This window comes from Psychrobacter sp. 16-MNA-CIBAN-0192, assembly GCF_040309565.1.
Classification (GTDB): Bacteria; Pseudomonadota; Gammaproteobacteria; order Pseudomonadales; family Moraxellaceae; genus Psychrobacter.
Genome location: NZ_JBEOOX010000008.1, coordinates 57,672 through 111,337, shown reverse-complemented (window position 1 = coordinate 111,337; position 53,666 = coordinate 57,672). Strand labels below are relative to the sequence as shown.

The 53,666-nt window shown below is 41.7% G+C and carries 47 protein-coding genes and 2 pseudogenes (1 of these 49 only partly in view); 26 read left to right on the top strand and 23 right to left on the bottom strand.

All coding sequences use genetic code 11. From position 1 onward, the window contains the following. The first annotated feature begins 205 nt into the window (after positions 1–205). The 4 genes from AAEY78_RS08410 (at position 206) to AAEY78_RS08395 (ending at position 4,843) form a co-directional block, all read left to right on the top strand. A complete protein-coding gene (locus AAEY78_RS08410) occupies positions 206–1,015 on the top strand; it encodes a restriction endonuclease (protein ID WP_352338902.1) in 810 nt (269 codons plus the stop codon). Positions 1,016–1,314: 299 nt separating this feature from the next. After that, entirely contained in the window at positions 1,315–1,974 is a 660-nt protein-coding gene (locus AAEY78_RS08405) for a YqiA/YcfP family alpha/beta fold hydrolase (RefSeq protein ID WP_352338901.1), read from the top strand. Positions 1,975–2,117: 143 nt separating this feature from the next. Then, a complete protein-coding gene (gene parE, locus AAEY78_RS08400) occupies positions 2,118–4,007 on the top strand; it encodes a DNA topoisomerase IV subunit B (protein WP_352338900.1) in 1,890 nt (629 codons plus the stop codon). Positions 4,008–4,174: 167 nt separating this feature from the next. Beyond that, positions 4,175–4,843 carry a lysophospholipid acyltransferase family protein gene (locus tag AAEY78_RS08395; protein ID WP_352338899.1) on the top strand — a complete coding sequence of 223 codons (669 nt, stop codon included), beginning with the start codon at positions 4,175–4,177 and terminating at the stop codon, positions 4,841–4,843. An 85-nt stretch (positions 4,844–4,928) separates the two neighbouring features. Here AAEY78_RS08395 and budC read toward each other — a convergent pair whose 3' ends face one another. Next, complete coding sequence (gene budC / locus AAEY78_RS08390; RefSeq protein WP_352338898.1) at positions 4,929–5,711, bottom strand: meso-2,3-butanediol dehydrogenase; 783 nt, start codon at positions 5,709–5,711, stop codon at positions 4,929–4,931. A gap of 205 nt (positions 5,712–5,916) precedes the next feature. Beyond that, positions 5,917–7,602: a mechanosensitive ion channel gene (locus AAEY78_RS08385; protein WP_352338897.1), complete on the bottom strand. Its 1,686-nt coding sequence runs from the start codon at positions 7,600–7,602 to the stop codon at positions 5,917–5,919. Positions 7,603–8,108: 506 nt separating this feature from the next. On the opposite strand from AAEY78_RS08385, the gene bamJ reads away from it, so the two are divergent. Further along, positions 8,109–8,846, top strand: a complete 738-nt coding sequence (gene bamJ / locus AAEY78_RS08380; protein ID WP_352338896.1) for a BamJ family beta-barrel-assembly machinery protein — start codon at positions 8,109–8,111, stop codon at positions 8,844–8,846. Positions 8,847–9,024: 178 nt separating this feature from the next. Here the strand turns inward: bamJ and argA are convergent, their stop codons facing one another. Continuing rightward, positions 9,025–10,347, bottom strand: a complete 1,323-nt coding sequence (gene argA / locus AAEY78_RS08375; RefSeq protein ID WP_352338895.1) for an amino-acid N-acetyltransferase — start codon at positions 10,345–10,347, stop codon at positions 9,025–9,027. A gap of 340 nt (positions 10,348–10,687) precedes the next feature. Between argA and AAEY78_RS08370 the strand changes: the two genes are divergently transcribed. After that, positions 10,688–11,272 carry a hypothetical protein gene (locus tag AAEY78_RS08370; RefSeq protein WP_352338894.1) on the top strand — a complete coding sequence of 195 codons (585 nt, stop codon included), beginning with the start codon at positions 10,688–10,690 and terminating at the stop codon, positions 11,270–11,272. An 87-nt stretch (positions 11,273–11,359) separates the two neighbouring features. Here the strand turns inward: AAEY78_RS08370 and AAEY78_RS08365 are convergent, their stop codons facing one another. Next, a complete protein-coding gene (locus tag AAEY78_RS08365) occupies positions 11,360–12,421 on the bottom strand; it encodes a patatin-like phospholipase family protein (protein WP_352338893.1) in 1,062 nt (353 codons plus the stop codon). 270 nt (positions 12,422–12,691) lie between these two features. Between AAEY78_RS08365 and recG the strand changes: the two genes are divergently transcribed. From recG to AAEY78_RS08350, 3 genes are all read left to right on the top strand, one after another. Continuing rightward, positions 12,692–15,067, top strand: coding sequence for an ATP-dependent DNA helicase RecG (gene recG, locus AAEY78_RS08360; RefSeq protein WP_502943721.1), 2,376 nt, complete (start codon positions 12,692–12,694; stop codon positions 15,065–15,067). A gap of 154 nt (positions 15,068–15,221) precedes the next feature. Next, positions 15,222–16,616 (top strand): efflux RND transporter periplasmic adaptor subunit, encoded by a 1,395-nt coding sequence (locus tag AAEY78_RS08355; protein ID WP_352338892.1) that lies wholly within the window; start codon positions 15,222–15,224, stop codon positions 16,614–16,616. Beyond that, positions 16,613–19,720 carry an efflux RND transporter permease subunit gene (locus tag AAEY78_RS08350; protein ID WP_352338891.1) on the top strand — a complete coding sequence of 1,036 codons (3,108 nt, stop codon included), beginning with the start codon at positions 16,613–16,615 and terminating at the stop codon, positions 19,718–19,720. Before AAEY78_RS08355 ends, AAEY78_RS08350 begins: the two co-directional genes overlap by 4 nt. Before the next feature lie 250 nt (positions 19,721–19,970). Here AAEY78_RS08350 and AAEY78_RS08345 read toward each other — a convergent pair whose 3' ends face one another. Further along, positions 19,971–20,489 (bottom strand): MarR family winged helix-turn-helix transcriptional regulator, encoded by a 519-nt coding sequence (locus AAEY78_RS08345; RefSeq protein WP_352338890.1) that lies wholly within the window; start codon positions 20,487–20,489, stop codon positions 19,971–19,973. 216 nt (positions 20,490–20,705) lie between these two features. Between AAEY78_RS08345 and AAEY78_RS08340 the strand changes: the two genes are divergently transcribed. Together AAEY78_RS08340 and truC are read left to right on the top strand one after the other, a co-directional pair. After that, a complete protein-coding gene (locus AAEY78_RS08340) occupies positions 20,706–21,632 on the top strand; it encodes a DMT family transporter (protein ID WP_352338889.1) in 927 nt (308 codons plus the stop codon). Positions 21,633–21,943: 311 nt separating this feature from the next. After that, positions 21,944–22,702 carry a tRNA pseudouridine(65) synthase TruC gene (gene truC / locus AAEY78_RS08335; RefSeq protein WP_352338888.1) on the top strand — a complete coding sequence of 253 codons (759 nt, stop codon included), beginning with the start codon at positions 21,944–21,946 and terminating at the stop codon, positions 22,700–22,702. 223 nt (positions 22,703–22,925) lie between these two features. Here truC and AAEY78_RS08330 read toward each other — a convergent pair whose 3' ends face one another. Beyond that, positions 22,926–23,921: a diaminopimelate dehydrogenase gene (locus tag AAEY78_RS08330; RefSeq protein ID WP_352338887.1), complete on the bottom strand. Its 996-nt coding sequence runs from the start codon at positions 23,919–23,921 to the stop codon at positions 22,926–22,928. Positions 23,922–24,538: 617 nt separating this feature from the next. Between AAEY78_RS08330 and AAEY78_RS08325 the strand changes: the two genes are divergently transcribed. Genes AAEY78_RS08325 through AAEY78_RS08315 form a run of 3 tightly spaced genes read left to right on the top strand, consistent with a single transcriptional unit; the run spans position 24,539 to position 27,188 of the window. Continuing rightward, complete coding sequence (locus AAEY78_RS08325) at positions 24,539–25,546, top strand: DUF1852 domain-containing protein (RefSeq protein ID WP_352338886.1); 1,008 nt, start codon at positions 24,539–24,541, stop codon at positions 25,544–25,546. Between the two features lie 47 nt (positions 25,547–25,593). Then, positions 25,594–26,640, top strand: coding sequence for a methionine synthase (locus AAEY78_RS08320; RefSeq protein WP_352338885.1), 1,047 nt, complete (start codon positions 25,594–25,596; stop codon positions 26,638–26,640). A gap of 56 nt (positions 26,641–26,696) precedes the next feature. Continuing rightward, complete coding sequence (locus AAEY78_RS08315) at positions 26,697–27,188, top strand: flavin reductase (protein WP_352338884.1); 492 nt, start codon at positions 26,697–26,699, stop codon at positions 27,186–27,188. Between the two features lie 688 nt (positions 27,189–27,876). On the opposite strand, the gene AAEY78_RS08310 is transcribed toward AAEY78_RS08315, so the two are convergent. Continuing rightward, on the bottom strand, positions 27,877–28,005 hold the full coding sequence (locus AAEY78_RS08310; protein WP_352338883.1) for a transposase: 129 nt from the start codon (positions 28,003–28,005) through the stop codon (positions 27,877–27,879). Between the two features lie 111 nt (positions 28,006–28,116). Further along, on the bottom strand, positions 28,117–28,659 hold the full coding sequence (locus AAEY78_RS08305; RefSeq protein ID WP_352338882.1) for a winged helix-turn-helix transcriptional regulator: 543 nt from the start codon (positions 28,657–28,659) through the stop codon (positions 28,117–28,119). Between the two features lie 137 nt (positions 28,660–28,796). On the opposite strand from AAEY78_RS08305, the gene AAEY78_RS08300 reads away from it, so the two are divergent. Both AAEY78_RS08300 and AAEY78_RS08295 read left to right on the top strand, forming a co-directional pair. After that, positions 28,797–29,609 (top strand): alpha/beta fold hydrolase, encoded by an 813-nt coding sequence (locus AAEY78_RS08300; protein ID WP_352338881.1) that lies wholly within the window; start codon positions 28,797–28,799, stop codon positions 29,607–29,609. 73 nt (positions 29,610–29,682) lie between these two features. Further along, positions 29,683–30,087: a hypothetical protein gene (locus AAEY78_RS08295; protein ID WP_352338880.1), complete on the top strand. Its 405-nt coding sequence runs from the start codon at positions 29,683–29,685 to the stop codon at positions 30,085–30,087. 489 nt (positions 30,088–30,576) lie between these two features. On the opposite strand, the gene AAEY78_RS08290 is transcribed toward AAEY78_RS08295, so the two are convergent. Then, the gene (locus tag AAEY78_RS08290) at positions 30,577–31,281 is read right to left on the bottom strand and encodes a GntR family transcriptional regulator (RefSeq protein WP_352338879.1); all 705 of its coding nucleotides are present in this window, start codon (positions 31,279–31,281) and stop codon (positions 30,577–30,579) included. A 153-nt stretch (positions 31,282–31,434) separates the two neighbouring features. On the opposite strand from AAEY78_RS08290, the gene AAEY78_RS08285 reads away from it, so the two are divergent. The 6 genes and pseudogenes from AAEY78_RS08285 (at position 31,435) to AAEY78_RS08260 (ending at position 36,719) form a co-directional block, all read left to right on the top strand. Further along, positions 31,435–32,127 (top strand): aspartate/glutamate racemase family protein, encoded by a 693-nt coding sequence (locus tag AAEY78_RS08285; protein ID WP_352338878.1) that lies wholly within the window; start codon positions 31,435–31,437, stop codon positions 32,125–32,127. Between the two features lie 51 nt (positions 32,128–32,178). Next, positions 32,179–33,585, top strand: a complete 1,407-nt coding sequence (locus AAEY78_RS08280; protein ID WP_352338877.1) for an NCS1 family transporter — start codon at positions 32,179–32,181, stop codon at positions 33,583–33,585. 125 nt (positions 33,586–33,710) lie between these two features. Then, positions 33,711–34,138 (top strand): annotated as a pseudogene (locus tag AAEY78_RS08275) (transposase domain-containing protein); the annotation flags it as partial. A 136-nt stretch (positions 34,139–34,274) separates the two neighbouring features. Further along, positions 34,275–35,054: a transglutaminase-like domain-containing protein gene (locus AAEY78_RS08270; protein ID WP_352338876.1), complete on the top strand. Its 780-nt coding sequence runs from the start codon at positions 34,275–34,277 to the stop codon at positions 35,052–35,054. A 228-nt stretch (positions 35,055–35,282) separates the two neighbouring features. Then, on the top strand, positions 35,283–35,615 hold the full coding sequence (locus AAEY78_RS08265; protein WP_352338875.1) for a hypothetical protein: 333 nt from the start codon (positions 35,283–35,285) through the stop codon (positions 35,613–35,615). A 189-nt stretch (positions 35,616–35,804) separates the two neighbouring features. Then, on the top strand, positions 35,805–36,719 hold the full coding sequence (locus AAEY78_RS08260) for a lantibiotic ABC transporter permease (protein WP_352338874.1): 915 nt from the start codon (positions 35,805–35,807) through the stop codon (positions 36,717–36,719). 80 nt (positions 36,720–36,799) lie between these two features. On the opposite strand, the gene AAEY78_RS08255 is transcribed toward AAEY78_RS08260, so the two are convergent. From AAEY78_RS08255 to AAEY78_RS08235, 5 genes are all read right to left on the bottom strand, one after another. Beyond that, entirely contained in the window at positions 36,800–36,883 is an 84-nt protein-coding gene (locus AAEY78_RS08255) for an HU family DNA-binding protein (protein WP_352338905.1), read from the bottom strand. Between the two features lie 407 nt (positions 36,884–37,290). Then, on the bottom strand, positions 37,291–37,587 hold the full coding sequence (locus tag AAEY78_RS08250) for a DUF4298 domain-containing protein (protein WP_352338873.1): 297 nt from the start codon (positions 37,585–37,587) through the stop codon (positions 37,291–37,293). A gap of 95 nt (positions 37,588–37,682) precedes the next feature. Further along, positions 37,683–38,291, bottom strand: coding sequence for a nitroreductase family protein (locus AAEY78_RS08245; protein ID WP_352338872.1), 609 nt, complete (start codon positions 38,289–38,291; stop codon positions 37,683–37,685). Positions 38,292–38,364: 73 nt separating this feature from the next. Further along, positions 38,365–39,303, bottom strand: a complete 939-nt coding sequence (locus AAEY78_RS08240; protein WP_352338871.1) for a pirin family protein — start codon at positions 39,301–39,303, stop codon at positions 38,365–38,367. Between the two features lie 103 nt (positions 39,304–39,406). Beyond that, complete coding sequence (locus tag AAEY78_RS08235; protein WP_352338870.1) at positions 39,407–40,117, bottom strand: pirin family protein; 711 nt, start codon at positions 40,115–40,117, stop codon at positions 39,407–39,409. A gap of 219 nt (positions 40,118–40,336) precedes the next feature. Here AAEY78_RS08235 and AAEY78_RS08230 point away from each other — a divergent pair, with 219 nt between their 5' ends. Beyond that, positions 40,337–40,663, top strand: coding sequence for a GNAT family N-acetyltransferase (locus tag AAEY78_RS08230; protein WP_352338869.1), 327 nt, complete (start codon positions 40,337–40,339; stop codon positions 40,661–40,663). An 83-nt stretch (positions 40,664–40,746) separates the two neighbouring features. Here AAEY78_RS08230 and AAEY78_RS08225 read toward each other — a convergent pair whose 3' ends face one another. Together AAEY78_RS08225 and AAEY78_RS08220 are read right to left on the bottom strand one after the other, a co-directional pair. Continuing rightward, positions 40,747–41,490, bottom strand: coding sequence for a YoaK family protein (locus AAEY78_RS08225; protein WP_352338868.1), 744 nt, complete (start codon positions 41,488–41,490; stop codon positions 40,747–40,749). Positions 41,491–41,501: 11 nt separating this feature from the next. After that, on the bottom strand, positions 41,502–41,885 hold the full coding sequence (locus AAEY78_RS08220; protein ID WP_352338867.1) for a DoxX family protein: 384 nt from the start codon (positions 41,883–41,885) through the stop codon (positions 41,502–41,504). A 143-nt stretch (positions 41,886–42,028) separates the two neighbouring features. On the opposite strand from AAEY78_RS08220, the gene AAEY78_RS08215 reads away from it, so the two are divergent. From AAEY78_RS08215 to AAEY78_RS08205, 3 genes are all read left to right on the top strand, one after another. Then, positions 42,029–42,934: a LysR family transcriptional regulator gene (locus AAEY78_RS08215; protein WP_352338866.1), complete on the top strand. Its 906-nt coding sequence runs from the start codon at positions 42,029–42,031 to the stop codon at positions 42,932–42,934. Between the two features lie 38 nt (positions 42,935–42,972). Beyond that, a complete protein-coding gene (locus AAEY78_RS08210; protein WP_352338865.1) occupies positions 42,973–44,175 on the top strand; it encodes a low temperature requirement protein A in 1,203 nt (400 codons plus the stop codon). A 108-nt stretch (positions 44,176–44,283) separates the two neighbouring features. Next, positions 44,284–44,637 (top strand): MliC family protein, encoded by a 354-nt coding sequence (locus AAEY78_RS08205; protein ID WP_352338863.1) that lies wholly within the window; start codon positions 44,284–44,286, stop codon positions 44,635–44,637. Between the two features lie 224 nt (positions 44,638–44,861). On the opposite strand, the gene AAEY78_RS08200 is transcribed toward AAEY78_RS08205, so the two are convergent. The 7 genes and pseudogenes from AAEY78_RS08200 to glmS all read right to left on the bottom strand — a co-directional run. After that, the gene (locus AAEY78_RS08200; RefSeq protein WP_352338861.1) at positions 44,862–46,436 is read right to left on the bottom strand and encodes a Tn7-like element transposition protein TnsE; all 1,575 of its coding nucleotides are present in this window, start codon (positions 46,434–46,436) and stop codon (positions 44,862–44,864) included. Then, the gene (locus AAEY78_RS08195) at positions 46,433–47,221 is read right to left on the bottom strand and encodes a TnsD family Tn7-like transposition protein (RefSeq protein WP_352338859.1); all 789 of its coding nucleotides are present in this window, start codon (positions 47,219–47,221) and stop codon (positions 46,433–46,435) included. The genes AAEY78_RS08200 and AAEY78_RS08195 overlap by 4 nt, the downstream gene beginning before the upstream one ends. Positions 47,222–47,251: 30 nt before the next feature. Further along, complete coding sequence (locus tag AAEY78_RS08190; protein ID WP_352338857.1) at positions 47,252–47,980, bottom strand: TniQ family protein; 729 nt, start codon at positions 47,978–47,980, stop codon at positions 47,252–47,254. Position 47,981: 1 nt separating this feature from the next. Further along, a pseudogene (locus tag AAEY78_RS08185) lies at positions 47,982–49,624 on the bottom strand (AAA family ATPase). A 22-nt stretch (positions 49,625–49,646) separates the two neighbouring features. Then, positions 49,647–51,746, bottom strand: a complete 2,100-nt coding sequence (locus AAEY78_RS08180; protein WP_352338855.1) for a TnsB C-terminal domain-containing protein — start codon at positions 51,744–51,746, stop codon at positions 49,647–49,649. Next, a complete protein-coding gene (locus AAEY78_RS08175; protein WP_352338853.1) occupies positions 51,730–52,545 on the bottom strand; it encodes a TnsA endonuclease N-terminal domain-containing protein in 816 nt (271 codons plus the stop codon). The genes AAEY78_RS08180 and AAEY78_RS08175 overlap by 17 nt, the downstream gene beginning before the upstream one ends. A 128-nt stretch (positions 52,546–52,673) precedes the next feature. Next, on the bottom strand, positions 52,674–53,666 hold the 3' portion of the coding sequence (gene glmS, locus AAEY78_RS08170; protein WP_352338851.1) for a glutamine--fructose-6-phosphate transaminase (isomerizing). 852 nt of this gene lie beyond the right edge of the window; the window shows 993 of its 1,845 coding nt (coding positions 853–1,845); its start codon lies off the right edge, out of view; its stop codon occupies positions 52,674–52,676.

The window sequence follows — 53,666 nt, the reverse complement described above, 5'->3', positions numbered from 1 at the left end:
TCAGAAGTGAAACGTCTTTGCGCCAATGGTAGTGTGGTTCGCCCATGTGAGAGTAGGTCATCGTCAGCTCTCTATTCAAAGTTAAACCCCCCTTCGCGAAAGCGGAGGGGGGTTTTGCTTGCCTGAGTTTTAAGTAATGATAATTTCTTACTTTATCTATAAGGTATTAATTTTTAGCTTCATCTCACTAGGTATAAGGATGGTTATGACTAGAGAACCAAGCTGGTATGAATTTCAAGAAGATATTAAAAAACATTTTGATTCGCTAGGAGCTGATGCAGAGAGCAATGTTAGAGTTCAAGGCGTGCGAACTTGCCATGATATAGATGTACTCGTCAAAACTAGGTTTCTGGGTGAAAATATTATTTGGGTTGTTGAAGCGAAACATTGGAAGAGTAAAGTAACTAAGGCACAAGTATTAGTGCTGAGATCAATTGTAGACGACATAGGTGCAGACCGCGGTTTTATTATATCTGTAGCGGGGTTTCAAAGTGGTGCTTTTGAAGCAGCTAATAATACCAATGTAAAACTTAAAACCTTCGATGAATTGAAGATTGATACTAAAGATTTAATTGAAGCTGAGATTTTAAAAACATACTATAAACGTCTTTCACTTTTAGAAGATAGATATTGGTCACACTCTAAAAAATTGAGAATTGAATATGGGTTGCGTCACCATACTGCAGACTACTCGATGCAATTTACTGGTCAGCAACTACTAACTATTGTGCGAATAGCTATTCTGGCAGCAGAAGAGCGAAACTATCCTATTGATTTAAATTCTTTTTTAGAGGAACAGAAGGGTGAAAAGATTGCTAACAACTTTCAACAGCTTTCGATGTGGCTGAACCTTAATTTAAATCATTTTGATGAAAAACTACTGATTGGTGAGTTGGAAATGTATAGAAATGATGATTATACACCTGACACAGAATATAGAAATAGAGGGTATGAAAAATCTACTACCAAACTTATGGCTAACGCAATATATAATGCTAGAAAAGACCGCCGATAAAGTTAAGGCAAAATATAGATAAAGATCAAAGAGTAGATATCGTTACTTAACTTTAAATCAAAGCTTTTACTCTTCAAAGCAATTAATCAATCTCAAGCACTTCATCAAAAACAAATCCCAACTATTCACATTTACGCTATCTTATCTGCTCGATACTCAGTTTATGTCTAGAAGAATGTCGCAGATACTGAATAATCATGTGCAATTTTATTGTTACTGTCTTTATACACTCAATGATATGCTAATTTTTTATTATTTATATACAGCAATTATAACAACATCAATAAGTGAGATTATACGTGAACGTTATTTATATTCATGGGCTAAACAGTGATGCTAACTCTACTAAAGGACGGTTGTTAGAGGATTATTGCCGTAAATATCACTCTGATATCAATATAATACGCCCTGATTTGAATAAAACACCTGATCAAGTTTTCAAGCAAATAGTGTCATTAATCGAGGGCTTAAGGATTCACAATACTATTGAAAATGAGCAGTGTGAACCTTTAAATACGGTATTGGTAGGTAGTTCATTGGGTGGCTATTTTTCTACCTTGATAAGCAATCATACAGGTTGTCCTGCGCTATTGTTAAATCCTAGTATTCAACCACATATTACTTTACAGCGCTTTGCTAAAGATTTGAAGCTAAATAATAACGTTAAAGAGGAAGATTTTAGTAATCAGGTTATTCATTCGACAGCCGGTGGTTGGGATATTACGCGTGCAGATTTACAATGGTTTGAAGAACATCAATTATTAACCGTTCATTATCCCGATAAAGTTACTGTGCTCATGAAAGACGGTGATGAGTTACTAGATTCTCAGTTATCTGCCGAGTTTTATAGACAGCAGGGTGCTAGGGTCTTATTACAAGCCGGTGGCGATCACAGGTTTAGTGATTTTAGCGAGCACTTACCGATGGTGATTGATACTTTAAAGCAATTACAACAATAAATGGTGCAGCATATTTAATAATTACTTTAATTAGAATAGACGACATCATATGACGTAAGACGCTGCGTATTCGAGCTAATGGTACTATTTTTCGTTATAATGGTTAGATAGAATTAATTATTTTGAATACTAAAGGAAGTCGTGTGAGTCAATATAATGCGCAGTCGTTAGAAGTTTTAGAGGGGCTGGAGCCCGTTCGCCGTCGACCGGGCATGTATACCGATACGACGCGTCCTAATCATTTGGCGCAGGAAGTTATCGATAATTCGGTAGATGAAGCGTTAGCAGGTTTTGCTAAAACTATTAAAGTACAGTTATACACAGATGGTTCGCTATCGGTGGAAGATGATGGTCGTGGTATGCCAACGGATATGCATCCTGAATTTGGGCAAACGGGTATTGAGCTGATCTTAACTCGTCTACATGCGGGTGGTAAATTTTCCACTTCGAACTATCAGGTATCTGGTGGACTGCATGGGGTCGGTATCTCTGTTGTTAATGCGCTATCGACGCGAGTTGAAGTAACGGTATGGCGTGAAGGCAGCCAGTTTGATATGGCGTTCGAAAATGGCGCACCAGTAACGGCATTGAATGAGTCAGTCAGCTCCAATAAGCGTAAGCGCGGTACTAAGGTGCGTTTTTGGGCGGATAGTCATTTTTTTGATACGCCTAAATTTAATATTAAGCAGCTCAAGCATAATTTAAAAGCCAAAGCGGTATTAGCGGCAGGTCTGACGATTGAGTTTATTGATGATATTAATAATGAAAAGGTCGTTTGGCAGTTCACCGATGGCGTGGTTGAATACTTAACCGAGCAGTTGGATGGGTTAGAGACACTGCCACCTCAGCCGTTTTATTACCATTATGAGGCAAAGAAAGGCGAACGCGCAGCCATTACTTTTGCACTCTCTTGGCTACCGGAAGGTGGTACTCCCATTCAAGAAAGCTATGTCAATTTGATTCCTACGGCGCAAGGCGGCACCCATGTGAATGGCTTGCGTACCGGTATTTTAGAAGCGTTACGTGAATTTTGTGACATTCATAATTTACTGCCCCGCAGTGTAAAATTAACCGCCGAAGATGTTTGGGATGGGGTCAATTATATTTTATCCTTAAGATTCTCAGAGCCGCAGTTTTCAGGACAAACGAAAGAGCGCTTATCGAGCCGTGAAGCTGCAGGAGCCGTACAAACGTTAGCAAAAGATGCGTTTAGTTTATGGCTAAATAAGCATGCAGAATTGGGCGCGCAGATAGCAGAACTTGCCATTAATAAAGCAGGCAGTCGTCTTAAATCTGCTAAAAAAGTAGCCCGAAAAAAAATTACTCAAGGACCCGCTTTACCGGGGAAATTAGCAGATTGCCGCGGTGATTTGCGTGATGGTGCTGAGTTGTTTTTAGTCGAAGGAGATTCGGCAGGCGGTAGTGCCAAGCAAGCGCGCGACCGTCATTATCAGGCGATATTGCCGCTGCGTGGTAAGATTTTGAATACGTGGGAAGTATCCTCTGATACTGTATTATCCAGCCAAGAGATTCATGACATCGCGATTGCCATTGGTGTCGATCCTGCCTCATCGGACTTATCTGAGCTGCGCTACGATAAGGTTTGTATTTTAGCGGATGCGGATTCTGATGGTTTGCATATTGCCACTTTGATTTGCGCGTTATTCGTCAAGCATTTTCCTGCATTGGTTGAAGCGGGTCATCTGTTTGTCGCCATGCCGCCGCTGTATCGCGTTGACGTCGGTCGCGAGGTTCACTATGCATTGGATGAGCCTGAACTTGCTCATATTTTAGCGGGTATTACGGGGAATAAAAAAGCTCAGATTACCCGTTTTAAAGGGCTTGGGGAAATGAGTGCCGAACAATTACGCGAAACCACAATGAATCGAGATACGCGTCGTTTGGTTCAGTTGGATATGGACGATATGGTGCTTACTAATAATGTGATGGATATGTTGCTGGCAAAGAAACGGGCAGGGGATCGTAAGCTGTGGCTTGAGCAAACAGGTAATCTGGCAGATATTGCTTTATAACAGTTTAGATACTGGTAAAATCATAAAGTTAAGCGTTATAAAATGCCGCAAAAGTTAATTGAGCGTTGGCAAGATAATGCTATTACGAGGTTATCCTATTTTTAGGTTATTCCACTATTATCACATTAGAGATTAAAGATTGTTCTCATTGCAGGAGTTTTACTATATTGCCAATACCATCAAAGTTGTCTACTTTATCCAAGCTGCCTAAATTAACTCGAAAGGATTTAGGCCGACTCGTACCCAGACGTGGCGGAAAAATAACGCCTGTTATTGCCGCTTATTTATTAAAAGTAGCCGGTTGGCGTACGGTTGGGCATATACCAGATATTCCACAAGCCGTTGTTTTGGCATTGCCACACACCTCTAATGTGGATGGTATTTATGCGATACCTAGCCTCTTTGCCTTAGATTTAAAAATTAGTATTATGGGAAAACATACGCTTTTTAAAGTGCCGATTTTGGCTCAGCTGCTGCACTGGATTGGGGTTATTCCTATTGACCGTGATAATAAAGGCTCAGTTCTGCAATCCAGTATTGATAAGTTTAAAACGGGTAAACCATTGTTCCTTGGATTGTCTCCAGAGGGCACGCGAGAATATACTGAAAGTTGGAAAACGGGCTTTTATTATTTGGCACTGGGAGCGAATGTGCCGATACTCCCTGTCGCACTAGATTATAAAACCAAAGAGATTCGCTTTTTATCGCTGATACATCCGACGGGTGACATTGAAGCTGATTTGCCAAAAATCTATGCCCAGTATTATGGGGTAGTGCCGCGCCATCCTGAGCGCTTGTCACAGCCACTACAGGATGTAAATAATACTGCGCATTAATCAGTCTGTTTTTTATGAGCAAATTATTGCTGAACGGATTACTTAATAATAGATAAATCTAGCGCTCACTTCAGCTAATAAATATTTAAAATCTGGGCTGACCACTAGAGGCACTGACGCCACCATCGACAGGTAAATTAACGCCCGTAATCATTGCGGCTTCATCACTTGCTAAAAAAGTAATGGCAGCAGCGACATCTTCAGGTGTTGCAAAGCGTCCCATCGGGCAGCGTTCTATAAATTTATCTGTTTTTACCGTATCCTCTTGAATGCTGCTACTCATACCGGTTTTTGTGACACTGGGATTAACCGCATTGATACGCACGCCATCCGCGCCATGATCTAATGCCAATGTCCTAGTTAAGTTACTGACGCCTGCTTTAGCGGCATTATAGGCTGCCATGTTCCAGTCGCCGCCCATGCCTGAAAGCGAGGAGACGTTAATAATATTCCCCTTACTGGCAATCAAGTACGGCATAGCCGTTTGGCAAACGTAAAAGGTGCCGTTTAAATTAATATCGATGGCACTCTTCCATTCTTCTGCGCTCAGCTCCGTGATTTTACCTTGTACGGCTTTACCCGCATTATTAACTAAGATATCAATCTTATCAAACTTATCTATCACCAGCTTAATCATCTCTTTCACTTGGGTTTGGATACTGACATCGCAAGCAACAATCAAATAGTTATCCGTATGAATCCAGGTACGGTCATGTGGAAACTCACTTGCTGTTTCTTCAAGCGTTTGAGTTGTACGCCCGACTAGTACCACATTTGCGCCTTCGCGAGCGAAGCGAATGGCGGTTGCTCGACCAATTCCAGAACCTGCACCCGTCACAATGACGGTTTTTTCTTTGAAGCGTTTCATGATATTCTGTCCTTGTTATCATATGATTGAAAAAGGCAATAATTTATCATAGCAAGTCATTGATGTGAAAGCGACTGCTATACAATACGATTTCATGGTCTTTTTTGGTCTGAAAAATATCGCTAAACAGTTAGTTTTCTAAATAATATGCGTAAAAAAGACAGCCTAAGCTGTCTTTTTTATTAAGAAAAATAGTTAACTGTAATTATTCAATATCATTATCAGTTAATTTGCCATACTGATTAGCCGAAGTGGTATCAACAATATCAGTAGTTGGAGTATTTGGCGTTGTACTGGTTACCGGAGTACTTGTGGCTCCAGTAATTGGGGCAGTAGTACCCGTTGATACTGTGCTTGGCGTAGCAGCACGAACAGCGTCAGCAACTTTATCCGTAGTGTTAGACGTAGTCTTAGTATGACGCGTGGTATGGATTTTCATACCTGTACGCTCTTCATCCATCTTGTCCTGCATCTTGCGTAAGAAACGAGCTGCTGCTTCTTGACCACCAAGACCGAAAGATAAAGCAAAGGCAACCGCAACCGCACCTAACGTTAGACCAAATGCAAGGTTAACGATAGAATCTGCAATACCCATGGCTTTTAGACCCATGGCCAATACTAAACCCATGATCAATACACGCACGATGTTGGCTAAGAACTGTGAACCTTGCTCAGAGCGTTCGACAACACCAGCAATGATGTTGGCAAGCCAAAAGCCAATAAACAAAATAATCGCACCCAGGATAATGTTAGCACCAAAGGCGATAAACATCGTAATAATACCTGAGATAGGCTCAAAACCAAGCAAGTCAGCCGCTGCAATGGCAGCAAATAACATGGCAAAGAAGATAATCGCATAACCAACTAAGTCAGAAATCTTTTTATCACCCATGGTCTGTTGCAGACCAACTTTGGCAGGTAACTGATTGATTTGCGTATTTTCAAGTAAGCCTTTAATGATGTTAGCAACCATACGAACGACATAGAAAGTCACAACCAAGATAGCAATTGCCATAAAGATATTAGGCAAGGCTTCCATGATTTTGTTCAACATATTGGTTGCAGGACGAGCAATCACTTCGATTTTAAGCGCATTTAAAGCAGCGATAATGGTTGGAATGATAACCACTAAAAAGGCTAAAGAACCGGCGATATTTGGCAAGCTATTCTGTTCGCTTAAGCCTGCTTTTGATGCAAGCTCTTGAACATTAAAGGTAGAAACCAAGTTAGTTACAATGCCGCGTACGACTTTAGCGATGATATAACCCACCACAAAGACCACACCAGCGATCAGAATATTTGGGATAAAGCTAAAGATTTTATCGACCATATTGGTTAAAGGAGCAAATAAACCGTCTAGCTCTAACTGACCTAAAACCATAGTCAGAACAACCAATAGAATAAACCAGTAAACCATATCAGCAATGGTACTGCTCATCGGTTTAACGCCAGCTTGTGCGCTTAAACGCTCATCCATATTGGTTTTTGCGAGTGCAGCATTGATTGCAGTACGTGCAACCGTTGCAATAACCCAGCCCAATACACCAACGGCTATCGCGCCAATGAGGTTCGGGATAAATGCCAATACTTGATTAACCATATTAGCAAATGGGGCGGAGATCGAGTTTAAGTTAAGTTGGCTCAGCGCGCCTGAAATGGCGATAATAAAGATAAACCAGAAAACAATCTTAGAGATAATGCCTTCTAAATCGTAAGTCTTGCCAGTGGTTGAATTCATACGCTGGTTAACATTTACTTTAGCAAGTACATTACGTACCAAAGCGGCAATGCCTAAAGCAACGAGCCAACCAATGATAAAAATCAATATAGCGCCAATAATGGATCCTATCGGTCCACCAAGATAACCGTTGAAAGATGTGTATGGGTTCATCCCGACCTCCTTTTAAGTATGATATAAGTATTATAATTTTAAACATCATAGCTGAAGATTAAGCTTTGCTAATAAGTTCAAGCGTTAATCAAGCATTAATAGTGTTATGACGCTTTTTAATAGCAATTGCTATTCTTAATATTGTTGTCATTAAAATGGTGCATATACACAGTCAGTACCAAATCTGTTATAAACCTAACTGTATATAATAAAAAAGCTGACCCTGATAAAACCTATTTGTAGTAAAAAACATACCTTTGGTTACTTATCATCTTAGCTGTGTTAGCTTAGCTGATATAGTGAAACGGTTAAAGACAGAAAGCTTAACTTCTTACTATAATTGTGTGATAAGTTGTTATTTTTGCGGCTGTTATTAACAGAGAACGTACATTAGCCCGATAATTTCATCGCAAACATGGTGCCTAAAACTAAGATTTGCTATCATGGTGCGCAGGCAAACTTCTGCCACCCTTTTGATAATGTGTTTGACCATTCGAGACAATTCTATGAAAAAAATGACTACTTTGACGATCACGGCATTAACCAGTGCGATGTTACTAGTAACTGGCTGTAGTACCAATAACGGCAATAAAGAGACAGCTGCTAAAAGTGTGGCAGTGACTGAACAAAGTCCAGCAGCTGAAAAAGTGGGCTACAGCTTGGGCTTCATGATGGCTGAAGGCAATAAAGATGCGGTCAAGGATTTGAATTTAGATAAGTTTGAAAAAGGCTTTCGCGATGGTTATGAAGGCAAAGAGCCAGCATTGACCCAAGAGCAAATGCAAGAAGTATTAATGACGTATCAAAAAGAACAGGAAGAAAGTTTCGTGAAAGAGATGCAAACTAAAGCTGGTGAAAATAAAACCAAAGGCGCAACCTACTTAGCAGAAAATGGCAAAAAAGCAGGCGTGACCACCACGAAATCAGGCTTACAGTATAAAGTATTAAAAGCTGGCACGGGCAAAGCACCAAAAGCTACTGATGTGGTTGAAGTGAACTATGAAGGTAAGTTGCTTGACGGTACGGTATTTGATAGCTCGTATGAGCGCGGTGAGCCAATTGAATTCCCATTAAACCAAGTCATCGCTGGTTGGACGGAAGGTTTACAGTTAATGAAAGAGGGCGGTAAATACGAGTTCTATATCCCATCAGACTTAGCTTATGGCGAAGCGGGTAACGCAGGTATCGAGCCTAACAGCACCCTTATCTTTACCGTTGAATTGTTAAAAGTAAAAGCAAAATAATAAGCGTTTAAGGTCAAGCTAATTTTTAGAGATTTATGATTGTAAAAATAGCTCAGCATTTATAGCTTAGTATTCGCTAATAAAAAGCCCTCATATTGATGTATGAGGGCTTTTTTATAAAAGGATTTTTCTTAATCTTTAACAAGGATAATCATTGTTAAAGATTTTAAATTAAAGGCTAAAGTATCTTTTGGAAAACTTTTGAGTTGCGTCCATTATTATATTGCTGCTGGCGTGCTTCAGGTAGGGCAGTGGCATCGACTTCTACAAAGCCGTGTTCAACAAACCAATGCGCGGTACGGGTGGTTAATACAAACAATTTCTGTAATCCATGACTGCGCGCTTGCTGCTCCAAAAATGCTAATAAATCTGCGCCACGGCTGCCACTGCGGTATTCAGGATGTACAGCTACGCATGCCACTTCTGCCGAAACTTCATCGAGCGGATTAAGGGATGCACAGCCCAAAATCATTCCGTCACGTTCAATCACACTATAGTTCTCAATTTCTTGCTCTAAGCGTGCGCGTGAGCGAGCGACCAAAATCCCTTGTTCTTCAAGGGGGGTGAGTAGCTCAAGCATACCAACCACATCATCAATATTGGCGCGGCGAATCTCTTCATATGGGTCATGGCTAATCAAGGTGCCAGAGCCATCACGGGTGAATAACTCTTCAAGTAACGCCCCATCTTTAGCATAAGAGATAATATGAGTACGGTGAACGCCTTGACGGCAAGCGCTACTGGCACAATGCAAGAAGTAATTAATCTCACAATTTAAATCGCGTCCACGTAAAAAACGATCCACTTCATTTGGAATCATCTCACGCAGTAAACGGTCATTGTCATTAATGCCCGTTTCTTCGCCCAATAAAATCAGCTTATCGGCACCCAGTGCAACGGCTGCGCTTAACGCCACATCTTCTGCCAGTAAATTAAACACCTCACCGGTAGCTGAATAACCCATTGAGCCTAAAATAACAATATGGTCATGCAATAGGTTATTTTTAATAGCTTCAACATCAATAGAACGCACTTCACCGGTCATCTGATAATCAACGCCATCACGGACGCCATAAGGACGTGCGGTGACAAAATTACCTGAAATGGCGTCAATACGCGAGCCATACATGGGCGAATTTGCCAGTCCCATAGATAGCTGGGCTTCAAGTTGCAACCGAATGGCACCAACCGCTTGTAAAATAGCCGGCATAGCAACGCGTGGCGTCACGCGAATATCCTGATGCAGCGCTGCGGTAATGCCTGCGTCTTTAATATTTTTTTCGATTTGCGGACGGGCACCGTGAACCAATACCAGCTTAATACCTAAGCTGTGCAATAACGCAAAATCATGAATCAAGGTGCTAAAGTTAGGATGATTGACCGCTTCGCCACCGAACATAATCACGAATGTCTTGCCGCGATGGGTATTAATGTAAGGGGCTGAGTTGCGGAACCAATGGACGTATTCTGGATTGATCTGAGGCATGGCGCTAGTAGTCATAATAGGAGCAATTATCGTTAGAATAAAGGAGAAGGAGTGACAAAAATTTGTCGAACATTAAAGATTTACCATAGCAAAAAATGTCGATATGAGCTATCTTTTTATTTTGGGTAAAACAATGCTACTCTATAGCGTGATTATACAGAAGCGCAACATGGCGTTAGGATGATGCTAAAACGTTTTTGTTATGCTACGCTTTGCGGTCTTTGATTGTGTTTTGAGTCTCTTTTAGTAACCAATTGATACCTCCTATATCCCATTACAAAGCGTGGCTGACCTCTTCTTGCTGCTCTTTGTAGGCTCCGTTTTATCGATACATTAACTAGGAATAATAATTATCATGAAAAAAAGCAACCAATTTGCCAATCCATTTGCTGCATGGACGGGTCATCGCTTATTTCACGTTGTCGCTGGCACTTTAGTTGGCGCGATGGCAGTAACGCAGGCATCGGCTATGCTGCCGACGCCAGAGCCAGCGCTGGGCAATCCGCTGACCGTACAAGCGGCAGATAATAATACTCGCTCAACCAATCAAGCAATAAATAGCAGAATCACTGCCTCTTTGGTGAGTGTGGATGCCAATGGGAAAGAACTACTGGTGCCAGTGACGGGCAGCACGCGTTTGCAGTCTGGGAATGTTTTAGAGTATCAAGGTCTCTTTACCAACACCAATCCGGATAGAGTGCGTAAAATGACGGTCACCATGACCATTCCTGAGCAAGTAGAAATGCTGGGTGGTATGGCACCGGATTTCCCATTTGGTAGTGCGGATGGCAATACTTTTGCCCGTATGCCGCTACGTGCTAATATTGATGGTAAGCTGCAAGAAGTACCGCTAACTTTTTATAAAGCCGTGCGTTGGAATTTGGATGGTTTGGGGTTAAATGAGACGGCAACTGTTAAATACCGCGCGCGCGTTAAATAAATTTATTATTAAATATTTTTGATATAAAAAAAGCATCACAGCTAATAACTGTGGTGCTTTTTTTATACATAAACCATTATCTATCTGTTAAAGCGTGGCATATTTGCTGTTGGATTTTTCGTTAATTAATTGCTTAATGGCAGCAATTTTTGGGGTTGTGGCTTGCATGCCAGCAGTAATTAAGGCGCGGCGCTGGCTGGTATCTAAGGAGCTGATTTGACTGACATTAGGCGTAATGACGATGTCAGCGCGTTGCCGTTCAAGTCGAGAGGAGGTAGTAGCGGTCACGGCATTACTGCTGACATTTGCCATGACATTGTATTCTAATAAGCCCCAAAAGCTGCTTAACGAGGTGATGGTTGGTAATTTAGTAACCGTTGGTGCTGTATTACTTTTCTTAGCATCCGTACTATTAGCACTATTGTTTTTAGCGCCAGTATGCGGGTCAGTGACGTCCACAGCTATGATAATATCTGCGCCCAAATCACGAGCGCTATCGACCGGTACTAGGCTTACCACGCCACCATCAACATACTTTTTGCCCACCTGTTCTGGAATGCGCGGGGCAATAAAAATATTAGGCACACTACAAGACGCTTGCACGGCAAGACCAGCATCGCCCGTTGTAAAGATGGCTTTGGTTAAGGTATTTTTTTCCGCAGCAATCGCCGCAAAGGTAATGGGAAAGGCTTCAATTGGTCGTCCACCAACTTTAGTATTAATAAAGTTTTTAAGTTTTATCCCTTCAATAAAGCCTTGATTGGATAAAGTGAAATCCATCAGCGCGCTATCGGGCGTGCTTAAGGCAATTTTTTCCAGCTCAGTAGAGTTATAGCCGCTGGCGTATAGACTTCCAACCAAACTGCCTACACTGGTACCCACCACTAAGGTTGGGGTTATGCCGTTTTCCTCTAATGCTTTAATCACGCCAACATGGGCAAAGCCTTTTGCACCGCCGCCGCCTAACACCAAAGCGACCTTAGGAATATAAGGTTTATGAGCGGGCTGCACAAGACTGGTGTCAGGGATACTATTGCAAGCACTGGTTAGTAAGGCAAGCGCACCAATAAGGCTGGCACGCTGCCCGTAAGATACGGTTGCCGTATTTGTTAAGCGATAGATAATAGAAGATAAAGAATGAGCAAACATAGTTATACCTTGATAGATATGCCTTGAAAATAATGGTCGCATTTTCAAATAATTTTCATATTTTAAAAGTATGGATAGTTGACCTTTTATAAGATAGCCAGCCTTACTATCGATGTGAACTATAAAGGCAAACTAGCAAGGTCAATAGCTAGACGCATCATTACTAAATCGCTTAGCATAAGCAAGACCTTTGTCAGCTATAATGACCGCCATATATCATTTTTAATCGTTACTATAAACGTTTACCAATTAATGGGTTAGGACATTTTGATGCCAATATCTGCCAGCCACCCCGCCACTTTAGCCATGTCTGCGCCCATGAATAAAGGTCATGCGCCATCGTCATTAGATATGCCAGTGACGGCGCTGGCGGGCGTTGGGGTTAAGGTGGGGGAGCAATTGGCACAATTAGGCATTGAGCGCATTTTTGATTTATTACTGCATCTGCCGCGTGCTTATGAAGACCGCAGCCGTATTGTCGCGATAGGGAATGTGGCACATGGACAGTCAGCGTTAATCACTGGTCGCGTGGTGCACGTAGATAATAAGCGTAGCGGCATGACGGTAATTATAGAAGATGCAACCGGCAGTATCTCATTACGTTTTTTTAAAGTATATCCCGGACTAGCGCAAACCATGAGTGTCGGCACGCATTTGCAGCTGTTCGGTGAAGTGAAGGTCAGTCGCTATGGTAAACAGCTGCACCATCCAGAATATCAAATCATTACCGATAGTGCTGCAATCGTTGATACTGGGTTGCAGCCGATTTATCCAACGGTCAAAGGCTTACATCAAAATAAACTACGGACGTTGATTAAATTGGCATTACAAACCGTGCGTAGCCAAGGTCTACCGATGACCCTGTTTACGCCCGATGATTTTGCGGTGGTTGCTGATATGCCATTAGCGCCTTTTGCGCCTATAAGAAAACAGAGTGCAGAGACGGGCGAGCCGGACGATATTTTTTCTATGCTGGCGCAGCGTGTGCCCGAAAACCAAGTGAATAAAGCCAGTCCTACGCGTTATGATTTTGCCGACTCCAACGCCAACGGCAGCCCTAATTATAATGAAAGCCTTAATTCTAGTCCGCACCATTTGGCGGCGCATAATGTCTATCACTTAACGATATTTGAAGCGTTAGTGTTATTGCATACGCCACCGATTTATACGGATATTACTCAGCAATATGAGCTATTAACGCAACTCAGTGCGCGCAGTCATGCGGCTTGCCAGCGTCTTATTATCGAAGAATTAACCGCGCATCAGCTGAGCCTGTTATATCGGCGTCAGCAGTTGCATCAACATAAAGCGCCAAAATGTGCCATTCAAAGCCCGACTACCGAGCAGTTATTTGCCGCGTTACCGTTTAGCTTAACAGGGGCGCAAACGCGCGTTATGAAAGATATTACTGCGGATATGGCAACCTCGATTCCGATGCTGCGCTTGGTGCAAGGTGATGTGGGCGCGGGTAAAACTTTAGTGGCGGCAGGCGCAGCAGGATTTGCGCTGGATAGTGGCTGGCAAGTGGCAGTGATGGCACCGACGGAGATATTAGCCGAGCAGCATTTGGTCAATTTTAAGCAGTGGTTTGAACCATTAGGTATTGGTGTGGGCTGGCTGGCGGGTAAACAAACCGCCAAGCAGCGCCGCGAAGCATTGGTGGCGGTGGCGGAAAATACGGTGCAAGTGGTCGTCGGTACCCATGCTTTATTCCAAGAGCAAGTACAATTTGCCAAATTAGGCTTGGTGATTATTGATGAGCAGCACCGATTTGGCGTTGAACAACGGATGGCTTTGACCAATAAAGGTGTCACCGGCAGTACCCCACATCAGCTGATTATGACCGCAACGCCCATTCCGCGCACCTTGGCGATGAGTGTATATGGCGATATGGATACGTCCATCATTGATGAATTGCCGCCGGGACGAACCCCGATTACCACTGTGACCATTGACCGCAATCGCCGTGATGAAGTGATTGAGCGTATCGCGGTTAATTGTGAGGCAGGTCGGCAAGCGTATTGGGTTTGCTCATTGGTAGAGGAGTCGACCGCCCTCGATGCGCAAGCGGCGGAAGCGACTTATGAAGATTTAAATGAGCGCTTGGATATTCGTATTGGCTTAGTCCATGGCAAGATGAAAGCGGTCGATAAGCAAGCGGTGATGCAAGCCTTTAAAACTGGACAACTGGATTTGTTAATTGCTACGACTGTGATTGAAGTTGGCGTCGATGTGCCCAATGCCTCATTAATGGTTATTGAAAATGCGGAACGGTTGGGCTTATCGCAATTGCATCAATTACGCGGGCGGGTTGGGCGCGGCTCAACCAAAAGCTATTGTGTGTTGCTATATCAAACCCCATTATCAGAAACTGGCACGGAACGACTTAATGTGCTGCGTGAAAGTACTGATGGTTTTGTCATTGCCCAAAAAGACTTAGAGTTGCGTGGTCCTGGCGAATTATTGGGCAAACGTCAAACCGGTAATGTTGGCTATTATTTAGCAGACCTTATTCGTGATGAGCAGCTATTTGCCATTGCCCAGCGGTTAGCAAAACATATCATCAGTAACCCTGCGCGTAAAGCCGATGTCAGCCAGCTTATCCAACGCTGGATGCCGGAAGCCAGCCGTTATACCAATGCGTAATGGTGGTTAATAGCTGAATGACGTTGGTTCGATTGCAGCTTTACATTGGTTTACCAGCTAGTACTGAAAAAATAGCATTTAGCATTAAGTATTTTAATTTTCTACCTTTTAGACGTTCAATTTTTATTATTGCGCTGACCTATAGAGACCCACTATGAGTGACTTTCAAGAACCCAATACTGAGCAAGAAGACCCTGCAATATTGCCACCGGATTCAGAGCTGCCGCCTTATCGTCAACCTGATGCAATGGTAAAAAAACCGGTGTCAAAATATCCATTATGGTTGATACCGGTCATGGTAGTGATGCTGGTCTTGGGCGTCTTATTGGGCAAATATTGGGGCGATAATAAGAGCACCGATGAGACATTAGGAAGCACGGCTAGCGTCAATCAAGTGCAAGGCAATACGGATAGTAATAGCGTGACACCATTGAGCGTACCTGAGCAAACGGTCTTATCTGTGGAAGTTGTTTCTCCAAGTCAAGACAGCTTGGGCAATACCTTAAGCGCGGATGGCACGATAGCGGCAAAAGATACTGCCAGCGTTAGTGCCAAAGTTAATGGCGTCGCAATTGAGCGTGTTCTGGTAGAAGAAGGCTCAGAGGTAAAAGCTGGGCAAGTACTGGCAATATTCGACACCGCTGCCCTGAAACAGCAAGTATTGCAAGCGCAAGCCGATGTGGCAGAGTCAGAAGCAGCGCTGGTCAATGCAAAATCTGAGGCGGCACGCGTGTTACCGCTACTTGACATTGATGCTATTAGTAAACAAGAAGCCGATCGCTATCGCAGCACTAAAATACGTGCTGAAGCCACAGTAGATGCTGCCCAAGCCAGACTAAATACGCAGCGCTTAAACTTAAGTAACGCCAATGTGGTCGCACCCGTGAGAGGCGTTATCAGTGAAAAAATGGTAGAAGTAGGAATGGTCGCTGGCAATGATCCTTTATTTACCATTATTAAAGATGGGGTGTTAGAGTGGCAAGCGACCCTTGACCCCAAGCTGGTGGGTGAAGTAAAAGTAGGCACGCCAGTAAAAGTGAGCTTACCAAAAGAGCAATCGGTAATGGGCGAAGTGAGCCGTATTGCCCCAACTGCAGATAAAAACCGTCAAATTACTATCTATGCAATTTTGGCAAAAAATACTGCGGTACGTGCCGGCATGTATCAAAAAGGCGAGTTTCAACTGGGCAGCGCCAGTATGCAAACTGTACCTAGCAGCGCCATTGTCAGTAATGATGGCTTTGACTATGTCATGTTAGTGACGGATATTAAGGCTGATTCTGATAGCGATGCAGCCGCTAACGCAAAAAATAATACTACTAAAAACGCTGCTAATGACGTTAAAAAAACCGGACGTATCCAGCAGCTGCGCGTCACTTTAGGAGAGCGCATTGGTGACAAAGTTGCCATTGCCGAACCGATTCCTGCGGACAGTCAACTGGTCAAGCAAGGTGGCAGCTTCTTAAATGATGGTGATTTGGTGCGTGTTGTGGATGCTAAAGAGGGCAAAGATAATACAGCCAGTACCGACAAGCCGTCACGCTCATGAATTTAAATGCGTCGGCATATTCGATTAGAAATCCGCTCGTTGCTATCTTATTGTTTGTGTTATTAACGATGGGCGGTTTGTTTGGCTTTCGGCAAATGAAAGTGCAGCAATTCCCAGATATTGATTTGCCTGCGGTGGTGGTGACGGTGACGTTACCCGGTGCTGCGCCTGCGCAATTAGAAAACGATGTGGCAAAAAAGATTGAAAATCGGCTGACCAGTATTACCGGTATCAAGCATATTCGTAGCACACTGCAAACGGGCGCGGCAACCATTGTGACCGAGTTTGTGTTAGATAAAGACATTCAAGAAGCGGTCGATGATGTGCGCTCAGCCGTTGGCGAGGTGCGTGGCGATTTACCAGCCGCGGCAAATGACCCGATTATTACTAAGGTGTCCACCTCAGGATTTCCGGTCGTTACCTACTCTGTAACCGCTAATAATATGAGCGTCGAGGATTTATCATGGTTTGTTGATGACACCATTACCAAGCGTTTATCCGATGTCCAAGGGGTTGGGGCAATCAGTCGTATCGGTGGGCTTGAGCGCCAGATTACGGTAGCGGCTGACCCCATCATTATGAGCGGCTTGCAGCTTTCTATCAGCCAGTTGTCACAGCAAATTGCTGCTATTCAACAAGACAGTGCGGGCGGAGAGGCTGAGGTTGGCAATACGACCCAAACAATTCGCGTCTTGGGCGCGGTTGAGCGTGCGCGTGAACTGAATGAATTGCAGATAGCGGTGCCAACTGGTGGGACGCAAACACTGGGGCAAATGGCGCAAGTCACTGATGGCGCAGCAGATCCAAGTTCCATCGCTAAGCTTGATGGGCAAACGGTAGTGGCATTTAACGTAACCCGTTCGCGCGGTGCTAGTGAAGTTGAAGTCATGGCACGTGTTGATGAAGCGCTCAGCCAATTACATCAAGACATGCCTAATATTAGTATTGAAAAAGTGTATGACCGAGCAACGCCGATTGATGAAGATTATCAAGCGTCGCTGCGCATGTTGATAGAAGGCGGAATTTTAGCCGTTATCGTCGTGTTCCTATTCCTGCGTAATATTCGCGCCACGATTGTGACGGCGGTGGCGCTACCTTTATCTATTATTCCCACTTTTTTGGGCATGTATCTGTTTGATTTTAGCTTAAATATTATCTCGCTTTTGGCATTGTCCTTAGTCATCGGAGTATTGGTCGATGATGCGATTGTCGAAGTCGAAAATATCATGCGCCATTTGCGTATGGGCAAAACCCCGTATGAGGCGGCAATGGAAGCGGCGGATGAGATTGGGCTTGCGGTAGTTGCCACGACCTTTACCTTGATTGCGGTGTTTTTACCGACGGCATTTATGGGTGGTATTGTTGGGCAGTTTTTTCGCCAGTTTGGTTGGACGGCGGCGCTGGCTATTTTTGCTTCATTATTGGTCGCGCGTTTAATAACGCCAATGATGGCGGCATATATTTTGCGCCCAGAAAAAAAGCATGTTGAACGCCAAGGTCGCACGATGACGGGCTATTTAAAAATGGTCACGTGGACCTTGCATCATCGCTGGCTAACCATGGGCGCAACCTTGATATTGTTTGTGGTATCGCTTAGTTTGGTCAAATTACTACCGACCGCCTTTATTCCTGATAATGATATTGACCAAACTCGGGTGTCTATTGAACTGACGCCTGATGTGACACTTGCGGATACGGAGCGAGTAGCGGCGCTGGCAAGTGCGCGTATTATGACGTTGCCAGAAGTGCTGCATATTTTTACTGCAGTGGGTGAAGGGCAAGCGTCGATGGGCTCAGACTCCAGTGGCGGTAAAGCAAAAAATATTGCTGGACTCGACATTGTATTAGCGCCACGTGCGGAGCGTGGATCAAAGCAAGAGATTGAACGTAAAATTAGTGCCCTCGTGGCAGAAGTACCAAGCGCCCGTTTTACCGTTGGTTTATCCAGTGGCGGTGAGAGCGGTTATAACTTCTCCTTAAGCAGTACCAATCCGCAAGTGCTCGAACAAACTGTCCAAAAAATCATGAGCGATATCCGCGCGCTGCCTATTGCCGGTGCCGTGACCAGTGATCGCAGCTTACCGCGCCAAGAGCTGACGGTAACACCGGATAGATTGGCAATGGCGGATAAAGGCGTGACTACCCAAGATATCGCCACCACGCTACGCATTGCGACCGTTGGCGACTATGAGCAGCGTTTATCAAAGCTTAATCTGGACACCCGCCAAATATCCATCGTCGTACGCTTACCAGATGTGGCAAAACAAAGTGTCAGCCAGCTAGAAGGTCTTTATGTGCCAAGTGCGCGCCCTATTGGAGAAGGGGTGCGGGTAGGCGAAGTGGCAGCGCTCGATTTTGGCACAGGTCCTGCGCAAATCAGTCGCTTAGATCGTGAACGTGCCATTAGTATCACGGTGCAGCCCACTAATGGTGAGCTTGGTGAGCTGGTACAGGCGGTTAAAAACACACCGACCATACAGAATTTGCCTTCGTCTATTACCATTATTGAGCAAGGGCAGGCGGAAAGTATGGCGGAGCTGTTTAGCGGTTTTGTCATTGCCATGTCAGTGGGTATTATCTGTATTTTGGGCGTATTGATTTTATTATTCAAACGCTTATTACAACCGTTTACTATCCTAATGGCGCTACCCTTATCTATTGGCGGCGCGTTTGTCGGTTTGATGATTACCGGAAGTAGTTTATCCATGCCATCAATGATTGGCTTTATTATGCTAATGGGTATTGCCACTAAGAACTCAATTTTGCTGGTTGATTATGCACTGATAGCCCAGCGGCGTGGACTGACGCGATTTGATGCCATGATTGATGCTTGTCGTAAGCGCGCGCGTCCGATTATTATGACTTCTATCGCGATGGGCGCGGGCATGTTGCCGCTGGTATTTGGTTGGGGCGAAGCCGACCCGACCTTTCGCCGTCCCATGGCAGCGGCAGTATTAGGCGGCTTAGTGACTTCCACTTTATTAAGTCTAGTCGTTATTCCGGTGGTTTATACCTTGATGGATGATGTGTCTAATTGGTTTGGCAAATGGCTGGTGCCGCATGGGAGAGAATCAGAAGATAATGCTGCTAGCAAACGGCTCTAAGTATTATCAAAAGTCATAAAAGAAGGTCAATGCTGATAGCAGTATTGACCTTTTTATGACGTCTTTACTGATTTTGGAGGAGAGAAATATAGTTGTCTATCTTACTCAAATTGAATGATTGTTCTAGAACTAGGAAGTGATTTTCTTTAGAATATTTTTTTTACGCGTGCCTAATTAAGCAAGTTGAAGGTTTAAGCTCTATTATTAATTCTTTGTATTATCTCTATATAGAGATTTTATTTTTTAAAATTCAAACAATAGGTAACTGACTCTCAATTTTTTTTAATAGCAAATTGATAATGATCAGCTCTTCTTTACTTATATCATCCATTAGATTATTCTCTAATTGAACGTGCGATGCGACGGCTTTATCAATCAAGATAATACCTTTGGCAGTCAGTTGCACCAGTAAGCTGCGCTTATCATCTGGATTATCGATACGCTCGATGAGCTGTTTTTTCTCTAAGTGCTGTAAGCGATTGGTCATCGTGCCAGAACTAACCATCATGCTATCAAACAAGACCGTTGGGCTTAGTAAATAAGGTGTACCTGCACGACGCAGTGTTGCTAATACATCAAACTCCCAATGCGACAGCTGATACTTCATCTTATAATTAGCAGATAGCCTGCGCATCAATATCACTTCTAACCGTTTTATACGACCTATAGTTTCCATTGGTAATAATTCATCAGCGTTAAATCCTTGGCTTTGCCACTGACTAATAATCTGCTGTACTGAATCCTTTTGCTTACTCTCTTCTAATGGCATTTACTGGCTCCTCATTGCGACCAAAGTACATGATAGCTTATCGTTATTTTTGGCTATGTTCTTTCAGCTTCGTATAAATATAATTTTGGAGATATGTTATCTATATTTAGTTGAAGTACTTGCTCACTCTTAAAATAGTAGCAAAAAGTTATCTTGACGTAAAGGTACTTAGTGATATCCTGATCTCAAGATGGTTTTTGATTATTAGGGTATTTCATGAGTGAATCTATAGAGCACGATGGCTCTTTTCGTAAAAATGCATGGTTAGTCCCATTAAGTTGCCTTGTAGTCGGGGGTGCTTTACTTGGCATATCTACCAATCTCGCAAAATACGCCAGCGAAATCAGCTTAACACCACTTGCATTTCTATTCTGGTCAATCACTGGAGCCGCAGTAATCTTGTTTGTTGTGGCGTTACTACGGCAAGAACTTCCACCTCTCAATGCACGCAGCTTTGAATATTACTTCGTCGCGGCTTTGGTTAGTGCTGCAGGCTCTAACTTGATTTTCTTCTCCGCAATCCCCCATGTCGGTGCAGGTTTTGTAGCCCTAATTATTGCTTTGCCACCGCTTCTTACCTATCTTGGTGCATTGGCATTAGGGATGGAGCGATTTCAAGCGGTTCGCGCTTTTGGAGTGGCGGCTGCACTTGCCGGTGCCGGTGTACTAGCCGCACGCAAGTTTTCTGCCCCAGATGCAAGTGTATTGTGGATTTTGATAGCACTCTGCGGTCCGGTTTTACTTGCCATTGGTAATCTCTATCGTACATTGCGTTGGCCCAAAGGCGCGTCTCCTAACGCGCTTGCTCCCGGCATGCTGATCGCGGCTGTTATCTTACTTGGTACAACCAGCCTTCTACCAGATTTCTCACTGATTGTGCCACTGGGAGAGTTTCTGCCGCTTGGTTTAATTATCTTGCAAGCTTTCATTTTTGCAGGTCAATTCCAATTACTATTTCTGCTGCAAAAAACGGGTGGTCCGGTTTTACTGAGCTTACTGGGATCGGTTGGAGCAGTGGTCGGGGTTCCTGTCGCTGTCTTTTTACAAGGTGAGGCGCCGCCAGATGGGCTGATTCTTGGTGCAGTCCTGATTGCAATTGGTGTTGCTCTTGTGACATGGGGTGGTATGAGAAAAATGACATGAGTAATATAAAACATTGAACAATCTGATTAAGGATGATCTTAGAGAAATTGGTAGCCTTTAGTCAAATATCCAAGCCGTTACTAGGAAGCCAAAACACTCAATCAGTGTATCTGCTTTAGCTATACCATCATAAAATGTAGTCACTATTTTTAGACGTTTTAAGGAAATTAGTAATTGTAATAATCTTGGCATAGACCAGAAATATCAGCGCAATTATGAATGAAATCATTGGCAAACCTTTGCACGTGACTTGGAGGGGTGCGGTAAAAAAGATATATAATCATAATATCTAAAATATGGGCACTCAAAACATGATTATCGAAAGCGACACCGTTAACCAAATTGACATCATCTATGAAGATGAATTTTTAGTAGCGATTAATAAAGAAGCTGGTCTGTTGGTGCATCGCAGTTGGCTGGATAAAGGCGAGACGCGCTTTGCCATGCAACTCACCCGTGATGCAGTAGGTTGTCATGTCTTTCCGGTACATAGGTTAGACAAGCCGACCTCAGGCGTATTGTTGTTTGCCAAGAGCCCATCCGTAGCGCGTAGCCTTACCGAAGCTTTTACTGAACACAACGTGACCAAGCAATATCTAGCTGTGGTGCGTGGCTATATGCCAGAGCAAGGCACCATTGATTATGCATTGAGCTTTCAGCCCGATGCCATTGCTGATAAATTTGCTGATTTGGATAAACCTGCCCAAGAGGCGGTCACTCATTGGAAGAGTTTGGCACAAGTTGAGCTGCCATTTGCAGTGTCAAAAAAGCATGACACGAGCCGCTATAGTCTCGTGCGCTTAACCCCTGAGACTGGGCGCAAGCATCAGCTGCGTCGGCACATGCGACATGTATTCCATCATATCGTGGGTGATACCAGCCACGGCGATATACGTCACACACGATTTTTTCGTACTCACTATGACTGTACACGTATGTTACTGCATGCTCAGACTTTAGCGCTCAGCCATCCGGTCACTGGTGAGCCATTGCTGTTAAAAGCGGGATTAGACGATCAATGGCTGCGTATTATGGAAGCGTTTGATTGGCTAGATAAAGCTCAAGTTTAAGTAGCGTAATGTCTATAGTTTGTCTTAGAAAATCATAGTAAAAAAGTCGAGACACCAGCTTTAGAAAGGTTAGCAGACTCTATCTCCAAAATTAAACAATCAACATTGCACAAGATAAAGTAGTAGCATTAAATACTAGACCACAAAAAAAGCACCAAGCCTTAATCACTCGGTGCTTTTTGTTTTCAGCTTAGTATTATTTATGTCTATTTCAAAGCAGACTTTACAGCAATTCTTTTCGCAGCTCCGCCGGTGTCTTAGGCGACAATAAACTAGGGGCTACATCAAGCACCGTTTTAGCACCAGTCTCGCCAGCTAAACTCATTTTATAGGTGGCGCGGGCATAGGCTACGAGCACGCTGGCGGTAAACTCGGGGTTACTGCCAAGGTTTAATGAGAATTCTAATACTTGGTTATTCTGCTCATTATCTACGCCGCTTATACCACTACGAATGACAAAGCCGCCATGCGGCATCTTGCCGTGCTCAGACTCAAAAGTGGGTTGGTCAATAAAGTGCACTGTAGTGTCATAGTCAGCAAAATAATCCGGCATGGTCACGATGGTGTTGCGTACCGTATCGGCATCGGCATCATCTGCCAGCACGATATAGCATTCGCGGGTGTGCTTCTCGCGGGTGCTGAGTGTTGGCTGCTCGCCGTTACGTACCCGTGCTATAGCAGGCTCTGAGGGAAGCGTGTATTGCACGCCCGATTTAACCCCATCCACGCGGCGTACCGCATCTGAGTGACCTTGGCTTAAGCCCTTACCCCAAAAGGTATAGGTTTCGCCAACGGGTAAAATGGCTTCGCCGTATAAGCGGTTGATAGAAAATAGCCCAGGATCCCAACCTACAGACAACATCGCGACTTTATTGGCCTTTTTGGCAGGGGCATCAAGCGCTGCAAAGTATTCAGGAATCTTCGCATGAGTATCAAAGCTATCGACGATATTAAATAAACCTGCGAATGCGGGACCTTGCTCGGGCAAATCAGACTTGGAGCCGCCACATAAAATTAGCACGTCTATATCATCTTTATACTGTTCGATATCGTCCATGGCGTATACGGGCACGCTTTGGTCGATTAAGGTAACGGCGGCGGGATCTCGGCGGCTGAAGACACAGACTAGCTGCATGTCAGGGCTTTGCTTGATGGCGGCTTGGGCGCCGCGCCCGAGGTTGCCGTAACCGGCGATGGCGACTCTAATTACTGATGTCATGGTTATTAGCCTTACGTTGGTGTAGCGGACAGTCGTTACTGCGGAGGGGAATAGGTATTAAGTAATAGGTATTAAGTAATAGGTATTAAGTAATAGATATTGCGCAAAAAGGGTCTGCAGTAAGCCGCACTGTTATAAATTGACGATGCGCAAAATGTGCAAAAATAGCACTTATTTTAGATGTTTTTTATTCGATGTTCTCTTAAGTAGGGTATACCTAGTAGGGAGGCAATCACCTCAAGATCTTAAATCTCACTTCTACTAAACGACAAGTAATATAAATGATTACTATTATAAGTGAAAGCTTAGGTTACATATTTGATTATTTCTGATAATTATTTCTGATGAATATTTTTAGACTTATAAGTTCAGTTTTAAATCCGTATTTATCATTTATAAAATCAAAGCCTTTTATACTTTTAATTTGTCATTCAATAACCCGTTAATATCTTTGCCATTCAAACCTATTTAATAGCATAAATGTCTAAACATGAATTTAACTCATCTTTAGTTCAATTTAAGTCGTTTTTATTCATGTTCTGGTTCAGGTATGATTCTCTCATACACAAATTTGGTTTTATCTCAGATACTGAGAATGGATTAAGGGTGCAATCGCCATGAGTAATGACTTTAACTGTTCGATTTCGAGCATACGTTTTGATGAACACTATCAGCCTGCAGGCAACACACGCCTGACCACTAACTTTGCCAATTTGGCTCGTGGTGAGCAGCGTGCAGAGAACTTACGCAAAACGTTAAGCATGATTAACAATCGTTTTAATACACTTGCACATTGGGACAACCCGACAGCTGATCGTTATTCTGTAGAGATTGATATCGTATCTGCAAACATGGATATTGAAGGCAATGGTAATACCTTTCCTATTATCGAGATGTTGCACACCACGATTGTTGACCACAAAGACAACACCCGTATCGCTGGTATGATTGGCAACAGCTTCTCATCTTACGTGCGCGATTATGACTTTAGTGTGGTACTGCCAGAATATTTCAATAAAAATCCAAACTCAAAATCACCGGCGCATTTTGGCGATTTGCATGGCAAACTGTTCCAATACTTATTAAATTCAGAGGCATATCAAGCCAAGTTTAACAAGTCGCCTGTGATTTGCCTCAGTGTGTCCACCAGCAAAACCTATCACCGTACGGCGAATTGCCATCCGGTATTGGGTGTTGAATACAGACAAGATGACTATTCATTAACGGATGATTATTTCCACAAAATGGGCTTAACCGTGCGCTATTTTATGCCTGCTGGTAGTGTGGCACCTTTAGCCTTTTATTTTGCGGGCGACTTGGTCAGTGACTACAGCGACCTTGAGCTGATCAGCGCGATTAGTACCATGGAGTCTTTCCAGAAGATTTACCGTCCTGAGATTTACAATGCCAATTCTACCGCCGCGCAAGTGTATCAACCCAGCTTAAAATTCCAAGATTATTCACTGACACAAGTGGTATATGATCGCGAAGAGCGCAGCAAAATGGCAGTGACGCAAGGTAAGTTCACAGAAGAGCATTTCATCAAGCCCTACCAGAATATTCTTGAGCAATGGGCGGCAAACTATGCTATCGCAAAAAATGCTGTGGAAAAATGCGTCGCTTAACTTATTAGTAACCGAAACATAAAAATAAAATATAAAAGTGAATAAATATGTCATTATTATTACCAACAGAAAAGCTATTACCAACGTCAACCGCTGGCAGTTTACCAAAACCTTCTTGGCTTGCCGAACCTGAAACCCTATGGTCACCTTGGAAGCTAGAAGGGGAGCAGTTAATTGAAGCCAAGCAAGATGCGCTGCGTTTGTCATTGCAAGAGCAAGTGCGTGCAGGAATTGATATTGTCAGTGATGGCGAACAGACCCGCCAGCATTTTGTGACCACCTTTATTGAACACCTTGATGGCGTTGATTTTAAACAGCGTGAAACGGTGCGTATTCGGGATCGTTATGATGCGAGTGTACCGTCAGTCGTGGGTGCAGTCAGCCGTCAAAAGCCAGTATTTGTCGATGATGCTAAGTTTTTACGGTCGCAAACCGATCAACCCATCAAATGGGCGCTACCCGGTCCGATGACGATGATTGATACGTTATATGATGGTCATTATAAGAGCCGTGAAAAACTGGCATGGGAATTTGCTAAAATCCTCAATCAAGAAGCTAGAGAATTAGAAGCGGCGGGTGTGGACATTATCCAATTCGATGAACCGGCTTTTAATGTGTTCTTTGATGATGTGAACGACTGGGGTGTCGCCACCTTAGAGCGTGCCATTGAAGGTTTAAAGTGTGAAACAGCGGTGCATATCTGTTATGGTTATGGCATCAAAGCAAACACCGATTGGAAAAACACGCTTGGTTCAGAGTGGCGTCAGTATGAGCAAGCGTTCCCTAAATTGCAGCAGTCGAGTATTGATATCATCTCGTTGGAGTGTCAAAACTCACACGTGCCTATGGATTTGATTGAATTGATCCGTGGTAAAAAAGTGATGATTGGCGCGATTGATGTGGCAACCCATACCATTGAAACACCGGAAGAGGTTGCCAATACGCTACGCAAGGCGCTGCAATTTGTCGATGCAGACAAGCTCTATCCTGCAACCAACTGCGGTATGGCACCCTTGCCTCGCCACGTTGCACGCGGTAAGCTGAATGCATTGAGTGCCGGCGCTGCTATTGTTCGTCAAGAACTGACTGCCTAAGCGCCATCTGTTATATAAGAACAAGACAAGCGATAGTCAAATTTGGGATATAAGTGATGATTGAAGCAAGCGACTTTAAAAATGGCATGGCGTTGTTAACAACGGCGGTCAGCGTGGTCACCACAAAAGGCGCGTCGGGCGCCCATGGTTTTACGGCGTCTGCGGTGTGTAGTGTCACTGATACGCCGCCAACCTTGCTGGTTTGCATGAATCATGGGTCACGCTCACATGCCCATTTTGTGGATAATAAAACGCTAAGTGTCAATGTGCTAGGCGCACAGCACGAAGCCATATCCAATGCCTTTGCCTCCAAACTGGGTTCAGAAGAGCGGTTTGAGCAAGGTTCTTGGTCTGAATTAGTAACAGGTGCTCCCGTTTTAGAAGATGCACTGGTGAGCTTTGATTGTGAGATTGAAAATATTCAGCAAGTTGGTACGCACAGTATTTTTATGTGCCGTGTGGTTGCCATCAAACAAAGCGCACAAGAAGAGAGCTTGATTTATTTTAATCGGGCTTATCGCTACGTTGGTCGCGGAGGTATTGCTTAGGGCAGCGCTTACATCAGTTTCTCATTAGCTTTGAATGGTTAGATAATTTAATTGCTATCAAAATATCCAGTCTCAAAGTATGTAGTGACTATTATTAAAGTAACTGTGACCAAAGTAACTATCACCAAAGTAACGGTCCTAAAATTAGTTGTCCTAAAACCAGCTGAGTCATGCAATGAGTCATTGTATTCCTTTAGCTGTTATTCGGTTTTCCTATTTTGTTTATTCAAAAAAAACCCTTCGCCATCTTAGTGAGATAGCGAAGGGTTTTTTATATAAGGTAAGCAATTAGTTGCTACGCGTATTAACGACATAGCTAACTAATTGTTTAAATAATGAATAGCTTAATGGCGATTAATTATCCATGTCAGAGAGTAATAAAGTATCATACTGAGATCATCGTTTTTGTAGAATACTAAACCTATTTTAAACTAACTATTCGTTCATTTAAAATTTCATTAATAGCGTTTATATTCACAAAGTGTCCTATGGCAAAATTATCAATAATATTAAATGTATTCTTAGTAGCTACTTCAAGTGGAAAGTCACTTATGGCGTAAAAAGCCATTCTTCCAATTATTTCTTCTTGCGTACTATAGTCAGTTCAAAATAAAATTGTTATGGTTAGCGCAAATATCATAAAATAATTTAGATAAGTCACTTTGCATCCAGCCTTGGCGTAGGAACTTCACTTGTGCCTATTTTTCTCGATAGGGTTCAAGTCTGGGCTGTACTGCGGTAGCCAAAGAATACGATGACCATGCCTGTTCAGCAATTTTTGGATACATCTAATTTTATGAAATCGAGCATTATCCATGACAATCACACATTTGGTTTTAAGCTTTGGGATCAGCGTGTGTTTGCACTAGTAGTAGAATGACCCCTACCGTCAAATCCATACAACTAAACTTGGGAAATTTTAATTACGCTAGCTTCCATCCTGCGATTTTTGTAAATCATAATTTTCAAACATTGATATCATTTCGCTAGTAGCTCCAGGGCCTGGTTTGAACACCACATCGCGCGCTTCCAAAATCTTACCTGAGCGTGCTTGTAGACCTAACTGCTGAATTGATACTAGCTCTTCTTTATCCCAAATCTCTATCGGCTCTTGCCCTTCTCCAAAAACCCATTTATCCCCCCACTGAACGAGAGAGACAACAGTCACAAGCAAATCTCTTCCTCTTGGCGTCAGCTTATATAAAAATCGATCTACTTCAGGACTGGTTGGTTGCTTCCTCAATATTTCATTTTCAACAAGAATATTCAAGCGATTAGACAACACCGTCTTCGCTATTCCCAGCCTCTCCTCAAATTCAGAAAACCGCTGTACCCCTAAAAAAGCATCACGAATAATAAGTAGAGACCACTTGTCACCAATGATATCGACTGTTCTTGCTAAGCTACAATTAATTTCGTTAAATGATGTTCTAGTCATAATAGCCTGATATAGATTTTGATAAAAAACCATTATCGCATGCTATAACCCTTCTATGGTCAAGAGAGACTAACTATGCTAATTTTCATTTAAAATTATAGATTAGTATCTTTAAGATACCAATTAATTAGTATAGTATCTTAAAGATACTAAAAAGGTTCCGATATCATATGAATAATTTGAGTTTTACTCTATTGAAAAGTTATATAAATATATTGGGTTATGTGGCACCTGAACTGGCTGCGAAAAAGGCGCAGAGTATATTTTTTACGCCAAGAAAACATGCGCAGAAGCCTTGGGAGATAACTGCGCAGGATACAGCGCGAACAGTGGTATTGGATAGCGGTATCAATTGTTTAGTATGGGGTCAAGGTGAGCCGATTTTACTCGTGCATGGGTGGGAAGGCAGAGCCAGTCAAATGTCTGTTTTTCTACCTTTTTTATCCACTAAATATATGTTAATTGCTATTAATGCTCCAGCTCACGGCGATAGCCAGGAAACTAGAAGCAATCCAAACAAATTCATCAAGGCCATTTTTGAAGCCCAAAAATACTTCGGTCCTTTAAAGGCTATCATAGGTCACTCGATGGGTGGCGGTGCAGCAGTATACGCTGCTATTGAAGGCCTAAAGGTTGAGAAAGTTATTTCGATAGCTGGACCATCAAATTTTCAGCATAGTGCTGAATCATTTGCTGCTCTTATTGGTTTACGCGGTAAAGTGTTAGGTTACTTCATGAAACAAACAGAGCAAGAAGTCCAGTTAAGTTTTTCAGAAATAGACATGGCAGTAAGAGTGGATAGGATAGATAAACCAATACTAATCGTGCATGACGAGAATGATTTAGAAGTACCGTTTTTACAAGGGTGCAGGTATAAAGATAAGCTAATCAACGGGGAGTTTTTTGCCACGCAAAATCTTGGGCACAGGAAAATTATGAAGTCTGAGATAGTTCTGCAAAAAGTGACTGATTTTATAGGCTAAAAGATGTTTATTATCTTTTTAGAACATAAAATTTCTTTTGAAGTTGAGAGTAAAATATCGGAATGTCTGAGGTATGAATATATTCTTAATCTCTGCAGGCATTTTAAATGCTATTGCTGCAGCTCTTCATGTAGGTTGCATCATATTTGGTGGTTCATGGTATCGATTCTTTGGTGCTGGAGAACAAATGGCTGTTCTCTCTGAACGTGGTAGCGTCAAACCAACTGTCATTACCTCTGTAATCGTACTCATTCTTTCAATTTGGGCATTTTATGCTTTTTCTGCTGCAGGTTTGGTTGGTGAATTACCATTCACACGTACAGCTCTCATTGTGATAACTTTTATATATTTCAGTCGTGGCCTCGTTGGGCTTTTATTTATTAATAATCCTATTGGAAGAAGTCCTAAGTTTTGGTTATGGAGTTCAATAATATGTTTATTATTTGGTGCCATTCATTTTATTGGTCTCAAGCAATAGTGGTCAAGTTTATCGTGAACCGCACCCATACTGCCTTCAAGCAAAGGTAGTATTTCTTTAAATATATACATTTTTTAAGACATTAGTAAAAATAATACTATAAAAGACGTAGTGTTTAGTTCGAAGATGATCCTAGATATACCAAATTGTATTATACAAACGAGTCTTATTGAACCATTTTATTCAAAACTTGTAAGCTCAACACTGTTTACGCCATTCCAGTTCTCTTCTAAATAATTATTTATCTCAGACTTATATAGCCAGCTGACACTCTAGACCAATAGCTTGGTTTAGCTCTCGGTTTCTTTTTTCATGATCATAGAATTTTAGATATTCTGCTAATTTTATATGGAGGTATGGATGCTTAGAGCTTCCATAAGCAAGAAAAACCACACTTTTTAGTCTAAAAAGTGTGGTTTTTCTTTTTACTAGGATGTGACGTTCCTAATAATATCAGGGTGGTTTAGTGATGCACAGTTTGACCAAGCATCAAGCGTTCAATTGTTCTGCTAAAGTCGCAAGAGGTTCAATAGAGCGCTCGAAGTCAAGACTCGATTCCAGATGTTTCAAATGCTGATCAATCAACAACATGAGCTGTCCTTCATCTCTCGCCTCAATCGCTTGCACAATACGCGAATGCTCATCTTCGGCACAATTCGACGAGCCGAGCTTGTTATATAAACCAATAATTAATGTGGTACGCAGCGTCAGCTCGCTCAAAAATTTCTCTAAGACTTGATTATTAGCAATAGCCGCTAAATCCATATGAAACTTACGTGATAAGCGTAATTCAGCGGGTTTATCACCTTGCGCGCGTGCTTTGGCTTCTGCAGCTATGGTTGCTCGCATATCAACGATGTCTTGTGCGCAAGCATTCTTAATAACATTGCAGGCTATGATTCGCTCAATGGTACGGCGCGCTTCAAACACATCGCTTGCTTCTTTCGGCGAAGGTGTTGAAATAAAAGCACCACGGTTAGGTTGTAGCTGTACCACATGCATAGTAGCAAGCGTCGAAAGCGCCCGTCTAACATTGGCTCTATTACAGTTAAATAGCTCACTTAACGTTGTTTCTACTAACTTTGTGCCAGCAGGCAGCCGCTGCTCTGATACCGCAGCGGTGATTGAATTAATAATCATCTGCTCTGGCACTTCATCAGCGTCAGTATCTATCTTTTTTATTTTCAGTTTCATCATGGTGGCGATTATAGTGCGCTTACTTAATCTTCACAACAAATAATAAAAATATCTATTGTTTTGTTAACAAATTTAGTTAACAATGATTGTTAACATAAATTGTTAACAATCCTTTTCTATTATTAACTAAATAATTGATGGTGGCGCTCTATGAATATTCTAGTGATAAACCCCAATTCAACAGCATCTATGACTGATAAGATCGTAGCAAGCGCTCGTCAAAAGGCAAGTGCTGGCACTACCATTATTGGCGCGTCTGGAACCAATGCGCCCGCTTCCATCCAAGGACATTATGATGAAGCCATGTCTGTTCCAGGGTTACTGGCGCGCTTGAAACAAGCGGAAGCGGAAGGCGTGGATGGCGTCGTCGTCGCCTGTTTTGATGATCCCGGCATTGGTGCTTGTCGTGAGGTGTTTTCAGGTCCCGTTCTTGGGATTTGTGAAGCGGCAGTCAAAGCCGCAAGTATGATCTCAACCTCTTTTAGTGTTGTGACGACGTTGCCGCGTTCTGTACCTGTAATTGAAGAGCTTATTCATGGTTACGGTTTGTCACATCGGTGTAGACGAGTACGCTTTGCTGCAATACCCGTACTGGCACTCGAAGAAGCTGGTTCAGGCGCTCGTGAAAAAGTCCGCGACGAGATTTTGCGGGCGATTCAAGAAGATAATTGTGAGGCTATCGTTTTAGGCTGTGCCGGTATGGCTGACCTAACAGAGTGGCTGACAGAAGAGACGGGCATACCTGTTATTGATGGGGTCACTGTGGCAACGCGCATGGTCGAAGCATTAGTAAGCTGCGGATTAAAAACCAGTAAAATTGGAGCCTATGCGCTGCCAATTTAAGATCAATAAACTTATAACTTACTAAAAAATTTTCCAAGGAAGGAGAGCGTAATGGAGTACACAAAAGGTGGCGCAGCGACAGCAGAAGTAAAAACGATAGCTGTTGAAACGACAGGCGACGAAAGCCTTAAGCCAAATGGCCCAGAAGACAGAACGTTAGGTGCGCTTGGCTATATGTCCTTGTGGGTCGGAGACGGTGTTAACATGGGTAATATGACACTCGGTGCGAGTGTTATCGTTGCTGGTATGGCAATATTAAATATTTGGCAGACTATCGCAGCTGCATTAATTGCCATCGGCATTGTGTCCACCTTTTTTGCATTAAACGACAGAGCAGGCTATAAATACGGTATTCCCTACGTCGCTCACCTGAAAGCATCGTTTGGTAAAAAAGGAACGCTGCTCTCTTCCCTGCTCCGTGCAGTGCCTGCTGTGATTTGGTATGGTGTTCAGAGCTGGATCGGCGGTACCGCATTAAATGAAGTGTTCAAAATATTGTCGAGTGGCGCTTTTGATAATGTATTTGTCGGCTTTATCATTCTTATAGTTGCGCAAATATTGTTGTCAATGAAAGGCTTTAAGAGCATTAAAGTGGTTGAGTCGGTGGCATCTATCGTACTGATGGGCATCGTCATTACGGTATTTATCATCCTTATTAAAGACCACAGTGCCGCCATTTCAACGTCCTGGATTAACGCCGAAGGTACATGGGGAATTGAGTTCTTTGCCTATGTTATGGTATTTCTTGGTAACTATGCGGCTATATTTTTAAGTGCAGCAGACTATTCACGTGAGTTAAAAACAGGCTACACAGATAGAAAAAGAGGACTTCTTTACTTTGTACCGATTATCATCGCTTATGGTTCGGTAATCGTTGTAGGCGCTATGCTTGCAAGTGCGACAGGTTATACCAATCCAGCGCTAGGACTACCAGCATTATTCGATAGCGTTTATATGCAGTTATTTATCTCTGTATTCATTGTGTTTGGCGCGATTGCAGTCAACTTGGTCGCAAACATTGTTACGCCCGCTTACGTCGTTCAACTATTTACAAAGCTGAACTACAAAGCTTCAGTGACCATTACCGGAGTGCTGGCAATGGGATCGTTTCCATGGCTTTTAGTACAGGATGATAATGCAAAAGGACTGGATACTTTTGTTCATGTCTACTCAGCTTTTCTTGGACCGTTAATTGCCATTCTGCTTGTTGACTTCTATTTTATGAGAAAACAGCATATCGATATCAAAGAATTATATAAAAAAGAGGGAGACTTTGAGGGTCTGAACTATGCCGCTCTACTGGCACTTGGTATTGGAACAGCGGCAGCCTTTGTATTCGTTGACCTTGCTTGGCTAATCGGATTAATCGTTGCCGGTATTGCTTATCCGGTTATTACCAAAACAATGTTTAAAGGTTCTACATTCAAAAAAGGCACTATTTTTGAAGAGACAACTTAATAATATAATATCAATTTTATAATATAAAAAAGAGCAGTGAATCCGGTAGATTCCTGCTCTTTTTACATTAAATATGGTCATTTGTCATAACGTCTGTTATGGAAATAATGGCAGCGTTAAATTAAGCGCTAGCAGACAGCAACAAGCTCAAAGATGTCATTCATCATAGCGATCGCGGCGTTCAGTATCTTATCTATCCACGCGCTATACTTCTAGTATGGCTGATTGCGTCATGATTGCTTCTCTTTGCACAACAGGCGATTCATAGGATAATGCCTTGGCTGAAACCGTTAATAGACTTTATAAGTCTGAAGTGATTGAGTACCTAAAATAGCATTGGCATGGGGTGAATGATGTTGAACTGCAGACCCTTGAATGGGTGGCACTGCGAGCACAGCTCTCGTCTTGCGAAGCTAAATCGATAATTAATCGATTTTTAACGCATCTTAGGTTTAATAAAACACGACTGCATAGTACGATTGGTTATGTGTCACCTTTTAAGTTTGAAAAGCAGTATTATGATAATTTAACCCTGTCAGGCATTGATGCCTGACGCAAGTAAACCAGTCTCTGATGTAGTCGGGGCGGTTCATTGCAAAATATCCCGGTTTCGATAGACCTGCGCGGCTTAGGTACCGCCTCGCACCGATCGTCAGCCCGCCAAATCAACACCCTTAGGAAGTTCGAACATGATCCTGAAACTTAACGTCAAACTTCATTATCGACTCTCCGCGCCGATGGACCTGTTGCTTCAGATTGAAGCCGCCGATCTTGGGGATCAGCGAGTGCGTTCGTCCGAGATTTGGACATCAGACGTTGCGCATTTTTCACGGGTCGCCGCCGATGATGGCATAGGAGAGCGGATTTGGATGCGTGCCGAAGGGGATTTTAGCTGCACTTATATCGCAGAAATAGCCGTTGACCGTCCTGCCTTGGACATATCGGCACTGCCTCAAACGCCTCCCCACCTTTTGCCCGGAGAGACGATCCAGCATTTGATGCCGTCTCGCTATTGTCCGTCAGACCAGTTCCAAGCCTTCGTGGACGCCGAGTTTGGTGATCTCGCTGGTGGCGCACGGATTGCCGCGATGCGCGATTGGATCGAGTCGGCGTTTAGCTATGTGCCCGGCTCGAGCCACGCACAAACTACCGCGCTTGACACCTTTGTTCAACGTCAGGGCGTCTGCCGCGACTTTGCGCATGTTCTCGTGACACTAGCGCGAGCGTCGTCGATACCGGCTAGGTTCGCGAGCGTTTATGCGCCCGATGTGACGCCACAGGACTTTCATGCCGTGGCCGAGGTCTATCTCGCGGGAAGCTGGCACCTCATTGATCCGACCGGCATGGCAGATGCCGATACGATGGCGCGCATCGGTGTTGGATCTGACGCGTCCAGCGTTGCGTTCTTAACCGGGTTCGGATCCATGGAATTGGTCAACCAATCGGTATCGGTGATCAGACAAGCTTAGTATCCTACCCCTAGGCCTGCGTTTAAGACAATGACCGCCGCATAATAGTAGGGAGACGGCAGTAGTCTTGCTCAATCGGTTTCGCGCTCTTCACGTTCTTTCTTTACCCTGTGGATCAAGGACACGGTAGGCATGCCATGTTGCGTGTTCAAGAATAAGCAAGATCAAGATCTGCTACAAACGAGTAACGGCGTCGGTGTTATTATCTCAAGACAGATGCTGTTCCTCATGCAAGATAAAAAATTTACTAAAGCGTCTCAAGCTGCTGCCGTTTTAGGACTGATTCCTATTCAGTCTCTAAACCCATTTTCAGAGTGGTTTATTTACTCAATGAGTTATCAGTATATGATCGGTGCGCTATACAGGCATCGATGTGGCAGAGGTATGAAGCACCTCGGCATTTTTATACTCTATAAGGTTGTTGAATCTCAAACAATCCCAGCGTGGTTCAGCATACAGCATCAAAGAAATATTTTTTATGATATTCATCTGCCCAATAATGATATTGATAATGTCGCAAATCTAGAGAGCGTAAAAAGCTTACTACAAACATCAATATAAACCATGAAATATGCGGCGTCTTTTTACTGAAAAACGGTACAGCATTCAAAAGGTAGTAAACCGTAACAGTGGCATTATTAGATAATTAAAATACTAAAAGAGTATCATGTGGGGATTATTTGCATAACGGATGGTGAAAAAGGGGAGTAACACCCGCTTTTTTATGAATGTTTTTTATTAGGATAGGTCATGCTTCTTCGTTTTATTGCGCGTCATAGCACATTAATTATGCCAGTTTGCGCCATTGTAGGCTTTGTTTTCCCAAACTTATCCAATGCAGTATTGGTATATTTACCCCAAATACTGTTCTTCTTAATGTTTTTCACTTTACTGGGTATCGATCAATACGCGTTGTTAAAGCGTATAGCGACAAGCTATGTGTGGGTTTTTGCTTTGTTACAAAGCGGGGGTATGAGTCTGGCTTTGATATTAATTGCTTATGCGCTCGGTGTACGTGGCGATTGGCTATTGGCTATTGCAGGTCTTGGTGCCACTGCCCCATTGTTTGGCAGTGGTGCATTGGTCAATGCGGTGGGGTTTGATGCACAACTGGCGACGGCAAAAACTATCGCTGCGACCCTCGTTATGCCCTGTACATTATTAGGCGTATTGTGGCTATTAGGCGATGAAAATGCGCATTTAGATGTTGGTACTTATATCACACGTTTGTTAATTTATATTGTTATGCCAATGGTGCTAGCTGTGGCGGTGCGTCGGTTTGTTTCACCTGCTATTTTGTCACGTTATTATCCTAAGATTGGACAGTTTAATATTTTACTGCTGATGTTGTTTCCATTGGGACTGATGGCAGGATTTCGTACCACCTTTGACAATGATCCATGGCAAGCATTGTTATTACTAGTGCTCAGTTCGGTATTGGCATTAGTGTTTTATTTTTCCGCTTATTTTATATATCGGCGTTTTGGCTATGAAAATGCCATTGTCGCTGCATTAGTGTGTGGCGGACGCAATGTATTACTGGCTTACACCATAACAGTACCCTTTATGGGTGCGGTGTTTTTACCGTTACTGGGCGCTTTTCAATTACCAGCATTTTGCTTACCCTTATTGGGCAAATATATGGCAAAACGCCATAAAATATAAAGTGCGATCTAGGGATTTAAAATCAGGTTTCAGTTTATCGATTCTATTAAGTCTTCACTCAAGGTAACTTTGATAAGTACTCATTCAGGAATATCGACTGGCTCAGCAGTCCTAGGATTTCTACCCTTTCGAGCACTCCTTTTGACTTTTAAAAAAGGTAGCAAACGCTATCAATTTTAATCTTTTTTAATCTTTCATTTTCTTCTAATTTATCTAAGCTTTCAGCAATTACTTTGAGCACTGAATTTAAGATAACTAAACTGCCCCGGCATTGTCTGCATACCTAAATGTAACCAGTCAAAGCCGATTTTTCCTATCCAAAGTCATTTGTCATAACGTCTTTTATGGGAACAGTTTTTTATCGGAATAATGAACTTTTTGGGGATGTGTTCCGAATATCAATCTTACTTATATGTGCTTGAGTCTAATTACCGCTTAAATAGAACGCTCAATATTGAAGCGATAGAAAATCATAGAAAACATAAGTTTCTTGTTTTTAATTCCTATTAAACTATTTTCAGTATAGAAGAGGCGGTTAATATATATTGCTTTGAAAAATAAGGTTTTAGAGTCAACGGTCTATAACATCTAGTCCTAGCCTCATCCAGCGAATTGCCTGCTCTTGATGGTCTGTTAATGCACTCCACAGAGCGTCTTCACTGATAATAGAATACCTATTATCTGCACACTCAACCATCACATTGTTTTCATGATCTTTTCTCCACTGCTCACTCTGATAGTAAGTTTGAAGCTCAGATAATAATGTACTGGCTTCTAGCCATTTTTCCTGAGCATCTTGCATCTGTTCATTTAGCTCGTGCCAACGCTCATACTTTTTTTGCAGCGCTTGTGCATCAAAAACTTCCATTATATGACTCCCGTTTATAATTATAAAAAAAACCATAAAACCGCTCAGATATATTCATAGCAGCTTCATGGGTTATATTGTATTCAAAGCTAATATTAGCCAAATACTTTCATACGCTCTTCAACTGGCTTAAACGCTTTGTCGCCTGCTGGCTGCTCAATCGCGCCAAATACCATTTGCGCATTCAATTCCCAATGCTCATCGATATTCCATTCTTCAGCGACTTTTTTATCGATAATTGGATTGTAATGCTGTAAATTAGCGCCGACATCAATACTGGCTAAGGCAGTCCAGATAATGTACTGATGCATTGCATTGGTTTGATCCGACCAAATTGGGAATTTATCCGCATATAAAGGCGCAGCGGCTTGCATGTTTCTTACAACACTATGGTCTTCAAAGAACATAATAGTACCAGCGCCGGCTTTGAAGCCATCCATTTTTTGCTTGGTAGCAGCGAACTGCTCTTCATTATCAACGATATCACGTAAGGTATCTTCGGTGATTTGCCACAGCTTGTTATGGTCATCACCAAATAAAACGACGATACGTGTTGATTGTGAGTTAAAAGCTGATGGTGTATGCAAAATCGCATGCTCAACCAAATTCACGATTTCGTCATTTGATACTGGTAATTGGTCGCTTAGTGCATAGATAGAACGACGTTTTTCAGCCAATTGTTGTAAATCTTTTAGATTTGACATTATTTTCTCCAGTGATTATTTATGAGTTTAAGTGATTAAGAACTAAGTTATAAAGTTAAATGGTAATCAACCTTCAACCTTTAAAGCCTTGAGGTAATTCAGGTGCTATCAAACGCTTCATATCAGAGTCAACATTACCAAAACGCTCGTGACCGTTATTCCAATCAATAATAGATTGCTCAATATCTTCTTTATTGTCCGCGACGAAGTTCCACCACAATAATACTTTTTGGTTCAACGGCTCACCGCCTAGAAACATTAACCTTGTGCCTTGTGTTGCACGTACTTGGACACTACGCTTATCGGTAATATCAGCCTCATCAAAGCGAATGAGCTCATCTTGCTGATAGGTTTTGCCTTTAAACTCAACCTCACCAACGACGACTAATATACCGTGCTCAAAGCCTTCGAATAAATTGAGGGTAACCTCACTATCCTGCATAAAATGAACATCAATACCAACTAGCTTTGAATATTGCAGGGTTGGAGCAGTATAAGTGTCTCTGGCAGTATTGGTATAGCTACCCGTAGTTAAAGTCAATTTGACGTCATTTTCAGTCCATGTTGGCAAGTCAGGATAATGATGAAAGCTGCGTTCAATCTGCTGATCCGTTGGTAGTGCAATCCATAATTGCACTGCATGTAGAGCGTGTGCCGCCTCATCTGAGCCACCATTATCTGGAAATACGCTCTGCTCAGTATGACTAATACCTTGCGTAAGCCCTGTTCCAGCCGTCATTAGATTGACTTTGTTTTTAGTAATCACTTGCTCATTACCTAAGCTATCTTTGTGCAATACCTCGCCCTCTAGCATCCAAGTAAAGGTTTGCAGATTGGTATGCGGATGACGACCTACCTGTAATCCTGGTTCTTGCTCACCAAACTCGGCAGGGCCTGCGTGATCTAAAAAGCACCACGCACCGATAGGTTGTTTTCCCTTATTGGGTAATAAACGGGCTATCGGAATACCGCCAACATCAGCCAACCTTGGCTCTAGGGTTTGAATACTCATCATTCACCTCTTATTATAGATAGTTATAGATTATTGAATGCTTGCTTATAACTTAGTGCTATTTTTTTGTATGGATTGATACTGCTGTTTAATACATTATTACTTAGTACATAGGTACTTCCATTAGTAGTACTCTTGCGTTCTCGGTTACATTCATCGTGAAGCTTTTAGTGTCTGAGATACCAAGACCGTCACGAGTATCAAGCACGTTACCGTTGATAGTCACTTTACCCTCTAGTACCAAGACATAGACACCGTTATTGACATCTTTTAAATCATAAATTTGGGTAACGTCTTTATCGAAATAACCCATATGGAACCACGCGTTTTGATGAATCCAAACACCAGCGTCGTCCGCGTTTGGCGATAGCACTTGGTTGAACTCATTAGCTTTCATGTCCTCGTCCATATGCACTTGCTGATAACGCGGCATCACACCCATTTTGTTGGGAATCACCCAAATTTGTAGAAACTTAACAGGCTCATTGGCATCGCCATTCATCTCGCTATGAGTAATACCGGTGCCCGCTGACATGACCTGAATCTCACCAGTCTCGATGACGCCTTGGTTACCGATATTATCGCCATGAGCTAACTTCCCACTTAGAGGAATACTGATAATTTCCATGTCGCGGTGTGAGTGCTTGCCGAAACCTTGACCGCCAATCACAAAGTCATCGTTGATGACTCGTAGCGCGCCAAAACCCATACGCTCTGGATTATGATAATTGGCAAAGCTAAAAGTATGCTTACTTTTGAGCCAGCCATGGTTAGCATCGCCACGAGAATCTGCTGCATGATAGATCGTTTTCATAAGTTATCCTTTATTTTTAATTGGCTTGTTTAAGCTATGGTTCTATTATAATTGTTGACCATATATAGATAAACAGTGCTTATTGCAAATGACTATTCTTATTTATAGAACAATAAGTGCTTAGAATTAACGTAATATAATAGTCACGCTATCATTCGCGTCACCCATTAGTGACAATAAACAGGTGCAAAAAATATTAACGATAAAGAGAGGGAAACCATGTCAAACCTACATACCATGAATCATGAAGTTATCGACAATAAAGAACAAAAGCGCTTCGAGATTCATATTGACGATCAGGTTGCGTTTGAAGAGTATGAGTTTTTTACTACATCGACAGGTGAAGAAGGTATTGAATATAAGCACACCTTCGTGCCTGAGTCGCTCAGTAGTCGTGGTATTGCAGGTTACTTAGTTAAAACCATTTTGGATAATGCTGCTGCCAAAAACTTACGCGTTAAACCGACTTGTCCTTATGTGAAATCCTATATTGATAAGCATCCAGAATACCAAGCCAATTCGGTGTTTCATGGTGCAAAAGCCTAAGACAATATGAATAAAAAAAGCCATGATAAATCATCATGGCTTTTTACGATTAATGGCATTACTCAATAACGGTAGGACTTTTATTAGCTAATATGCTGTAAGAACTCTGAATCACGGGCTAGTAGCGATAAGTACAGCACAGGAATGATAAATAAACTGACTGCCCAATAACTGAGATTCACGTACAGCACCGCGCCGAGTAGCGCGCCAATCACAAAGCTGATAACCAATGCCGCGCTATGCCCTAATTTTTTAGCATTATCAGCGCTACGATTGGCAATATAATCTGACAGACCAATACCCAGTTGGGTCGTATTGCCCGTCATTAGCACCGTTGGACTCATATGTTTGATGACTGTTTTACTAGCCGTATTACGAATAGCAAGTGCCGTTAAACCCAAACCACCAGTGATGGCGACCGATATATCGCCTGCTTCCGTGAAAGGTTGAAAGGACAACCCTGCTATCATAAAGGCGCTCAAAAATAGCGCTTCTGCCAAAAATAAATGACTGAGTACTAATGTTTGCCTCCGGCTTTTATCAATGTATATTTTGGTAATAACCACCGTTATTATAAAAAGTGGCACTGATGCTAGCTTGATCCATAAGCCATCTTCACCTTTGACCAAACCACTACCAGCCAGTACTAAGTTACCCGTGACATGGGCGGTAAAAAAGCCAAATAAAGTGATAAAGCCAATAGTATCAATCGCCCCACCAACTATCGTTAATAGTATAGGCGCTTGATAGCGTTGCCAAAAGCTTGGGGGTAATAGATTGTGTTTTTGTAGCTGATCGCTGCTATTTAGCTCATCTTTTTGAAGCATTCCGATTGCCTCTACACCCGTTTATTATCAATTGAATAAGCACCTGCCCCATGAGCAAAAATCATCAAAAATCCACCTGCCATTGCAATGTTTTTCATGAAAGGATTCATCTGTGATTCATCTATCCAAAACTGATGGAAAAGCAGCGCTGAGAAGATACTAAAACCTGCCATTAAAACTGCCACAAGGCGGGCTTTAAACCCGAGTAAGATAGCGATACCGCCAAAAAGTTCAACCGCAATAACTAGAGGTAGTAACATCCCAGGCACCCCCATTGACTTCATATAACCTTGAGTGGCAGCGTAGCCGGTAATTTTAGTAAAACCTGAAAAGATAAAAATCATTGATAAAAACAGGCGTCCAATTGGAGCGCTCAACGCTTGCAGGTTGTCCATGGGTTTTCTCCGGTAATAGAATATTTTTTAAGCTTTTATTTGATTATGAGACGGTACTATTGTATTCGTTGCTTATAACTAGATAAACCGTAATAATCACAAATATAAGTTCTTATTTAAAGAACAATTAAGAGGTGGTTCACATGGGACAATTAGAAGATATGGCAATGTTTGTGCGTATTGTCGAAGCAGGCAGTATTACCAAGGCTGCCGAGCAGCTAAACATCGCAAAATCTGCGGTAAGCCGGCGTTTAAAGGAGTTAGAGACGCGCTTGGGCAGTCAACTGATTAGCCGAACCACGCGTCAATCAAACTTAACCCAAGCTGGTGAGCAGTATTATCAAAAGGTGAACCATATACTCAGTGAAGTGGATGCGCTGAATGAAGAGACGAGTGGTACTCCGACGCGTATCGAAGGGACATTAAAGATGACTGCACCATTGTCCTTTGGTTTGATGCATTTGAACGATGTTATTGATGAATACGCCAATCAGCATCCTGAGTTAAATTTTGAGCTAGATTTTTCTGATCGGCATACTGATTTGATTGAGGAAGGGTTTGAGTTAGCGATTCGTATTAGAGAGTTACAAGATTCCAGTTATCAAGCCAAACGTCTAGCACTGATTCGTTATGCGTTATGCGCCAGTCCCGAATATTTAGAGAAAATGGGTACGCCAAAGACTTTTGACGATCTGACAGAACATGAGTTTTTACAATATGGTATGAGCAAATCTAGCACGATAGAAATGATAGATGAGCAAGGTAAGAAGCATCAAGTAGCAGTAAACGGTAAAATAAAAGCCAATAATGGGGACTTTTTGCGGGAGATGGCAGTCAAAGGTCATGGTATTGCTTTTCTGCCAACTTTTATTACTTATCAAGCCTTAATCAGCGGTGAGCTGGTGCCTATTCTGCAGCAATATCAATTGCCCACTTTAAACGCTTATGCGGTCTATCCTAAGAATCGCTTTTTATCACAGCGCTGTCGCTATCTTATTAACTTTATTGCTGAGCGTTTTGGCGACAATCCATATTGGGATAAGTTTTGATAAGCATTTACGGCTCAACACTTAACGGACAAGCTTAAATGAACATGATACCTGCTCTCAATAAGATAAGTGCCCGCGATCCCAACGAGCCAAATCGACCCTCAACAACGCTTGAGCTATTATTTGATTTAGTCTATGTCATTGCCGTTTCAGCAGCAGCAAGCGGCCTTTACCAGCGCTTACTTGAGCATGACTTTTTAGGGTTTTTAACTTTTATAATAGCCTTTTTTATTTTATGGAATGCTTGGACGAGCTTCACATGGTTTGCTTCCGGCTACGATCCTGATGATTGGTACTATCGTCTCTCAGTATTACTGCAAATGTTTGGCTCATTAATGATTGCCGCCAACATCAATCAGTTTTTTGAGCAAGGGCTAACTTGGATAGGAGTCACTGGTTACGCGATCATGCGATTGGCCAGCTGTAGCCAGTGGTGGCGTGTCTATCGCCAAGTAGAAGGTCACAAACGGGTAGCTGGTCGCAGTATTATTGGCTTACTAACGCTACAAAGTGTTTGGATACTTTGGTTATTTCTACCTGCTTCGATACAAACGCCTGCATTGTTTTTATTTATAGCAGCTGAATTACTGATGCCAATGTGGGCGCGTGCAGCACAGAACATCAATTGGCATCCTCATCACATGGCTGAACGTTATGGTCTGTTGACTATTATTGTTTTAGGCGAAGGAGTGCTAGGGGTCAGTAACAGTATTCGAACCTTTTTAGTCAACTCCGAGTCTGCTGCTAGCGCAGTTATATTATTAGGTTCAAGCCTTGTGGCATTGGTTTTTGCTTTATGGTGGCTGTATTTTACGATCCCGTTTGGTACTATTTTGGACAATGAGCGTCGTCGTTATGATTTATTCTTATTTGGCTATGGGCACTTTTTTGTTTTCGCTACGCTTGCAGCGTTAGGCAGCGCGCTTAATTTAGTGACCGATGCTTGGGCAGATACTCTAAATCGTACAGTCACCCAGCCTTATGCTATGGGGTTATTGATGATAATGCTATTTGGCTTTTTAGTGACCCTAACCTTACTTCGAGCCTTGATGTGCCGTAAATCAAGTCACAATATGACGGCTCTCATTCTTGCCACCTTTATTATTTTGCTGAGCTATACCGTAGTAGCGCAAGGGCTATCGATTACTTATGGTATTTGGCTCAGCCTGCTCGCACCTATAATAATGACGTGGTACTTTCATCAAGACAACAAGCAATGGGAAGTGCTAAATATAGCTTAAATATAACCATTTACAGCAAAATTTAACATTAACAATTTTAGTTTGCGCTACCATGAATTTTTTTATCATTTTCTTTTTCACTAAATATTTTTATCAACAAGGACTATTATGAAAAAACTAATGGCTGCGACTCCTGTTGTGTTACTACTAGCGGCTTGTGCTACTAACGCACCTATGACTAGCACTGATCAAAAAACTACTATGTCCTGTCAGGATAATGGTCAAGTTATGGCTGCCTATTCAGCTAACGGTCAAGTGGCTAACCTAAATGTGACGTTGCCTAAAATTGGTATAAACAATAAAAAGCTCACCTTGAATCAAGCGGTTTCAGGTTCTGGCGCCCGTTATACTAATACTACTGACCCTAAGATGAGCTATGATTGGCATACTAAAGCAGATTACGGTGTCATAAGTGTAAGCATGGCAAACGGTCAGACATATAGTGTCAACTGTAAAATATAAGTATTAAAAGCTATTAAGTTTCAATGGTTTTGTTTTTTAAATTATATCCCAAGGGAACCATTTAAAAAGGTTTGTTAATCAATTAACTGACTATTCATAGTAGACCATCATAATGGGACTAATCAAAACAGATTGGATACATTCAGACATGAAATGGTAAATTAAATGTCCATTATCCATAGTAATAAGTAAACTTGTTAATTTAAGAAGAGGCGGCTATTTGATTAGGAATATTTAGCTAAACCTAAAGCCTTATCCAATCGCTTTTGCCATCGCATAAAATCGTCACTACTTTCGGTAAGTTCAAGCATATCTTGAGGATGACTCAGAGTCTGGACAGTACCAAATTTCTCTAAATGATTGGTTTTAGGCCAACGTAGTGACCTTTTAATAACTATGCTCAACAGTTCATCGATATGATCATTCCAATAATCTATATCATTAATTTTTATTATTAAGGTCGATATTGGCTTAGAGTTATCAGTGGTATCTATTTCTAAAACGACGAACTGAGATGTGCCAGTTTCGATTCTTACTTCAAGTAAAGATCGTTTATTACCGTCTATTGTTCTATGTAACCTCGATCGACCAATAGCTGGTAAAAAGTGCAATTCTTCATGGCAGTCAACATCATGTTGCTCTGATAGTTTTTTGATTAGTAGCTTAAATGCTTCAAATCGCTGCATACAAAGCTCTAAGACCTCACTTTCATCATCAAGTCCTGAGAAATCAGATTGGCATGCAGTACCATCAATTGTAGCTTCATCTGCACTAAGATCAAGCTCTAAGATTTCCTCATAATCTTCAGACTCTAGCCCTTCCGTACTTGGAACCCTTTTTTTAACGACCTTTCGAGTTTCTATTGCATTGGCAAAACTAAAAGATGTGGTTGGAATATCTAACGTCTTTAATTTAGTATCAATATCTGCATCTTTCTGATCATCAATAATGTTGCTATCTGCTGAACTGACTGACTTAGCTTTACTACTTTTAGTGCTGCCTTTTATACCAGTTTTGAATTTCTCGCTATAAAACCTCACTATTTTAGGCAAAAAAGAAGAAATGTTGCTAATGCCTAAAATCTCATAAATATAGTAATTGCCAGTGTCCTTATCCATCCAACCTCTGGTCTCTAGTGAGATATTGTCAAGCCGTGGCGGACTAAATCCAAAGCGCCATGTTTTCTTGTTTTCAGTTTCCTGAACTTCTTCAATAAAATTTTTTGCAATACTCTCATAAGAAAAACGGGCGTTCTTATCTATTAGCAACCAAGCCAGTAAGCGTCTTTGTCCTTCATTTTCAAAAGATTTTATAGGTAAAGAGCTTACAGGCAAAACATTTACTAATACCGAATCATCCTGTATGTCTTGAATCCAAAACTCTCGACTGAGTAATCCCTGATCAATACAATTTCGAGCAAGATAGGCATTATGAAAAAATAAAACTCGTGCAAACTCAACTTGAGGTATACGAACTGTTACCGTTGACTCATTTGATTTGATATTGTCAAATACAAAGGTATTACCACCGCCTTCTGAATCAGTACCTACTCGCCAATCAGAAGTAGAAATATGACTCAAACTAAATGGATAGCCACCTTTACGAGACTGCCCATCTGAAGGGTTTATAACTCTTCTTTTAGCGAGAGCTGGTAGATTTGATAGCCTAGTATGTAATATCTGAATTTGCCTAGCGCTTGTCATGCACAGCTCAAGGTTCCATGACTTCAAATGTTTAAACTTGAAAATATTAGCAACATATATTATTTTAGATTTTTCAGGAAAACCTTTAGGTATCATATACTTACCTTGTTTATTCGCATATCTGCAATACTGTGCACCTGCTCTGGAAACCTACTAGACTCAGGAGTAATGCGCTCATCACTTAATTTAGCCAGTCGTAATATTTCCCAGCGCTGTAGAGTCTGATTGTTCAATATACTACCAATCAACACATGGCTTAACCGTCTTATTTGATAGTTACTAACGTCTTCGCTATATCTGTTCAAAAATGCTGAGACTAAAGGTAGCTTATCTTGATTTTTTTCAATCATTGAGACTGAATCAGTTTGATTCATCCACCACTTTTTTGATTTACGAGGTAATGTTAAGTCGAAACATGTGTGATTATTTATTTTGATCAAAGACCGCACAAACTCGCTATCTCGCCTTTGCCAATCTACAGTGAATCCTTTAGGTATGTGACGTTGATGGTAGTTTTTGTTTGTATTAATAAACCATGTCTTATCGTTACGATATAGCCATGCGTAAAGAGCTTGATTGGTTTTTCTAGCACCTTTGATAGATTGGTTTTCTTTAATCAGTTCCATCCAAAGATTTCGCTTAGCTTCTGTCAGTTCACTGCCAGGCTTTACGTTGTTTTTCGCTTGTGTAATCTTTCTTGGCAATGTAGTTGTCTGACTTTTCACCTGCACCATTATTTCTTCAAAAGACCATTCTTGCTCTAATAAAGACTCAATAGCAACAATATGTTCAAGATAACTGAACGATTTGCGATGTTTACGAAAAATACCGCGAAGCCAACCTGTTTCACTGTTAAGTCTATGAAGATTGTTCGTTTCCAAAAACTCTAATGACCATCTATTTTTCACCTTTTATAGTATACGAAGATGATCAATATGTTTAGAACCTTTTATACAGTCGTGAGATCGAGCTAAACCGTGATAAAAAATGGTCCACTGCTCAAAAGTTGGAGAAGGTTGTTTGGCTAAGGATAAAAGCTCAGTTATTTTAGAGATGAGGAACCTATCATCTTCACTGATGCTTTCCTGTTGTTTTATAACACAGTTATGTGGAGTAGGGGCAATAAAATCATGACGGGAGTTAGGGCGATATTCAACTGAAGAATCCGCTAATTTTCCATGCTTCCTACAACAAGTTATTCCTGAAATTTGCCATATACGTGACCAATACCATTCACCATAGGCTTTAAACTGCTCATCAAAGCATTTTGGACAGTAACGGATATATTTTACAGAGGGCAGTCTTGATGCATTATTACCTATTGCTAAGTGAATAGAGCCTTGCGAATGATTAGCCATCCATCTCAAACATTCTTGTCGCCTAGACTCAGGTATAAAAGAAGCATACAAAGGAAAAAGCGTATGCTGATATGCAATATAATTTAGAGTAAAACGGTTATGGGGGTAATGACTCGTAATTTTAGATAAATGACACGGTAAATCAATTGTTGCAACTATGCCTCTGTCTTCAAAAACATCATCTAATAACTGCTTTGGGCTGACTATTCCCGCTCTAATTTTATATCTAGCAACTGTGCTATAAATTAGCTCTTCGTCATACGGAATAGGGAGGTTGATCATATCAACTCACCTTAGGTAGCCAATCATTAATATCAAATATTAGCGATGTAGAGTCTTTTAAGTGTTCATAAAATGAATTGACTTGTTCCTTTTGAGTGAACTGATAGCGTAAATCCTCAGAGTCAAGAGTATGCCAATCTGTCTGTTTTACAGATTTTGATTTTTTGGTACGATTACTTGCTTTAGAGTCACTTTATAAAGCGCTATCTTCAGCTTTAATCTCTTTCAACCATTCTAAAATAATAGGTATCAAATCAGCCATAGATGCTTCAGGTAGCTCAGAAACTGCTCGTTTGACCGTAGGAACTAGTAGAGAGGAGTCCTGCCCCATATCGACTAACATACGATGTAATCTAATGCTTAGTTCGCAGCCCTGATACTCTGATACCTCATCGAATTCAAAATTTTTTTGATGTAGCTTACTTTGAAGCTGTAATAACTTTTTATCAATATCGGGTATCACCAGATCTGAGAACTGAGCGATTTTATCTGCTCTACCAGACTGTAAAGCTTCTATCATAGGGTGTATAGGTCTTAAATCTTCATCGTAAGTAGTTTGCAGTAGTTTAACCGTAATACGTTCTAACCCTGAGTCTATAGCCCTGAGCTGAGCTAGCACAAAAAGCTTAACTACGATATCTAAAATGCCTTGTGATAGATCATACCAACGACCTCTTACATCATCGGACAATATGACATCTGCTTTTTTCAGCCATTGATGTTTCCACAAGTTGTCTGTAAACCTGTTCCATTCAGATTTATATGTTTTGCCATCTGCTCCCAAAAAACTGAGCCAAAACCCGCTCCACGACGAGCTGATCTTAAATCTCCTTCAAAAATGAACCTAGCTTTTGGTGTCCCAACCATAACTACAGGAAGACCTACTGTATTTACTAGTGTCACAAAAAAATTCAACACTTTTTCAGCACCACCAGATTTATTGACACTGAGATGTTGTATTTCATCTATTACTAATAGTCCAATAGCATGATGATTAGAAATTTGGCGCATCAGGTTTAACAAAGTTTCGATACCGTGTCGTTTTAACGCATATTTATTTTCGTAATTAGAGTCTAACGCTTGATCAATTGCCCTAAAAAAGTGAAGGCATAGGCTTTTAAGTGAACCATCATGCGGACAATCTGCTCTTAGGTAGACAATTTGAGTAAAGTTCAATTATGAATGATAAATGACTTGAGGGTAGGTCGATAAAATCTTATTAAGCGTGGTTGTTTTACCGCTACGTGAGCAACCTATAAATGTCAAACTACGAGCTGTAGAAGTCACTGTAGGAAACCTAATCATATCGTCCTCACCAGACATTAAACGCTCATAGCCATTTTGCAGATGAGTATTTAGAAAGCCGTCTTTAGGATTACGTCCAACATATCCTTCACGAATCATAATTGATAATTTCTTCTCAAGATCAATATGACGATTAATAGGCTGAAAAAACAGCCCCATCATTTGAGAAATCAAATGTGCTCGAACAGACGATGAAGCCTGACAGTCAGAATGATTAGACTCTATGCTGCCCTTCAGTCTTTTAGCTACTTGTGCTGGTTCTAGAACGTTAGGCAATGCTTCAATAAATGGATTCCCTTTATAAGATCCAAAACTCTCCTTGTAAATTGCATTAATCATTACTGCCTCCAACCTTCTATAATCAATCATCTTCAGATAAAACATCATGATAGACTGGAAACTTGAGCGCTAGCTCTTCATCACCCAGCTCTGTTTGGTTATTGTTGATTTTTGCCGCCGTAGGCAGTTGAATTAGCTGTCCTTTTTTAAATTTACTTCTTTGCCTTTCCTGACGTTCCTCATCTTTAGCCAACCTCTTGTTATCAGTAATATTAGCTAACTGAGCTGACTTAGTCTTACAGGCTGTTAGTTTGGCCTTGATAGCTTCTTGTATGATCCTCTCATTTTCTCGTTCAAGTGTTTCTAACGCTAAACTACTTTTGAGCTCTTGATTTGCCGCTACATTTTTTTGCTCTTTCTGTATTTGCCAGACTTCCCAAAAGCTACAGCCTTTAAATTCTCTTGAACGATCAGATAAATGAGCTTCCCAATACCTCAGGCTATCTTTCTCATAAAAAATATAGATTGTATTTGCATCAAGGGCATCGTAAGCAACTATTAGCGATTTGGGTCTATTCACTGCGTTTTTTCGGTGCAGCCAACCTTGTTCTCTTATTTCTGCACAAACATAGTAATTACCAAAAAGCTTAATGCCCAAATCTGACAGAGTACCTTTCCGTCTAGGTAATAATGCAATATGCAAAGACTTCTCTGACACGGAGCGTAACTTACCTGTTCGATGTTGTAGCCCCCAATTCCATAATTGAATAGGAACTGTTGGTAAGTCTGACGGCATATCACTATCTCTATCATAATGTCTTAATTGATGAGTATTGTTATGCATTAAAATCGAGTTGATTATGATTTTAGTGAAGTCTGTAATGGTTAAACTAGCATCTAAACGATAGTCTCTCCCTCCTTTCTTCTTTTCTTTTACACCTGTGACAACGCCTGGCGCAAACGGTTTAAACTTTGCTTGCATGGTTTTGAAGTAGCGTTCAACAACAGGCTTTAGATCTCCACGATAAGGTGGCGTATTTTCTATTCGAACAGAAAAACTCTTTTCGAAGGTTTCAATTTGATGGCCGAGTAGTTCTCCACGATCTGCGAGAATTGCGTCAGGTAGCCCTATACAGGGCCAGTCAACTGCAGTGATATTAATTCCGTATTGCTCACAATAATCGTGTTTATCAGTAACTGCCATTTTTAAAGCTTGTATGCTAGTGGCATATGAAGGGTTTTCAAAGCCAATATAGAAACCTGCAATCATGCGACTGAATACGTCAGCAACAAAATAAATCACTGGGCGGCCTACAATGCTCTGTCTGTCTGAGTCAGACAACAAATAAATATCTGCGATTGTAGCGTCTATCTCATAGCGTGAGCCAGGTCCAAGCACTTGAGTGTTGACAGTGGAGCTCAGCTGTCTAATATCTTTGTTATAACTTATTTTGTTATGTCTGGCTTTAAGTTTTTGAACAGAAGTGAATTCTCTATGATAAAAATACTTGAACTGCCAAATACTAGGAAATTCTTCTTCTTTAGCATGAGGGTTTAAAGATCGATATATGGTGTTAAATTGTCGATAAGCATAGAGAATCGTATATTGTTTATCATTTAGCAAATATCTATTGATAGTTATCGAGAATAACCTCTCGATTTCACTATTAATTATTGCACCAGAGCCTTCTTTATAAATTCTTGGTCTACCCAGTTTTATATTTTTTGTAGTACGTTTTTTACCTTTTGTACCCGAATTTTTATAGCTTGGTAGTAATGTATTAGGAGTTTGTCCTCTCTGCCAATAGCGTCGTAGTAAACGATATAAAGTTTGCTTGGTGCTTTTATTTGATTTAATAATTTCATTTATGGGGTTTGCTCGCTCTGCTGGAAGATAATATAGAGCATGGCCGACTATAGGTTTTATAAGCTCGTAGTTGCTATCACGTTTTAACTGAGCAGTACTACCATCTTCAGGGTTTTGCAAAATCAAATCTTGATAAGGGTCGTCAACTAAATAGCAAACGTCTTCTTCAATAAGGTTAGTCAAGTCTTTAAAAGATATTAACTCAGGTAACGCAGATTCTTTATCTATCTCAATCCATACGATCTGCTCAGACAAAAGACTTAATATTCTATATTTCTCCCCTTGATTGCTATACACATCATTGATTCGAAACATAACGAATCTCCTCAGTTATTAGGCTCCAGTCGTTAACAGTAGTGATATGAATATCACTACATTTTAATTGTCTGAAATCTATAAGAATATCAAAGGTAAAAAATCTAAGCGCTAACAGCTTTCTAATCTCGTTTAAAGAAGCTCCTAATTCACCAAAATAAGCGCTATCAATCTTTTTACATAGGTCTATGATTCTCATTGAAGGCACTTGACTGAACTGATTGACATAGAAGTCTAACTTTTTTTCAATATTGAAATTAATTTCACCATTCGACTCTGGGTATAGCCATTTAATATTATTTTGGATGACCATAGGAATATCTTTTTCAGTAATTATTTGCCAAGCTATACCTTTGGATTGCCAGTAATGACGTTCAATTTCCAGCTTTTCTATAGTTCGAATATCATCTAAGTCTTTTGAGTATTTAGCTTGTAATACGAATTGGCTATAGTTTTCATTTGAACTGACTACATAGAAATCTGATGTCATTATGTGTATATTGCCTCTAACGCTCGGATGCTTAACTTGCTTTTCTTCTGCAATTATAAGGGTATCGTCGTAATTAAGAGGAAATTGCTCTCTAATATCAAGAACTGTGGGGCTCCATTCAAGAAATAAAAATGTAGCTAGTTCTAAATCTGAGAGTAAATGATGAGTTCGTTTTGTTTTATGACCGAAAACTCTATGAGAGCGACCTGATGAAGATATGTCAGAGATTTTTATCCAAGGCTTATAATCGGCGAGCTCACCTTGACCTCTGCCTTCTTTAAGCCATTTTTCTTGTTTTTTTGAGAGCATAAAAAACCCCTGCTAATATTGATTTAAAAATAGCAGGGGTAAACGTCATAATCAATAGTATGATACTTTATTACTCAGTATGATACTTTATTACTCGCTCACACGATTAATTATCCAATACCTATCCCTTATTCAACCGTTACTGATTTGGCAAGGTTACGCGGTTGGTCAACGTCCGTACCACGCATGACGGCTACATGATAAGACAGTAACTGCACTGGTACGCTGTACACGATTGGCGCAAGCGTCTCGCAAACATCCGGCACATACACCACATGCATACGATCTTCGGCAACCATTTTGCTTGATTCACTGGCGAAGATAAACAGCTCACCGTGGCGCGCATGCACCTCTTGCATATTGGCTTTGAGCTTATCAAACATACTGTCTTTTGGCGCAAGGACAACGATAGGCATGTCTTTATCAACCAACGCTAACGGGCCGTGTTTGAGTTCGCCTGCCGCATAACCTTCCGCATGGATATAGGAGATTTCTTTTAGCTTTAACGCACCTTCTAAGGCAATCGGGAACTGCAGACCACGACCTAAAAACAAGCAACTTCTTTTATCTTCAAAACTTTCACTCATCGCCTTGATATCGGTATCAAGATTTAAGCTGGCATAAAGCTGACCGGGTAGCTTCTGTAGCTCCCCAAGTAATTCCGTCAAGCACGCGCTATCGATACGCGCTTGAATCACGCCAACTTTAAGTACCAATAACATTAAAGCGGCAAGCTGAGTGGTAAAGGCTTTGGTTGATGCCACACCAATCTCAGGACCTGCAAGCGTCGGCAAAAAGATATCCGTCTCACGTACTAGCGAGGAGGTTGGTACATTACAAAGCGCTAAACTGACCAATCCGGCTGGATTTTGTTTTTGGGTATCACGTAATGCAGATAAGGTATCTGCTGTTTCACCCGATTGCGAGATGCAAATTACCAGTGAGTTATCAACGACGACCGGATTACGATAGCGGAATTCACTTGCGACTTCAACAGAGCAGGGCAGACGGGTTAGGTTTTCAAACCAGTATTTGGCAACCATACCGGCATGATAGCTGGTGCCACAGGCAATAACTTGGATATGACGAATACCAGCCAGCTTAACATCGTGACGCTGTAA

What these genes read in the sequence shown, in the direction of transcription:
- AAEY78_RS08410 (WP_352338902.1), top strand. Translation starts at nt 206, where the DNA reads ATGACTAGAGAACCAAGCTGGTATGAATTTCAAGAAGATATTAAAAAA.
- budC (WP_352338898.1), bottom strand. Translation starts at nt 5,711, where the DNA reads ATGAAACGCTTCAAAGAAAAAACCGTCATTGTGACGGGTGCAGGTTCT.
- AAEY78_RS08385 (WP_352338897.1), bottom strand. Translation starts at nt 7,602, where the DNA reads ATGAACCCATACACATCTTTCAACGGTTATCTTGGTGGACCGATAGGA.
- bamJ (WP_352338896.1), top strand. Translation starts at nt 8,109, where the DNA reads ATGAAAAAAATGACTACTTTGACGATCACGGCATTAACCAGTGCGATG.
- argA (WP_352338895.1), bottom strand. Translation starts at nt 10,347, where the DNA reads ATGACTACTAGCGCCATGCCTCAGATCAATCCAGAATACGTCCATTGG.
- AAEY78_RS08370 (WP_352338894.1), top strand. Translation starts at nt 10,688, where the DNA reads ATGAAAAAAAGCAACCAATTTGCCAATCCATTTGCTGCATGGACGGGT.
- AAEY78_RS08365 (WP_352338893.1), bottom strand. Translation starts at nt 12,421, where the DNA reads ATGTTTGCTCATTCTTTATCTTCTATTATCTATCGCTTAACAAATACG.
- recG (WP_502943721.1), top strand. Translation starts at nt 12,692, where the DNA reads ATGCCAATATCTGCCAGCCACCCCGCCACTTTAGCCATGTCTGCGCCC.
- AAEY78_RS08355 (WP_352338892.1), top strand. Translation starts at nt 15,222, where the DNA reads ATGAGTGACTTTCAAGAACCCAATACTGAGCAAGAAGACCCTGCAATA.
- AAEY78_RS08350 (WP_352338891.1), top strand. Translation starts at nt 16,613, where the DNA reads ATGAATTTAAATGCGTCGGCATATTCGATTAGAAATCCGCTCGTTGCT.
- AAEY78_RS08345 (WP_352338890.1), bottom strand. Translation starts at nt 20,489, where the DNA reads ATGCCATTAGAAGAGAGTAAGCAAAAGGATTCAGTACAGCAGATTATT.
- AAEY78_RS08340 (WP_352338889.1), top strand. Translation starts at nt 20,706, where the DNA reads ATGAGTGAATCTATAGAGCACGATGGCTCTTTTCGTAAAAATGCATGG.
- truC (WP_352338888.1), top strand. Translation starts at nt 21,944, where the DNA reads ATGATTATCGAAAGCGACACCGTTAACCAAATTGACATCATCTATGAA.
- AAEY78_RS08330 (WP_352338887.1), bottom strand. Translation starts at nt 23,921, where the DNA reads ATGACATCAGTAATTAGAGTCGCCATCGCCGGTTACGGCAACCTCGGG.
- AAEY78_RS08325 (WP_352338886.1), top strand. Translation starts at nt 24,539, where the DNA reads ATGAGTAATGACTTTAACTGTTCGATTTCGAGCATACGTTTTGATGAA.
- AAEY78_RS08320 (WP_352338885.1), top strand. Translation starts at nt 25,594, where the DNA reads ATGTCATTATTATTACCAACAGAAAAGCTATTACCAACGTCAACCGCT.
- AAEY78_RS08315 (WP_352338884.1), top strand. Translation starts at nt 26,697, where the DNA reads ATGATTGAAGCAAGCGACTTTAAAAATGGCATGGCGTTGTTAACAACG.
- AAEY78_RS08310 (WP_352338883.1), bottom strand. Translation starts at nt 28,005, where the DNA reads ATGGATAATGCTCGATTTCATAAAATTAGATGTATCCAAAAATTGCTG.
- AAEY78_RS08305 (WP_352338882.1), bottom strand. Translation starts at nt 28,659, where the DNA reads ATGGTTTTTTATCAAAATCTATATCAGGCTATTATGACTAGAACATCA.
- AAEY78_RS08300 (WP_352338881.1), top strand. Translation starts at nt 28,797, where the DNA reads ATGAATAATTTGAGTTTTACTCTATTGAAAAGTTATATAAATATATTG.
- AAEY78_RS08295 (WP_352338880.1), top strand. Translation starts at nt 29,683, where the DNA reads ATGAATATATTCTTAATCTCTGCAGGCATTTTAAATGCTATTGCTGCA.
- AAEY78_RS08290 (WP_352338879.1), bottom strand. Translation starts at nt 31,281, where the DNA reads ATGAAACTGAAAATAAAAAAGATAGATACTGACGCTGATGAAGTGCCA.
- AAEY78_RS08285 (WP_352338878.1), top strand. Translation starts at nt 31,435, where the DNA reads ATGAATATTCTAGTGATAAACCCCAATTCAACAGCATCTATGACTGAT.
- AAEY78_RS08280 (WP_352338877.1), top strand. Translation starts at nt 32,179, where the DNA reads ATGGAGTACACAAAAGGTGGCGCAGCGACAGCAGAAGTAAAAACGATA.
- AAEY78_RS08270 (WP_352338876.1), top strand. Translation starts at nt 34,275, where the DNA reads ATGATCCTGAAACTTAACGTCAAACTTCATTATCGACTCTCCGCGCCG.
- AAEY78_RS08265 (WP_352338875.1), top strand. Translation starts at nt 35,283, where the DNA reads ATGCAAGATAAAAAATTTACTAAAGCGTCTCAAGCTGCTGCCGTTTTA.
- AAEY78_RS08260 (WP_352338874.1), top strand. Translation starts at nt 35,805, where the DNA reads ATGCTTCTTCGTTTTATTGCGCGTCATAGCACATTAATTATGCCAGTT.
- AAEY78_RS08250 (WP_352338873.1), bottom strand. Translation starts at nt 37,587, where the DNA reads ATGGAAGTTTTTGATGCACAAGCGCTGCAAAAAAAGTATGAGCGTTGG.
- AAEY78_RS08245 (WP_352338872.1), bottom strand. Translation starts at nt 38,291, where the DNA reads ATGTCAAATCTAAAAGATTTACAACAATTGGCTGAAAAACGTCGTTCT.
- AAEY78_RS08240 (WP_352338871.1), bottom strand. Translation starts at nt 39,303, where the DNA reads ATGAGTATTCAAACCCTAGAGCCAAGGTTGGCTGATGTTGGCGGTATT.
- AAEY78_RS08235 (WP_352338870.1), bottom strand. Translation starts at nt 40,117, where the DNA reads ATGAAAACGATCTATCATGCAGCAGATTCTCGTGGCGATGCTAACCAT.
- AAEY78_RS08230 (WP_352338869.1), top strand. Translation starts at nt 40,337, where the DNA reads ATGTCAAACCTACATACCATGAATCATGAAGTTATCGACAATAAAGAA.
- AAEY78_RS08225 (WP_352338868.1), bottom strand. Translation starts at nt 41,490, where the DNA reads ATGCTTCAAAAAGATGAGCTAAATAGCAGCGATCAGCTACAAAAACAC.
- AAEY78_RS08220 (WP_352338867.1), bottom strand. Translation starts at nt 41,885, where the DNA reads ATGGACAACCTGCAAGCGTTGAGCGCTCCAATTGGACGCCTGTTTTTA.
- AAEY78_RS08215 (WP_352338866.1), top strand. Translation starts at nt 42,029, where the DNA reads ATGGGACAATTAGAAGATATGGCAATGTTTGTGCGTATTGTCGAAGCA.
- AAEY78_RS08210 (WP_352338865.1), top strand. Translation starts at nt 42,973, where the DNA reads ATGAACATGATACCTGCTCTCAATAAGATAAGTGCCCGCGATCCCAAC.
- AAEY78_RS08205 (WP_352338863.1), top strand. Translation starts at nt 44,284, where the DNA reads ATGAAAAAACTAATGGCTGCGACTCCTGTTGTGTTACTACTAGCGGCT.
- AAEY78_RS08200 (WP_352338861.1), bottom strand. Translation starts at nt 46,436, where the DNA reads ATGATACCTAAAGGTTTTCCTGAAAAATCTAAAATAATATATGTTGCT.
- AAEY78_RS08190 (WP_352338857.1), bottom strand. Translation starts at nt 47,980, where the DNA reads ATGATCAACCTCCCTATTCCGTATGACGAAGAGCTAATTTATAGCACA.
- AAEY78_RS08180 (WP_352338855.1), bottom strand. Translation starts at nt 51,746, where the DNA reads ATGTTTCGAATCAATGATGTGTATAGCAATCAAGGGGAGAAATATAGA.
- AAEY78_RS08175 (WP_352338853.1), bottom strand. Translation starts at nt 52,545, where the DNA reads ATGCTCTCAAAAAAACAAGAAAAATGGCTTAAAGAAGGCAGAGGTCAA.